Here is a 57,671-nt window from a genome sequence, read left to right as displayed (position 1 = left end):
TATTACTTCCCGCTTTAAATCTAGGCGGTGCGATATGCACAACATCACCATTTAATATTTCTTTATAGGTATTGAAGTAGTTACCCCAATAGCTCATCACATTTTTGGACATGTCACTATCATACAATGATGGTCCTCTAAACGATCCGGCAATACCACTCATAAAGTTGAGTGCAACAATATAGTCGTAATCTTTAATCTTTTTATCAAATGGCATAAATGTAGCAGCGTCACCACCACCATGATATTGTGAGAATGGTACTAATGTCCAACCCATTGAAGGTGTTTTCGCATAGGTTCCATGATACGCAATCATACGACCATAGATTAATTGCTCTAATCTCGGCTGGCTAAAAGCAATTTCCTCATATCCCATTACTCCTTTATTAGCACCAGTTAAATAATTCCAGTCAGGAGCATTAATATATACATTCCTCTCTCTTAAATCCTGATTAAACTTTTTAGTCGCTTTTTCCCATTGCTTCACGATGGAACTATACTTCTCTTCCTCATTAGCACCAAAACATGCCGAGTTAGGATATATCCCATCTATTTCAATCGATTTTAACCCTGTTTCATCAATAAATTTTAATACATCAGCATACCATTTCTCGGCTGTCTGGGATGTCATACATCTCATATTTCCCCAAACTCCACTATATCCTTCGCCGGCAGGTTGGTCTCCTCGAGCTACCATCATCACATAAGAACCCATCATCATCTCTTTTTCTTTGGCATAGTCATAAATATCTTTGTAATAGTCAATATTGCCCTTACTTACGTTTTCAATATTTACTCCTGATCCAAAAGATGAAATGATCATATCAAAGCCGACTTCTGACGCCTTATCAATTTCCGTCTTTATGACAGCTGCGTTATTGGATACTAAGTGAAAAATAGTTGGATTATCACCTATTTGTGGAAATAACGTTCTGTACATTTTTTTGACTTCCATCATCTTCCACTCATAATAATCAACACTGTGGAACAACTCATAAACTCGATAACCATTAAACGTAGTATTATTTGTTAGCCTATAGTTTGGATTAAATGTAGCATACTCATCTGTACCATATTGACTAGTCATCAACACGGACGTGTCATTTAAATCCGCATACTTGGTCGTATTATGTCTACCATTATTTCTGGAATGATTGCTGTTTCCACTATTAAATTCTGATTCAACATAAAGCATCTCTTGTTTTTGCTTTGATATTGGTAAAGCTTCTACAATAATTTTCTGAATTACAACATCTGCTTCGCCATTATTAGTCACAGCTATTTTTTTACTAATGACAGGTATACCATCATAGATTTCATATCTAACTTGAATCGATATTCCCTTGTATTTATTAGCAAAATCATCTCCAGCTTTGTAAGTAACGATAAGCGCCTTACCCTTAGCTGGCCATGGTAAATCCTTCATACTGGGATCTGATATTTTCGGGTCATATGTCCAGTTAAACAGTTTTTCTGTACTATTTTCCACCTTGTGGCTATCATATTTAAATGTGTTTGCTGAATCCCCCTTACCACCAATATTAAACTGCTCACCATCTAAAACTACTAGTGCATCCGCTTGCAAATGCTGTTCATCGAGCAAACTAATCTCTGTGAATGTATTGGAATAGTTTATAGTCATAAAATTGTCTTGTAATGAAAACTCCCGTTTTACTAATCCATTACTCAACACTACACTTTCCTCATCTGCTTCCACTTTGGAAGGAATAGTGACAGGATTAAGTACCCAATAATCTAAACTGCTATTTTCTGCATTCCCTACAGCGCTTTGCTTTATCGAATAAGTATATATTGTTTCGAGATTTCCAACTAGATCCGTATTTTTAACGGCATTTTGAGGGATGGTTAACATATAATCTTCTCCAGCGCTCAGCTTATTATTTAACGTAATTAATAGATTCGTTAGGATAGTAGAGCTCTCTGATGCTGCTATAACCGGGGTAATGCCTACTTTTCCCGATGAAGTTCCAACTAGTGATATATCCGAAAAATTCTCTCCCGCTTCTAACGCCATATTGTACTCGACCACTAATTTACTTGTATTCTCATCTAGTAGCGAAGCTGCACTCGGTGTAACCTTAATAACTTCAGGTGGAATTCTCCCTGCCGCATCTTCTGCAATTTTATTAATCTGATCTTCACTAAGTGCATGATTAAATACTTTAACTTCATCCATTCTACCTTTAAAGGAATGACCTGGGAATATATCTGTACCGTCAGCGTTCCATCCAGCTCCTAATAGTAAATCCATTTCGTTTACAGATAAATCAACATCAGGGGTTTGACCTTCCTTAATTAATTTTCCATTTAAATACATTTTTAAACTAGCTCCATCTCTAGTAACTGCTACATGATTCCATACATCGAATGGAAATGCTTTAGGCTCACTTCCCATCCATGTACCACTAATTGTGTCATTCTGACGAAGTGAAAATTCTACACTACCTGTGTTTCTGATCGTAAAATAAAATGCATGATTAGCGACCGTAGTTTTATCTCTGCCGAATATTTTATTAAGTGAGTTCCCTCCACCAGGATCGATATTTACCCATGCAGCTAACGTAAGATTTTTATTAAAATCCGGTTTCCCTAAATTTACATGAGTCTTACTACCATCAAACTTAAGTGAGTTTCCGTATATGCCATTTTCTAAAGTATAGGTACCATTAATTTTATAATTTTTTTGGTCTACTTCATTCGTGATTTCTCCTGTTGCAGTTACTTCATCCATCTTAAAATGTATAATCGGGTCTCCTGGATCTATCACTTGCTTCATAGAGAAGTTAATTTGATAGCTCTGCTTCGTCCCGTCTTCTGCTATAACTCCTATTGACGCTATTCCCGGAATTTCTGTTGCCTGTACTAAATTTACTGTAGCTTCACTAAATGTAGGAGTTGCTGTTACTGTCGGTACTGTCGTAGTTCCTTCAGCTAATTTGATATCATACGACGTTGTACCTGCATTAAAATCACCTATTGGCTCTCCAGCCAGCAATATTTCTCGTAAGGAAGCGTCACTGCTTTGTTGTTTACCAGCAAGCTTAATAATTTCTTTATCTGATAAAGCAACATCATACACTTTCACTTCATCAAGGAGACCTTTGAACATGTGATTAGCAAATGGCGCTGTTGCTGTTTGATTCCAACCGGCTCCGATTAATAAATCTGTAGCATTCCAAGCTTTATCAAAACTTTCTGTAGCTGTCCGCGCCACCTCTATTCCATCTATATAGATAATTTGAAAATCTTTATTAGCAGTAACCGCTACATGCGTCCACGTTTCAGGAGTAATGGTATTTGTTTCATCCGCCGGTAACCAAGTAGCAATTTGGCTTTCCAATAATCCTTTTGCTTTTCTAACGTATAGTGATATTTCACTATCTGCTGCAACACCCGTTCTAGCCCTAGAAATTATCTTAGAAAGCGCATTAGCATTACCATCTATGTTTATCCATGCCGCAACGGTAACCTCATCTTTCACTTGATATTCTTTGCCCAAATTAATATAGTTCGTAGTACCATCTAATCTCAGCGCTTGTCCGAAATGTTCCGATCCACTTTCTATAGTCGTACTAGCACCCGCTACTGCAAACAATTGATTATCTGCTTTATTTGTAACCTTCTCATCCGTCAGCATTTCCATATCTAAGTCAATAATCGGTGTAGGACTAGTTACCTCAGTTTCTTGGTTGCTAAAAGTATCATTCAATGATTCCTCTGCCATTACACTAATTGGCATCGTAAATATCATTATCACTACTAGTAATACTGAAACAAACTTCTTTATATTTTTCACGTTCAATTCCTCCTCATTTTAAATATGTAGGTGATTTAGAACTCTTTATTCCTCACAACTCTATTTTCAAAAAAATTCTTCCCCTTCCTTTCACCATAATGTCGATCATAAACTAGTGCTTGAGATACGTACTGATTTAACAAGAATGTAGCGCTTTCATTTATGCACACGTTAATTGTATGCGCATTCATAATCTTTGTATTTGCACAATTTCGACTAAGTCTGTGGACTTTTTTACTAGACCTAGTAGTATTGACATAGTGAAATATAAATTTGTAGTTCTTAATAATTATCAGATAAAACTTTAGTCGCTATCTCCTCATGCAGTAATTATAAATGTAACAAAAGAGGTCGTTCCTTGGCAGATCTTAGTGACCCTTATTGGAACAACCTCTCATCTGTTAGATATTTTTCTCTTGTGCCAGCAGCTTGAGTAGAACGATAACAGCTTCTGCTCTTGTCGCTAACGCATTCGGATCAAATTTATTACCATTCTTACCTTGCATAATACCAAGTTCACTCATTCCTCTAACTGAACCTTTCGCCCAATTCGGGATGAGTTTATCATCAGCAAAACTAGTTGCCTCATTCGAATTAGCAGTCAGCTTAAGCGCATTAGCAACAATATGTGCCATCTCCGTACGAGTCACTCCCACATTCGGACGCAAAGTGCCATCTGCATACCCTTTAATGATGTTTGCTTGCACTGCTTGTGCGATTGCCTCGTATGCCCATGCTCCGATCTTCGCATTATCGGCGAAGTTTATCGCTGCACCCTTACTTGTTGGCTTCAATACGTTATGCAACATCACCACAAATTCTGCACGCGTTACGATTGCATTCGGCTTAAATGAGCCGTCTGCGTAACCTTTTACGATACCAAGCTGGGCAGCTTCCTTCATGCTAACTTCCGCCCAATGACCTTCAATATCATTCAACTTCACAACGTTTATTGGGGTTTCTGGATCTGACTGTTCTTCGACCAGTATCCCCGTCTTCTCGTCCACTACTAGCACAGCGAACACCGTGAAATCATTACTAATATCAGTACTGATACGATTCCCTTTAATTTCACTCTCTTCCACTTTTACCAAAGCTTTTTTAGTATCGTCATAGTAGAAAATAGCTTCTGATTGACCGCTGTTTACTTTTGAAGTATCAAATTTAAGCGACAATGTCATTCTCTTATTGAAATCCTTAGGAAATTTGTGCAGTAACGTATACACATCACTTGCCAATATTTCTTTATTTTCTATAATATGCTGCGTATTTAGCAACTTCTCAATCGTCAGCTCTAACTGCTCGCTGGCATCGTTGGTTGGAACACTTATCTCAATATCGTCACCAAAACTTACGACTCCCGCTCTGCCAACTGGCAAGATCAATTGTCCATTACTTGAGTTAACTGGCAATTTTGTATCTTTTACATACGGAGGTGCTACCTGTTTTGTAACTAATCCGTTGATTGCTCTTTGCAATGCTGCATACACTTCATCGATTGCAGCTTGCAATACATTTTGATCATCCAGTACTGATCCAGCGTCTGCTAATGCTGTTGCAAAATCCAACCAACTTGCATCTGTATAATTTCCTTTCGTCTTATCCTTCTGTGCATGATAAAGTAGTAGCAACTCTCCTTTATCTCCTTCTATTTCCTTAAAGCTAGCCATTGCTATAACATCAGTCTGTACATTTGCCAACGTATACTTACCATCTACTAGCTGAGAAGTTACATCGATATTATTTAACGTTAATCTATCTATTTGGTAATTTTCATCAGGCGTTACTGTAAAAGTAACATCTTGTCCACTTACAACTTCATCTACTGGATTCGCTATCAACGTTCCATTTGTAATACCTGATGCAATCATCACCTTGTTAGTGACTAACCCGTATACCTGTACCTCCAAAAGAGAAATTCCATTATTATTATTCAAGTATCCATCCTCAAACAGTAACCTGAAATATTTTCCTTTCATTGGGGTTTCAAATTCAAATCTTTGAACCGCATTCTCCGAAGATCCAATCCCAGGAGTTTTAGCTTTTGATAAAACAGTAGACCATTCGTCTGTTTCGTTTTCTTTCACCTGAAAAGTAATACTATCTGGCGAGTTTGCAATTCCTTGCCATACATTAAATTCTACTATCGCATGAGTAAGTAGAGTAGATTTTTCCAGATCTACTTCCAACCATTCCTTAACGCCTTGTGGATAGTTCGCCGAAGATAAAGCAGCTGCCCATCTAGTTGACGAATTGCCATCAAAGGCTTTAGCAGCTTCATATCCTGACAATTCTTCGTAAGTGGTGGATGCTTTAGCAGGTTTGTTTAGTGCTAGATTTTTCATTTTCGGAAGTTCTATCCTATATTTTAGTTCTTTCAACTGCGCCAATTGTGCAGGATCAATCACACCAAAACGATTTACCTTTGTATCAAATCCTATAACATATGATTTTTCTATTGCGGTTCTTGTTTGATTTTCAACATAATCTATTGTTTTTGATGTACCAGCTGCACCCCATCCCCAGCCACCCTTTCCAATTGGTCCAAACAAGAAATTTTGAACGTCTGTCGTGTTTTTCGCCCAGCGACCATCATGTGGAAATATATTAAAATCATTGATCTCTCCGGCAGTATAATCATGGTATTCCGTGTTTTTTCCAAATGCAATCGACGGATCTGTTCCCTGATTAAACGTGATAATATTGTAAGGATTGCCCGCTTTGGCAGCGTTAGCTAAAGTGGAAATGTTATATTCCTCTGACATATTATTTTGGCTTTCTAATATGCCACCTGGATACATTCCGTCAAACCACCATCCAGCAATTTTATCCCCATAATGCTCTGACCACCATTTTACCATTTCAACATGTATTTTCTTCGCTTCTTGACCAACTGGACCATTAGATCCACGGATTCCCTTAAGCGCATCGACAGTTACACGATAATCTCCCGGATTCCAATGAGCACTATGTGGAGGATTAGACGGTAAATATAGCATAACCTTAATACCATATGGCGCCACAGCGTCCGCAATTTTCATAGGTAGATCGTTTTCCATAGAAACAGTTTTGGGATTTGCTTCGCCCTCTTTTAATAAGCCTGCTTCACGCAAATATTGATCATAAACTTCATTCGGAGCGCTGTATTCCGCAGCATTTTGTCCCAAAGTTATAATGATATACTTTGCACCCGTTTGACTGATTTGTTCAGCATAACTGTCCGCATCAAATTTTCCAATAAATTCATTCCACGTTTCTTTACTAGCATCCCACTTTTCATTTGGCACTGTCGAAACAAAATCCAGATTTACAAACTCAGAAAGAATATGATGTGAAACGCCATATTGTGCCTCAAGAAACCAGTCCGCAAGTGGATTTCCATCCGTTGCCAACACTGGTCCAGCCACTGTGCTCATCACTGAATTTTTTGCTTTATTGCCGTGAATATCAACAGCATTCACTTCATACTTCAAATATTTCCCTACATATTTGTCTAACAAAATAATCGTTTGCGTGTTAATTCCTGACAGCTTCGAAAATTCTCCATCGATGGCATCCGAAATATACCACTGATATTTAGTCTCTCCTTCTGCATCTTTGTCAGCATCATTAAACGTATATTTTGCTTTCAAAACACCTTTTACATGCGGCTCTACACCTAGTTTTAGAGATTTGTTTTCAATAGTCGCATCAGATACGACTGGTGAACTTCCCGCAGGCAATAGAAAACTCCCCCTTACCTCATCCCCACTATACTTGACAATTACAATAACCGTTTTTTCCATCGAACTGTAATTGACAATCGGATCAAATATAAATTTAACTGTTTGATTTGCGCTTTCATATGTGTATGTTTGAATAGTAGGATTAATTATTTTATTGCCAATTTGAAAAGACAATTGAAATTCCTTCTGTAACGGTTCGCTATTAGGTTTTCCTTCCAATGAAACAACTAACTCACCATCATTAATGGTAGTTATAATAGGACTCACCACATTAATCTGACCCGCTTCAATAACCTGTTTTTTTGTTAAGGCTACATCATACAATTTCAAGTCATCCATTACACCTGTAAAATCATGTTCACTCCAAAGTGATCCTTGATTGTTGACATCTTTTCCTATATACATTGGCATATCTGTTTCTACAAAATCGGCACTAGAGATATCCGTTTTTTTCAGAACTTCCTTTCCATTTACATAATAAATCAGATTACTTCCTTCACGAGTAACCGCAATGTGATTCCATTCCTCTTTTTTAACAGAAGCAGTTCCCAACGCTTCATAATATTCATTGTTTACACTACCGTTAGATACAGATATATTATGATAAATACGTTCATCCTTTACAAGCATTGCTAACTGATTCATTGCATTGCCGCTATTACCGCGACTTACAATTGCCTGCGTCCCTTTCCCCCCTCCATCTTGTTTAATCCATGCCATCATCGTATAAGCATTTTTCGGTTGAAATATAGTTCCTAAATTAATATAAGTACTTGCATTAAATTTGAGTGCATGTCCTTGATCATCTTTCCCTGCGACAAGTGTTGGTTCATTATCTACTACTGTAAACTTAGTATTGTCTGTTGTATTTGTAATCTCGTTTTCCGTCAGCAGATCCATCTCAAAATTAACTACAGGATTTGGAGTCATTTCTTCCGCAGAAATACTCATAGGCATACAAGTCAACATCACAGCCACTATCAATAACTTTGCTAACATTTTTTCCACTTTATTATTTGTCATATGTGCATTCTCCCCCTTAAGTTGCAATACAAGGTCATTTAGACTTTACGAAAACTCATGGCAACAGATTTTATACCGATCCTTATTGTATGCGCTTTCAATTATTTTGTATTTGCACAATTTGGACTAGACCTGTGGATATTTTGTACTTTCGTTCAATCTACACTTCATAATCTAATGAAAAAAAATGCGCAAAGGAGGTTTATTTCCTTCGCGCTTTATCTTTTTAACAACAATATATGACCAAACCCTCACCTTACATAGCTAAATAGATCAATTCCTACAACAGCGAGCACTCCTGCGGCAATTGTCCACAGCAATACACCTATCGTCATCCATAACGTAACATACCGCTTGGAAGCTCCCGACATCAGTGCAATAAATACACCAATATGATGACCGAACAAAAGTGGACCTATGATTGTAACACCGGGCACACCGTATTTTCCAAACAACTTACGAGCACGTTCCATTCGCTTATTTGGACGATCAACCGTCTGTTTCCGATTCCGACGCTGGCGCAACTTATCATATAGTACGACAACAAACAGTACCGATAACCAGTTGCCAAGTGATGCCACAACAATGGTCATCGTTGCTGGAAATCCAATAATAATACCAGCAGGAGCTGCTACATATCCCTCTAAAAAAGGAATGAGCGCAATTAAAAAAACAGTCCCTAACTGGATAAATAGATTCGCTTCCTTCACACCTTCTAATATACTGCCAATATCCATCTTCTAAACCTCCCGATCTTGCCAATAAGCACTATTGTGCACTCTTATCCATACGAGTAGGCATGATCGCATTGTATCATAACTCACTATTTCGAGTCATTATTCACCGTTGAAAATACCTTTCCTTTATTTCTTCTGTTAGTAGCGTTAACTTACCTTCGTCAATAAAGTAAGTGCGATCGCATAGTTCTTCTATATCTTCATAATTATGACTTGTTAATAAGATCGTATATGCTTTCTCTTTCAGTTGCTTTACGATCGCTTTCATATCTTGATATGTTCTGTAATCAAGTGCATTAAATGGTTCATCTAAAATAATAATATTTTGATGCTCCATAATCGCTTGTGCAATGCCCAACTTTTGCTTCATCCCTAGCGAATAATCTTTTACTTTTGTTTTCAAATTAGCATTTAAGCCTACTTGCTCCATCGTTTTTTTAATTTGCTGATCATCGATTTTTTTGTTAATGGCAGCTAAAAACTGAAGGTTTTGCAAACCAGTATACAAATCAATAAAACCAGGCGTATCAATAAAAACACCTACTTGTGCTGGAAAATCAATATCTTTGCCCAACTTTTGGTTTCGAATATACACTTCTCCTTGCTTTGGAGCAATAAAACCACATATTATTTTAAACAATACTGATTTCCCGCTGCCATTAGCACCCACGATACCGACGGTTTCTCCTTTTTCTACTTCAAGATTCACATTTGATAATACCGTTTGTCTAGAAAAAGACTGTGAAACATTTTTTACAACTATATCCTTATACATCACTTGTTCTCCTCCTTTGTTCAGCGAAGTAAAGCTTTACCCAAATTTATTTTTCTAATCATTAGCCAGATTGTAATTAGCGAGCCAATTAAGATAGCAACTCTCAATCCAAACGGAAGACCGCCTACTTCCGCACTTCTAGCAACACTGGAAATACCTGTCGGAAAATAAATAATCCAAATGGCTATAAGGTGAGTTGCTACTACGGTAAAAAATGCAATCGTAACATTCCGCTTTATTGTATAAACTAAAAATAATATTAAAAACTGAACTACAATATCTAACGACATTAATAATAATAGTTCTGCCATTAGTTGAAATTTTAATAAAGAAAATCCATACACTACACCTACTAAACTACCAACTACAAAAAAACTAATCACATACAATATTATCCACACTATACCAATGCTAACAGTCGAATATAACCATACTTTTTTAGAACTCAAGCGGATGATTACTACAGCATCTTGATCGCCTCGTCTATTTTCCAAAAAAACAGCAATGACATACAATGGAGCACTATGAATAGTAATCAGTTCTATAATTTCAAATAGACGAAATCGCCCACTGCCATGTCCATAAAACGTCCGTTGCCAATAATCGAGAAAACTAACGTCATCGATTATCGCTAACTGCTGCGCTTTCCAGCAAGTTACGAGTAAAATAATTACGAAACATAGTGCTATATTTTTGTAACTACATAATTTTTTCCAATAAAATACCATGCGCTGCACCAACCTAAAGTTTTCATTGGCGTAGCCATTTGCTTTGCCAATAATATTTAATAACAACAAAAATAGCAACATAAAGGATGAGCGTACTACTTGCAGTAACTAATAGTTTTCCTGTGTACCATAAATTATGATGAAAAACAATATGATTATTAATGAACAGTAGTGGAATTTCAACAAATGGTTGTAGTGCCGGAACTTTATAACCAAGCAACATAACGATAAATAAACTAATCAACACTATAAGCATCGTTCGCTCCGTAAAAAAATGATGGACAACTAACATAGCAATAGATACCGAAAAAAAGCCAATGATCATAAACAGCGTTACCACTATAATCGCAACCATCGGAGTAGCAAAATAGTCATTTAACAAAATAATTACTTCATGTTCTGTAAGCGACAATTGCTCTACTAAATTAACCGGACGCAAACTAATCGCTACTACAGCAAATAACAACAATTGCACCATTACAAAAATAAAACTTTGTATGAACATAGCACTAACCTGTGCCAAGAAATTTCTCCAAAAATGAGACTGACGGATCAATACAATGTTCGATTGTTGTTTTATTGTTCGATAGAGAAATAAAAAGAAAATGGGAATCATAAAATACATGATGTAATGATGACCTGTCATCATTTCTAATACGAATAATTCCTCTGACAACTCAGAGATTTGCCCCTCACCAATACCAACTAGTAAACAAATAATAATTAATAACCAAATTTGCCGAGAGAAAAATGGTTTTAATTGTACTTTCATAATCTCCATCATCACTTACACCTACATCTCATAAATCGCTTGTTTTTTTATTTTCACAAAATAGAAATAAACAACTACCGTATACAAAACAGCTATTATTGGAGCAACGAGCAATGTAATCGGATATTGGTCATTAATATCCCATGCCGGTTCAAATGAATTTGCAAATTTAAATGGTTGTAATTCCAACACTTCAAATATATAATTTTCTAACAAGAAATACAGAAATGGTCCTGACAAAATAATGAAGATATTACGACTAAACAACGATAATACAAACCCCATAGTAGCCAACACTATTCCTAATAAACCACGCCAAACACTCATCATAAAACCATATAGTAATGGCTGTTCCGCAAACATTTTACCGAAAAAATGATATGCCTTAATTCTCGATATTAACTCTCCCGTTACCGGGTCTATTAAACTCAAATTAGAGATGATTGGCGGTTTTATATATAATGCGACAATCACTCCGATAATCATCGTTAAAAACATAATCGAAAAACTATGCCCAGCAACTATAAACCATTTGGCAAATATGTATTTTCGCTTAGGTATCCGCGACACCGTAAGTAGTATAAAGCGATCTTTCCGTTCATAGTAAAGCAACCAACAACTCGGCAACACAACGATTAATGGCAGGATCAACATAAAATATTCACTTACTATTTGCCATGCTTCCAAATCATACTCTAGCGAATAATTTTTGTATAACGTGCAGGTCAACACAACCATTAATATAATCGATAAAATATGTGAGATGATAATTGGCTTACTCAATTTTTTCCATTCTAGGTGCAATAGTTTTTTCATCATACATCTCCTTTCTTGATATTTACTTTACCGCTAGATATTTTGGAATACAATATACTAGAAACGAAAATAGGGTGTAGCGGAATCGAATGTTATTCATTCCCTTACACCCACCATTCGTTCCCTATTTTTCTTCCTAACATTACGGTAACCAAACTCCAATCGTAATACAATTAGGTTTCGTATTCGTTTCATTTTTCGTTAACACTTTACCATTATACTGGTCGACCAATTGCTTTAATGCAAATAAACCGTACCCTCTCGATTTCGCTTGGCTATTTTTACTAGAATAACCTGGGACAAACAGCTCCATAAATTGATCATTTGTCATATAACTATGGGTATTGGTTACACTTATTTCTAACCACTGTTGCTCATTTTTTAAGCTTACTTTAATTTCTTCCCCTGGCAATGTCGCTTCCATCGCGTTATCCACTAAAATGCCTAAAGCAGTTATCCAATCATATTCATTAGAACAAAAATTTTGGAAATCCGTCTGTATATCCATCGTTAACTTAATGTTCTTCCATTCCGCCAACTTCATTTTAGAATAGAGAAACCCTGCCATTACTTTATGAGAAACTTGTAGTACTTGCTCGATTGCATATTTCGGCGTAATATGTGCGACGTAATGTTGCATTCTTTCTCGAATAACTGCTACATCATGCTCTGTTTCCACAATACTAATAATAGCCAATAAACGATTATCAAATTCATGCTGCTTCATTCTCATTTCTGCAACAAGATCATCGATTACAGGCATATATTGCTCAATAATTGTTATTCGCTGCTCTTCCACTATTTTTTTTCGCTGTTCATACAACATCCATACATTTAAACCAACGACTAATAAAATAGTCAGCAAGACAAGCCATCCATAATGCACTATAACAGCTTGACTAAAATCAGCCATCATAAGCATAGCTACAACTAAAATGAAAGTACTAAACAATACAAGCTTCATCATCACGCTTCTACTCTGCATACCTAGCACAAGTTTCTTTCTAGGCAATAAAAGTATCAACAACACAAATAATAAAGTAACAATTCGTTCAATTAACGCATTCTCTATAAATAAGTAAACGATTAATACACTAACTAAACGCAAACTAATCCAAAGTAAAAAGGAAAGTACTGTTGCATAAATCGTCTCCATCGTACCTGTTTGAAATAACGCACTATTCAAAATTAAAGCTACTGTAAACACCATAATAAAAAACAACCACGAGTGAACAGGAAGTAGTTGATAATATTCAAGATTTGCTTCCTCCAAGTAGATTCCCTTACCACTTACATCAACATCGACTTGAAAAAGAACCATGAATAAAAACATAACAAATGACCATACCAAACTTTGTCTCATCCACTTCGTTTGCTTAAAAACGAGTGATCGAGTAATGATAAAGAGTGCTATAGCATCCAATCCGGTTTGCAAAAACAATGAAATATACGTTATCATCCGATCACATTCTCCATATATTTTTTACCAATTGGTACATCTCGCTGAAACAATGTTAATTGTATCGCGCTTTTCACTTTATCAATTTTATAACTATATTTTAGATTGATGAGATAACTACGATGACATTGGACAAACGAACTACCTGCAACAAGCTCCTTGAGCTCTTTTAACGAATAACCAGAAACGATTTCTACTTGCTCTTGTTCCTCCGCAGTCACTAGATGTATTTCCACCTTTTTACCGAATGATTCCATATACAGGATTTGATCCACGTTTAGTTCTACTATAAATCCTTTTTGCTCCAATCGAATCTGTTTACTTGGTGTACTCAAATGTCGCCTATAAGCAATAACATCTTGCAATACATCGACTACTTCTTGTTTCGTGAATGGTTTAATTAAATAGTAATAACATTTCAGTTCCCGATAAGCTAATAACTCTTCGCCAGCTAGTGCAGTAGCAAATATCATCGGCGTATATGCATATTTCTCTATTGCTCTTAACTGTTTTGCTAGATCAGTTCCTTTATAATCTGCTAACTGTATATCCAATATAAATATATCAATTCTGTTTTCCATCGCCAATTGATAAGCAACAGCAGAGCTTACCGATGTATAAATAGTTGTGGCTAAGTCCAACTGCTGTAATGCTACCTGAAATAACTGTTGAATAGCGATATCATCTTCCACTATTAATACGTTCATCATAAACTATATTTCCTCCTACTATTCACCAATTGCTGACATATCATTTTAGTCTATCCTTCTTTTCTTTCATTGTAAATTACTTCATACAACACCAATTAATAAATAGAAAAAGTTACTCGATTATATACTGTTTTCTCCAGTACGTTTCGAATAACTTTATATTCCTGCTATAAATATGGACTATATTCAATTTCCGCGTTTACACGATTACATCCTACTCTTATTTTTGTAGATGCTTCATTTCAGTAATAGAAAACCCTGTTGTCGCTACAATTACATCTATCTCCATACCCAAAGCGAGCATCCGCTTTGCTATTTCTTCTCTTTCTGCACGCTGCCCTTCCAACTTACCTTTGAGCATTCCTTCTTGCACACCTTCGTACTTACCCTTCAGTAACCCTTCTTGCATTCCTTTTTCAATACCTTGGCGTTCTAAATTGTCGAGTGCTTTTTCAAAGCGTAGCATCTCTTCCTCCTCCTTTGCTGTTTTCATAATTGTATGCAAATTTACCTCTTGCTTTGGGAGTTTGTTTCTTAATATATTATCCATCCAGGTCATTAATTTCTCTTGGTTTTCGGGTGGTAGTTGTTTTATGATCTGCCCCAATTTCCTCAAGCGTACAAGTAATTGCGGCACTTCTTCCGTTTGATCGAGTAAGAAAAACGCTCCTATTGTGTTCGATAATTGCAATAGTTCTTCTTCCGTGTAACGGACAACGTCGATAAATAAATATTCGAAGTTCAATAGCTCTGATTCGAACATTTTCTCGCCTGCTAATAGCTCACGAAACTGACGCTTCGCTTGCCATTCCTTCTCTCCATTATACAACACAATTGGTACGATTGGCGGCAGATGGAACGACTTTTTGTTATGTAATAAGCTAGCATCATTTTGTAATAAGTATCGCCATATTTCCACTTGGTATAACAACAAACGATAAGGCATTCGGTAATCTACAGTAGACTGCAGCTCTAATAACAGATAGAAAATAACTTCTTGCCCATGCAACTTTACACGGTAAACAAGATCAGCTTCTTGTCGTTTAAAATCTTGCAAAACAAAAGTATGTGGAATTTCCTCTACATTTTCCTCAGCTATATCCTCGGTCCAACCACGCTTCACAAAGGAACGGAGTAATTCCACAAACAATTTCTTACTGGATAACAAAAAACGATACGATGTGTCATGTCGTGGATGTAATCCTGCTTCCGTAGGCTCCGATTCCATAGAATTAACTAACCTCCTTTGATTAGCAGTAGATATGAATAACATCAGAAATTTCGATACTTCACAAAATTGATTTTCTCTCGCTATGCTTTGCTACTTTACTTGAAAACAAAAAAATCTCCCTTAGCTATGCAAACAGCGAGCATTACGCAACCGTCCATAAGACGATCACCTACTGCTGCTTGCAGCTAAGAGAGATATAACTAATCCAATTTTCTTCCTTTGTTATATAACTATTTCGTATTTCTATTGTCGAAGCTGTTCTAATTCTACATTCGAAAATCCTGTTGACGCTACAATTACATCTATCTCCATACCCAAAGCGAGCATCCGCTTTGCTATTTCTTCTCTTTCTGCACGTTGCCCTTTCAGCATTCCTTTTTCAATACCTTGGCGTTCTAAATTGTCGAGTGCTTTTTCAAAGCGTAGCATCTCTTCCTCCTCCTTTGCTGTTTTCATAATTGTATGCAAATTTACCTCTTGCTTTGGTAGTTTGTTTTTCAATATATTATCCATCCAAGTCATTAATTTGTCTTGATTTTCGGGTGGTAGTCGTTTTATGATCTGCCCTAATTTCCTCAAGCGTACAAGTAATTGCGGCACTTCTTCCGTTTGATCCAGTAAGAAAAACGCTCCTATTGTGTTCGATAATTGCAATAGTTCTTCTTCCGTGTAACGGACAACGTCGATAAATAAATATTCGAAGTTCAATAGCTCTGATTCAAACATTTTCTCGCCTGCTAATAGCTCACGAAACTGACGCTTCGCTTGCCATTCCTTCTCTCCATTATACAACACAATTGGTACGATCGGTGGCAGATGAAACGATTTTTTGTTATGTAATAAGCTAGCATCATTTTGTAATAAGTATCGCCATATTTCCACTTGGTATAACAACAAACGATATGGCATTCGGTAATCTACAGTAGACTGCAGCTCTAATAACAGATAGAAAATAACTTCTTGCCCATGCAACTTTACACGGTAAACAAGATCAGCTTCTTGCCGTTTAAAATCTTGTAGCACAAAAGTATGTGGAATTTCTTCTACATTTTCCTCAGCTATATCCTCGATCCAACCACGCTTTACAAATGAACGGAGCAACTCCACAAATAGTTTCTTACTAGATAACAAAAAGCGATACGATGTGTCATGTCGTGGGTGTAATCCTGCTTCCGTAGGCTCCGATTCCATAGAATTAACTAACCTCCTTTGATTAGCAGCAGATATGAATAACATTAGATATTTTGATACTTCACAAAATTGATTTTCTCTCGCTATGCTTTGCTACTTTGCTTGAAAACAAAAAAATCTCCCTCAGCTATGCAAACAGCGAGCATTACGCAACCGTCCATAAGACGATCACCTACTGCTGCTTGCAGCTAAGAGATATATATTAAACTACTACTCTTTATTGGTTTTTATAATAGTTACACCATTAGAATAGTTCCTCTCACACCGTTTGTCAATCTGCAAATCAACCTAAATCCAACCTAACGCCGTCTGATTATAGTGTTATAAGATATTAACTTATTTTCGCAACTTCAGTTGCTTTTTTTTCTGTTACTAATCTTGCTTCGACTGTTCCAATCTCTCCATTTGCGTTCTTGCCCAACTATAATTTCCATCAAAACCGTACACCTTACTATCTTTTATCCAATAAATTTTCTCGAACAGCTTATTCAAAAAATAACGATCATGCGATACTGCTAGTATCGTGCCACTGTAGTTGTCTAATGTCTGTTCTAATACTTCCAGTGAGTCAATATCAAGATGATTTGTTGGCTCATCCAAAACAAGTAGATTCGTATCTTGATGCATGAGCTGTGCAAGGCGTAATCGCATTTTTTCACCGCCACTAAGTTGCGAAACTTTTTTAAAAACAGCAGGACCATAAAATAAAAATGTAGCTAATATGTGCCTTGCTTCTCCTTCTGTTACAACTACTTCTTTTCGAAATACATCTATAATCGTATTATTAACTTCGTCTGTGAAGACATGTTGCGACAAATATCCAACTTTCACATTACTCCCTAACCTAACTTCCCCTGCATCTGGTAGCACTTGCTGTAACAGTAATTTAATCAATGTTGATTTCCCTGTCCCATTATCTCCGACAATCGCTACTCGCTGTTGATACGTCACATGCATATTCACTTGCGTAAATAGCCGCCTAGTCGCAAAACTTTTTGCTGCTCCTTGTACTACAACTACGTCTTTACCGCTACGATCCGCTGCTTCTATCGCTAAATTCATTTTTTTACGCTGCAACGTCGGTCGATCCAGTTTTTCCATTCTCTCCAATGCTCTCTCCATGTTTCGAGCACGCTTGTGCAACCCTTCACTAGGAGGATTGGCACGATTTGCCCATTCTTTTAACCTTTTTATCGCCTCGCGCATCTTTTTAATTTTCTTCTGCTGCTCTTTGTAATCATGAAACTCCTGTAGTAATTGCGCTTCTTTTTCTAACATATAGTTCGAGTAGTTTGTATTAAACTGCTGGATCGATCCCTCTTCCAAATCCAATATGGTCGTCACCATCTCGTCCAAAAAATAACGGTCGTGGGAGACGATAATGACTGTACCATCATAGTTTTTTAAAAAAGCACTTAGCCACTCTACTGCCCCCAAATCCAAATGATTCGTCGGTTCATCTAACAACAAAAAATTCGGCTTTTTTAACAGCATATAGGCTAGCCCGACCTTTGTTTTCTCTCCGCCACTAAGTGCTGCGAACGATTTTGATAACAGCTCCTGCAACTGTAAACCACCAACGACTCTATCCACAGCAACATCCATATCATAGCCATCTTTTTGCAAAAATTCTTCTTGTAGCCGACCATATTGTTCCATTAATGCTGACAATATTTGCTCATTTGCTGTTGCACTCATTTGTTGTGCAATTTCTAACATCTTTTCTTCAATAAATAATAATGCTTCAAATGCACTTTTTAAAATTTCTGCCGTCAGCAACTCTGGTTCAAAATCAGGAATTTGCTTCACATACCCGATTTGCGTTTGTTTTCTCCAATGAATCTGACCACTATCTGGTAATTCTTCTCCTGCTAGCAATTTTAATAGTGTCGTTTTTCCACTGCCATTTCTGCCGACTAAACCAACCCGTTCTTTTTCTTGAATTTCAAAAGATAGTTGTTCAAAAATAATATTTCCACCTAACATTTTACTCACTTGCTGCACACTACATGCCATCATCGTCATCGAATCCTCCTTAGAAATGAAAAAAAGCCATAGGAAAAACATTTCCCATGACTTCATTACAATTTTGGTCACAAAAAAGAGGAGCATGAAAGCTCCCCCTAAGACCAACCTTATATTATGATAGGTTTAGAGATGTTTTCACCGTTTTATATTTACTATGCAATTGTTAAAAAAGGACACACTTATCCCGTTAACCATTGCAACAGCAAATTTTGAACGGTTGAACATTAAAAATGTATTCCAAAATCCGTTCATTAAAACTTGATTCATCTCTAAACCCACCTCCATTTCGTAACAATCTACCTTTTACAATATCATCGTTAATATATTTTTTCAAGTAATGATGAAAATATATTGCAAATTAAGCTATACTAAATAATATTTCAACTACAGGAGTGGTCCATAATGAATATTGATGAACGCAAACAAGTAATGATTTTACACGGTAATACGAAACAAGGAGCGGAAGTTTATTTTCGAGAAGATTGGCAATGTCATTACTTTTCCTTGCTCGGAAAATGTTTTGGCATGATGAATAATGAAGTGATAACACTTAAAGGTAACCCCGACGAAAATGAAATGTTACGTATAACCTATCAAGATGTCGTTCCAGGCTACTATGCTAACAAAACACATTGGAATTCCATCTACTTGCATACGACCGAACTTTCTAGCGATGAGATAAAACATTTTATCGATCTATCCTATGCACTCGTGTATCAAAAACTTACTAAAAAAGAAAAAGCAACTATTACAGAATCGGAATAGCGATTGCTTTGTAATTCAGCCCCTATTATTACATTATTTTGATGTCATATGACATTTTCACACTAGTAAGTTTGACATTTATTAACGTAATATATAGCTATTAAGCACGTTAATAATGCGCATCCAAATAAAAATTTATACAGGCATCACTACCCTTCTATGATGAAATTTCCACTTGGAATTATTTCTATTATTAGTGTAGCTGTCCTTTAATAGAGCTCTTACTGTTTATTTAGTAAGAAACGTTCTTTTAGTGAAGATGAGGAAATGACTAACATACACGGTGTTAATTTTTTCTTATTACGCTGTATGCGTTTATTTCCTTCTGGATGTAGCACCCGGAGCAACATACGAAGATATACAGTAATTATTCGCTGCTGCCACTTTGATTCTATCGGATGTTGTTCAAATCCTAACCCATGAGTAAGACCACGACGAAGTAGGGTAATCCCCATTAACGCTTGTACTTTCTTTAACTCCGATTGATTGTCTATCTCAGAAGCCATTTGTACCATCGCATGTTGTAACATCCGTGCAATACTCAAACCTGCTTGATCAGCACCGACGGTTCTCGTTAACTTTAACACCTGGCTATTGTCAAGATGAAGCTCTCCAATCCATTCACCTGCTACTATTTGTTGCCCATTTTTTAAAATGACACCTTTGCCGTTGTACTTTTTTACAACTAATTTACATATTCCAAATCTCCATATTGATTCGCTTCGAAATTTCGTTAAAAAATCAAATATTCCTTCCCATACCATCCACATAAACTGTATAGAAAATTTCATTGCTTTCATAAGTGATACTGTCATTTTTCCTCTCTCCTTCTGCATGAATCATTTCATGAGTACAATTACTATGCTAGCCCTCTTTATGTCATAATAGCTAGTACTATATTGTCATATGACAACCTTACTTAAATAAAGAAGAACTCCATTACCATGAAATAGACCCGTACTACAGATGATCCAACATATTAAACACAAGAGTCAACAAAGTTGATTAGTTCTAATTTTACAGTAACCACTTGTTCACTTGCAATCACCTATTACTTATTACAGCATGAAAGAGACGCATTTTATTATTCCTTCTCAGTTTGTGCTAGTTTAAACAACTTATGCTATAGTTATTTTATTACATATTACCTATCTAAAGTGGGTTGATGAGAAAATGCTATCCAGCATGGCATTACAGCTTATAAACGGGAGAACTGTTAGGATCAATATTGAGCATACGCCTAATTACAGTGAAATTTCCTCATTAATAAATAACCGGTTTTCGTACCTTCGTCCACTAATGTCTCTTTCAAGAACTGGCACTACTGAATATTAAAATTTTTTGTCCCACAAATACAGCATTGTCCCATGAAGAAATGTACTTCTTCATGGGACAATGCTGATCTCTTCTAATAAATATACGAGAAGGAGCACTGATAGATGAAAATAATTAGAAATATTTTAGCAATTATAGTAATGGCATTAGCAAGCTATTCCCTGTTCACTGATACCGCTAGAACAATAACACCATATATGTTGTTGGCTTTGGCATTCATGCTCACTGCTACTGGGATGATAGAGTTCAAAAAACAAAAAGCAAACACTTGGAGCTTACTTATTACAGCTATATTTGTTTTCATTGTCGCAATCTATATTATGTAACTATATTAAGTATTTTTTCCAACTAGACTTGTTTAACGATAACATCTGTACAATGTATAATGAGTTCAGCAATGTCCTCACCTGAAAATAGAGCATGTACCTCGTATCCGTGTTCTGTGCGATATGCTTCTGCATAAAGCCAATAGCTGTTAAGTATATGCTCCTCTTGTTTGATTATATCTGCATTCTGAAAGATAAGTTGATTGTTACTTGTAAAACCACCACGTGAATCAAAACTTAACGTGAACTGTTGCTCATTTCCAAAATCTATACTAGTTACGTAGCAATCATGAAAATTTAAACATTCATAAATATGCGGAATATTTTCAGCATCTTGTACCTTTAAGAAGGCTTCACTTGTATTGTTTACTTTCTGCTCATTTTCCTTACTTAATTGTTTCAGCGCTTGGAGCACTTCTTCTGTACAATAACCTAATGCCAATAAGCGAATATCTGCGATATTTTCTAATAGACTTGGAGGAAGTTGATGTAATAGCCTATTGCGATGCACCTCTTGTATTTCAAAAAAGTTTGCTTTGCTTGATGATTCATCGAATGGAGGTCGTGCATCATACGCTACAATGGATTGCTCTATACTAGCGATCTCCTCTGCTGATTGTTGATATACAAAAACGTCTTCTTCCACTATCTCTTCCTCATTTAATATTTTATTAAGTGGTACAAATTTCTCTTCAAAGTTAAGCATAAATCTAGGATCCGTATTATATACCTCACGTTGAAGCTTCACATACTTTACCTCTTCTATTGTATACAATTGCAAGTATAACTGCTCTACATCGTATTCCGTTACTTTATAAACTTCCAAACCACTATCGAAAGTTGTTTCTTGACATAGCTTATACCACTCTTTTGTAAAATATTTCATTATTAGCTTACCGCTCCTTCGTTTTCAAATGAATAATTATTTTACCATTATTAAATTCCAATAACTTATGTGGATTCTGTCTCGGTAGACGATCTCTAACTAAATCACCAGATTTGAATACGGATATCAAAATACCAATGAGCATCATATTAACAATCAATGTTAATCCTCCATCCGATATAAGCGGTAATGACGGTGGTGAAAAGATCAATATTCCGAAACTAAAAGCAACATAGAGCATGACTTGTAAAGTAAAGGTTGTAATAACGGATATCGATACTAATTTTCCTAGTACACTTTTTTGTTTAGATGAAAGGATATAAGCGCGAATAATGAATGTGATAATAAAAGCCATCATCCCAATAAATGAAATCCAGCCTAACTTATGAATAAAATAAATTAACAGAAATTCTGCATGGATAGCTGGTAGTGCTATATTCATATGTAACTCTGCTGCACCCTGTCCAAACAATTTAGCACCGGCTATTATTTCCCAAACTATTGATGTTATATAGTCCCCTCCTTCCATCTGAAAAGCATTAATTAAAGCAAGTTTCACTCTTTCCCATACTCTATTACCACTAATAATAAGAGCCACTAAAGTAATTATTGGTGTGTATACGATTAGCAACGCCAATAGTCTATTTACATGAAACCAACCTTTTATAATTGCAATTGTAAATAATAGCAAGCCAGTTACGACAAACAAAGTAGCACTTGCAAAGCTCGGAGCTTCCAAAGCAAACAATACTGGTATTATAAAAAAAACAACGCTCATTATAATTCCTAAGTACCCTTTACTCCGCATCTGGTAAATAATCGCTGCAAACACTACTGGAAAAAGTAATATAATGTATAGAATGAATCTATGTTGTCCATAAATAGTCGGAAAGAAAAACATTCCCAATATTGTAAAAACCACAAGACCTATGTAGATAATTTTAGCGTATTTACCCAATATTGTGAAATCAATAAAATAAACGATGATCATGCAGCCTATACCAAGCAATAGAGCTGTAATATTATCCGTCACTGATCCCGGTGAGTCTCCACTATTAATCATAAATAGACGAACAATAAATCCAAATATAACGATACAACTTGTCAAAATAATAATGCTCCATGCCACTTTGGGTCGATGTGTTCGATCAAGCGCTGTACCGACGAGTACTGGATCTCCCATTTCTTTGATTGCATTCACTGTTGCAGTTTCTTCATCCAATCCATCCGCTATATACGCATCCCGTTGGTCAATAATATGATTTTCAATCTCTTGCGTAACAACGTGATGCGCCTTTTTCCATCTCATCTGTTCACAAACGATCGCTAAATATTCACTTGTTTTAGTAGGCTGGTTCAATATTCACACTCCCTTGCAAAACCCGATTGACAGCTGCTGTATAAGCCTTCCACTCATCCTTTTTCTCAGCAAGCAATCCCTTCCCTTTTTTCGTTAACGTATAATACTTTCTCACTCTGCCACTGTCCGCACTTTCTTCATAAGCTTCAATCATTTCCTGCTGTTCAAGACCATGTAACAAAGGATACAATGTTCCTGCCTTTAGCGAAAACGTCTGATCCGATCTTTTTTCTAGCTCCTCAATCATTTGATAGCCATACATATCTTTCATTTCAAGCAACTTTAAAATGAGCATCGTCGTACTCCCTGTCAATAAACTTTTACTAATTTCCATTCCTAACTCGCTCCTTTTATATATCGATCATCTATACATAATGATATATAGATGATCGATATATGTCAACAAGAAAATACCAATATTATGGAAAAATAAAGATGACTGTTTTTTCGTTTTATTCCAGCATCCCTTTCGCTCAGCAACTTCTTAATTCTTATTTGTTCTCAGCAATTTCGCATTAAAATAATGTTATACTTACTGAGCAAATGGGATACGCTTATATAGTAATATAGATCTCCAGCAGTCGCTCCGACCAAACCTTCTGTTACATATCCGCATCTTTTTTTATTTTTAGTATGATATAGTATGCGAAAGAAATGATGGAAAGCTTCAAAAAGATCTTAAACATACTTTCTAGCTGTTCATCTGAAATAGATAACCAATCAACGGAATGATTACTATCCCCTCCACTAAATACATTATAATCCGACTGTAAATAAACACTTAAAAATAAAAACAGAAAGCCTGCAACAAGAGACGCATGGAGCCGTTTATGTTCACTCTGTATTAGCTTAATAATTAATGCCACTAAACAAAAAAGTACAACTATGTTAAGAACGTATTGTAACAAAATTACTCCCAGTTCTCTCACTCCTTCCACTCTATAATTTCTATTGTTTTGAAAGTTTGGTCTTTTTAAACTTATCACTGCTAACTGTTTTTTACAATAGCTCAAAACCTAGTATAATAATACATATGAACTTATTTTTATAGTATTAAACAAATGCAGAACTAGGTGAAATTAATGGACAATGTTAAGATTATGACGTGGAATTTTGCAGAGCAAGCAATTAGACAAGTGGATAATATCGAAGCTTATACCAATTATCCGGTCGTTTATATTTTAAATAATAAAAAAGAAGCCTACATTGGCGAAACCGTCTATTTCAAAAAGCGAATGCGCACACACATTACAAATAAAGATCGCAAAAAACTAGATACGATGCACTTAATTAAACACGACAAATTCAATCAATCAGCCACCTTTCATCTTGAAACAAAACTGATTAACTATTTTCTAGGTGACGAAAAGTATACGTTACAAAACAAGAGCAAACTTGCCAGCGATTTCACTCATAATTATTTTAATAAGCACTACTACGATCAGCCTGTGTTTGCAAATCTGTGGGAGCAATTGCATAGCAATGGTATCGTGAATCATCCGCAGCATGTTATTGAAAATAAAGATATATTTAAAATATCACCTTTTAAAGAGCTATCACTAGAACAACTAGACTTAAAGGAAAACGTGTTACAATTTTGCGAACAACAATTGATGCAAAAGCAACCATCCGAATATGGTAGTTTATTTGTTGTGGAAGGGGAAGCTGGTGTAGGAAAAAGCGTTGTACTTAGCTCCATTTTCAACACGATCCAAATGCTGCGTTCCGAACCATCATCACCGCTATTTGAAACAGAAAACTATTTATTAGTTCATCATGAAGAGATGTTTAAAACATATAAAAGTATAGCTGCTAGATTAAAACATTGGAAAATTAAAGATATAGCCAAGCCAACGTCACTTATTAATAATCTACATAAGCAACATAAGAAAGCTGACATCATTTTAGTAGATGAAGCTCATTTATTATTGACCCGTACTGATACATATAACAATTTCCGTTTTGATAATCATTTAGAGGAACTACTAAAGCTAGCGAAAGTAGTAATTATCATCTATGATCGTGACCAAGTGCTGAAGCTAAAAAGTTTATGGGAAGAAATGACGTTAGAGCAACTATTACAAAAAAGCTATCGGCATGAACGTTATCCGTTAACGAATCAATTTCGAATGCAGGCGAACGATGATATTATCGAATGGATAAATCAATTTAAAGCAAAACATGTACTTCCACTTCCTCCTGCTAACAACTATGAATTTAAAATATTTGCTACATTGCAAGAGATGCATGAAGCGATCAAATTGAAAAATGAGCAATTCGGTTTAAGTAGAGTTGTAGCCACTTTTGATTATACACATAAAAAAGATGGGGAGATTTACTACATTACGGAAGATAACGGCGAGTATCAAATCCCTTGGAATCAAACAGATAGTAGCTTTACATGGGCTGAAAATGCTAACACTGTTCACGAAGCAGGCTCTATTTATACCGTGCAAGGATTTGATTTGAACTTTGTTGGTGTTATTTTGGGACCATCCGTCACCTATGACGTAAAAACAGATCGATTAGTGATCAAAACAGACTTGTACAAAGATACCGGTGCCTATACTGGCGCTAACAAAACCGACAACATTGATCGTGCGAAAGAAAGAATTGTTTTGAACTCCATCAATATTTTAATGAAACGTGGAATTAAAGGACTCTACATTTATGCTAGTGATGAACCGTTGAGAAACAAACTACTACAATCCTAGAAAGAGTGGGCTCCAAAAAGTCAGCCAAAACTCCGTAGAGTGAGAGCTTTATACGAGAAAACGTACAAAAGGTCATCGACAGATAGTTGGAGCGAGAGCTTTATATGAATTATCGTATAAAATGGTGCCTGTGAAGGTTGTTCCTGCAATGATTACGACTCATCACCTTGTGGGGGTTTAACAAGCTTGCTATAGAATAGAAGCAATAACGTTTTTCGCCTAACTTTTATTGTAGAGACTGATTAGGTACTCCCCCTTTTTAAGGCGTATCCCCATCGCTCAGTACGATTGCAATTTCCTACTTTTTAACTATATTGACGTTTTAAAGTGATCACGTGCCGACTGAGCGAAGGGTATACGCTATTAAAGCTAGAAAAAAGTACTATCCTCTCTTCGATCAGGGTAATTTCTTCTCTTCAATTTCACGCTGAACTTGTTCCACAAATGCTGCACTAGGAGCTGTTATTAACTTTTCCTCACCATATACTCGAACAGTGACCGTTCCGTTTTGCATTTCTTGATCGCCGAGTACAATAATATAGGGTATTTTTTTCATTTGTGCTTCTCGAATTTTGCGACCTAACTTTTCATTGCGCTTATCAATAGATACACGTACATTAGCTTGCCGCAGTTCAGCAGCAACTTGCTCAACATAAGCCATGTGGGCATCCGCGACTCCGATCAATTGCACTTGTTTTGGCGCCAACCAAAGCGGAAATGCTCCGCCAAAATGCTCAATTAATATCCCTAAAAATCGGTCAATCGATCCAAAGACAGCACGGTGAATAACGACTGGACGAACCTTTTCATTTCTTTCATTTACATACGTTAAATCGAATTTTTCTGGCATTTGAAAATCTAACTGTACTGTGGCACATTGATGACTACGCTTAATAGCATCTTGAATATGAATATCGATTTTCGGTCCATAGAAAGCTCCATCGCCCGCATTAATTTTGTACGGAAAACCTAGTCGCTGCAACACATTTTCTAGCGCTAGTTCCGCTTGTTCCCATAGATGCAATTCGCCCATATAATCATCAGGTCTCGTTGATAATTCAATCTCATACTCAAAACCAAACACTTGGTAGACATGATCAATAATTTGCAAAGCTAATGCAATCTCATCTTCGATTTGTTCAGGAGTTACAAAAATATGAGCATCATCTTGGCAAAACGTGCGTACTCGCAGCAACCCATTAAGCGCTCCACTAAATTCATGCCGGTGCACTTGTCCGAACTCTGCCATCCGGATCGGTAGATCACGATAAGAATGTAATTCGTTTTTATAAATCAACATATGCCCTGGACAGTTCATTGGTTTCAACGCAAACTTTTGCTCATCCACTTGGGTAAAGTACATATTTTCTTGATAATGATGCCAATGCCCTGATTGTTCCCATAAACGTTGATTCATCATTAGTGGCGTACGAACTTCACGATAATCATAAGTTGTTTGCAATTCACGTAAAAAACGTTCTAATTCATTGCGAATAATTTGTCCATTAGCCAAATAAAACGGCATCCCCGGCGCTTCCTCCGAGAACATAAATAGCTCCAACTCTTTGCCTAATTTACGATGATTACGTTTCTCAGCTTCTTCTAAAAATACAAAATATGCTTCCATCTCTTCTTTCGTTGCAAATGCAATACCATAAACACGTTGCAACATTTGATTGTTACTATCGCCACGCCAATATGCGCCTGAAATACTCATTAATTTAAAATGTTGCACTTTGTTCGTTGATGGTACATGTGGTCCTCGGCACAAATCATAAAATTCGCCTTGCTCATAAACAGTAACCAATTCATCAGCTGGAATCGCTGCTAATAATTCTAACTTTAACGCGTCATGGGCAAACAACTGTCGAGCTTCATCTTTAGTTACTTCTTTACGAACAACAGTGAAGTTTTCAGCTATAATCTTTTTCATCTCACGCTCAATCTTTACCAAATCTTCTGGCACCAACTGCTGCGTCATTTCTATATCATAATAAAAGCCATTTTCAATGACTGGACCTACACCAAGTTTCGCATCTGGATATAATCGTTTGACCGCCTGTGCTAACAAATGAGCTGAAGAATGACGTAGCACTTCTAATCCTTCTTCAGAAGCAGCATCATATAAAGCAATAGTCGCATCTGCTACAATCGGTCGTGTCAAATCAGTTACTGTCGTATTTACACTTCCTACTAGAGATTTTTTAACTAAACGTGGACTAATCGATGCTGCAATTTCGGTCAGCGTCACACCTTTGGCAAAGCTTTTCTTATCACCATTCGGAAACTGAATAACTACTTCTTGATTTAACATTGTACCGCTCCTTTTCATTTTTTAGGCACAAAAAAACACATATCCGTCCACAAAGGGACGAGTATGTGTTTATACACCCGTGGTTCCACCCAAATTCCTACTCCTGTACATGTCACCATATATCAATTTATTGCAATACATCACGCATTGATACAACAGTACTTCATACATTAGTAGCTCATAATTACAGATAACGCCTGTACACGTCACTAGTTTCCTAGTGCAGCTCCAAGGGAGTAACTCGTAAATGTCCAATCAGGAAACTTGCAGCCGGTGATTTCCCTCTCTGATGATCTTCACATAAACGAATCGTGTCCTCTTCAACACCTTATTTTATATTAAACAAGTATGAACACAATTTTCTCGCAATGGTAGAAAAATGTCAAGTAAATCCTTTTATTATTACCAAAACAATTGCAATTCTAATTTCTTCCTTGCACTTCCATCCATTCCTGTTCCAACATTCCCATTTCGACTAAATCCCAATATTCATTCTCATATTTTCTAGCATCACGAATCAATCCTTCTTCTTTAAACCCTGCTTTCTTATAAGATCTAATCGCTGATTCATTATAAGCAAAAACGCCCAACGTTACTTTATGCAAAAGTAGTTCCTCAAAAGCAATTTTCAATACAGTAGTGATCATTGCATAGCCATATCCCTTTCCTCTCGTTTCTGTTGCTCTAAGTAATACTTTTCTAATACGAGCACTGTTATTCTTTTTGTCGATATTACCTAAAGCAATATGCCCAATAACATTACCACTACTATCCTCTATCACTTTATATATAAAGTCACTTGCATCTGCATGATTAGCATGGAGTAAATATTCCCGTAATTGCTCCTTCGTCAATGGATACGAAAACGTATCCCCACCCCATTGCAAGCAAAACTTTGCATTTGGTACCCACTCTATTAATTGCTGAAAATCTTGTTCTGCAAAATATTCTAATCTTATCATTGCTTGTCTCCTCACCTATACATAGTTATACTTAAATTATCAGGATAGCAGCAAACTAATTTAACAAATTATTTGGAGGGTATTTATGGAGATCAAATTAGCTACAAACGAAGATATTAGTCAAATAGAAGTTTTGTACGAAGAACTTTTTATGAAAATGTCCCAATTTGAACCAAAATATTTACAACCAGCCAAACAAGATGTAACATTCATAAAACAAACTATCAACAATAAAGACTCAGATATTATAATAGCTAGCATAGATAATTGTATTGTAGCCTTTTTACTTATTCAAGCACTAAACACACCACCATATACATGTTTAGTTAAACATAAATACGCTTTTATTACGGATATTATTGTAGGGCACAACTATCAAAGTCAAGGGATTGGATCAGCTTTACTAGTCGAAGCAAAAAAATGGGCTCAAGATCGAAAGCTTAATTACTTAGAACTGAGTGTACTATCTGAAAATGTTGGAGCTTCTCTACTATATGAAAAACAAGGCTTTAAAGAAGTAAGTAAAATAATGCGCTATGAATTGTAATAAATCTCGCATAACATTTGTCGGCATGAAAAGGTTGATGTTATCCATCTAGGTATGACATCCCTCATTTGTGTCTGTTTTTTATAAAAAATTCCTCCAGCTCGTCCTCATCATTGAAGGCAATATATCTGAACCAAGTACAATGGTTTCTCATTATATATCAAACTTTTTACTCTTCCTATCAATTTATTAACGAGCTGATACTCTCCATCCTCTTCCAGAGTATGTTTAACAGAATATCCTTGTATGCATAGTGCCTCCAGATTTCGTTTTACAAATGACTCTTTATCCATCCTACACCTCCTCAAAATAATAGCCATAAAGTTATTTTTTTCTCCTCATACCAGTTTTCAACCAATTGTCTTAACGATATTATCTTCTCGATCTCTAACATGCGTTTTTACGATTTGGAATGTTAACTTTGGCAGCGAAGTTAACTCAAATTCACTTTCCTGTGGCACAAGTTTTTGACTTAGTTCAGTTGCTGCTGCTGTGTTTAATCGAATCATCATTGACTGTTCCTCTACTTCATATCGAGCACTATCCCCCGGTTCAAATACAAGGCGAAATGTTTGACTAACTAGTGTAAGACTTTTTTGTTTGATGATTCGACCACGTAACATTTTTGATATTATTTCCGCTTGCTTCGCTCCGATCTGTATCCGATCCGATTCCTTCTTAAACCATCCGCTTTTACCTGGCTCCCAATGAAGTTGATCAACATATAAAAAGCCAGTATTAGATCCTTCCTGCTCTATTCCCTGTTCGACGGCTGCCGCAATCTCAGGTATCTGAAGCAGACAGTCACGTGACAAGTCAGTAACAAACCCAAGCATTTGCTCTGCACTCACTCTTAATACACCTAACGTATTCCATACTTGCATCGCTTCCAATTCATGCTCTGTAATGCCGATCATTTGAATAAACTCAACACAACCGTTTACTGTTTTAATCTCTGGTAAATTCGGATCGTGTGTAAATGCCAAAGCGGTAAGCAGCGTATCTGCATCAAGACAAATCGGACCATTCGCATCCATATAATCGCCTGCTCGAAACACATTTCCGCTACTAAAAACGTATCTCCCCATATTTTGCAACAAATTTATAGCCCATGCTGGTGGTTCTTCCTCATCTTCCGCCCGTACCAATTTGAACGTAAGTTCGAATCCGTAGCCGCTATATTCCGCATCCTCTGATTCTTTCTCATATAATTCTGAAAATCCATACGTGACAAAATGCCAATGTGGCATTGGCAACTCACTTTTATATACACTAATACCATCCAGTGGATCTTCTCCGCCGAGAGAATAAGAAATCAGCGTCCCATAATGTTTTGGCTCCTGCTGTCCATAAATTTTAACCATTGCTTCATCAATCGCATCCCAGCCTGGAGCATTTACCTCTTCGTTCATCGCCATATCTCCCTTTATCCTTTATTCTCTATCTTTTCAAACTCTATCGGCTTAAAAATTCCTCGCAAAAAAACAATATCTCGAACTTCAATTAAATACGTATCGCCATCATGCAATGCTGAAATTAAAACGTGAGCACCAATGCCCATACTCGTTCCCCGTTATTACGTTAAAATCGGAGCTAGATGTTCCAGTGCTATAGAGCGTATGAGCTGATTTTCTGAAATATTTTCATATATTAAATGCCCTTTGCCTGCTTGCTCCAGCTGTGCTTTCATTGCTGCAATTCGCCCCTTGTTAAAATCAATAAACCGAAAATCGACCTGGCGCAAATGAGGCATTTTCGCCAAAGGAGCAAATGCTGCCGCTTTAATCGCTGTATTTAATTCCTTAAGCTCCAAATATTCCAGTCGTTTTGCGCTCCATAAATTGTCCACGTCTCTTAGTGTTTTCATACTACTTAATTCCAACTGACGCAGCTTGTCCAATTTGGAGAAATTACATAACTGCTCTACCTTTGTTAGTACTAAAGACAAAAATTCCAAGTTATACATTTCTCCTACTGCTTGTATATCCCTTAAATTGCGGATCGAGGACAAGGACAACATTGTTACACTCGAATGAGCGATGACCTCCAGCGGTCCTTTTACATCACAACTATCGATGGACAAATATTGCAACAACGGCAAATCTACTATGAAATCAAGCTGTTCAATCGTACAATTCAACACTAACGTATTTAACTGCTTGCACGCTGCTATAGGAGCCAAATCATCGAATTTACCATGCAATTCAAGATAAGTAAGTTGCTTATAATGGTGAATGAATGCTAGACTCTGTGCTTTCTTGGGCGAAACGACGTTAAGGAATTGCATTTGTTTCATTGCGCTAAGCATTGTCAAATCATGCGGTTGCTGAAGATCAAGCTTCAGAGCAGCTACATACTGCATTGCAGCAATTGTCTTCAACAACTCTTCTGGACAGGGAGTCTTCGCATCCCTATTCCATATGTATAGAATCAAATCCGGACGTTTAGCAAATACCCGCTTATCCAGCTCTACCAAATCTTCCGTTCGATCCACTCCAATAACAAAACTAATGGTTGCCCGGTTGCGCAGTTGTTTAACAGCAGCACTCATCTTCTCTACCGTCCAAGGCACTCCTTGCATAGATGCATGCCAAATTTCAGCCATAGTCTTTAACCTCCGTACTGTAATTCATCTAATTTCTAATGATTCTCCCTTTATACAAAAGATGTATGCTCCATTTTGTAATTGATCCGGTAATTTTCAAAATATATAGAAAACAAGTCCTTTTTTCTCCGCTACCGCTTGACTATAAAATTGTTTAATTTTATTAAAGTGCTGTAGTAAGTAATCAAAAAAATCCTCCTCATCCTCATCTGAAACAACATCAGGTGCTAAAGGGTATACCTCTTCTTTGACCATAAGTTGAAAATTATACCGCAACCGAAGATCTGCTTCGTCTAATTTTGTCATCGCTTGATATGCTTCAACTACTTGCTCCTCATACAAAAAAAACGCTCCAAATGATCCATAGTCGATGCCTTGTTCTGTCGTCAATGGCACAATATAACCAAAAGGAGGCTCTCCATCAGCAATATCTTCACAAAATAAGTAGTGAATAGCCTCCCAAGAGCGATCAATATCCAGTCCAGGATAATCACCTATTTTTAAGTGCTCAAGTGTCATTTCACCGTTAGAAAGTTGCTGAACCAATTTATTATCAATAGTAAAATAATATCCATACATCCCCATGTACTTATCCTTCTTTCCTCTGCAATAGTAATTATTTTGCAACCCTACTATTTTTACATCTCCTAGTATGAACGACACTCTTTTAATCTTCAATATTTTCTTTTTGACGGTTTTTCATAATCCTGTTATGGAACAATGACTGATCAAGAAGCTTTTGAGGAATATAACGGAAACAACATGGATAATCCAATGGATTACTATCGCTGGCAGTATCTAGTGGAGGAGAGGAATGAAAAAGCCTTGACACAATAATTCAAACAAGAAGCACAAACCATTTCTCGGTTTGTGCTTCTAAAATTATTATACTTTTATTCAGAAATTCAGTGGAAACCTCTTTTTCTATATATGTTTCATTACATACGTAGAAGCATCACTATAGCTTCCGCTCTAGTTGCAGCTGCATTTGGTACAAACTGATTTTGTCCTTTTCCTTTGATTAGTTCGTATTGTGCTGCTATTGCAACATATGGCTTAGCCCAGTCTGCAATTTCCTTATCATCGGCAAATGGTGTTGCTACATGATCTACAGTCACATCGGATAGTTGAAGTGCTTGAACGATCAACTTCGCCATTTCTGCTCGACTAATCTCTGCTTTTGGACGGAAGCTTCCATCCCTATAACCATTTACTATTCCCAGTTGTACCGCTTCAGCAATTGCATCTTTCGACCAATCGCTTATTTCTTTAGCGTCTGTAAATTGGGTAGCCTTAGTTGTCACTTGCTTCTCTACTTGTAAAGTACGCATGAGCATGACAACAAATTCTTCACGAGTTACAACAGCATTCGGTTTTACTGTTTCATCTGCGTATCCTGTAATAATGCCTCTTTGTACTGCTTGCATGATTGCTTCTTGTGCCCAATGACCTGCTAAATCACTAAATTCCGGCATTGGTAACTCAGGATCTGTTGGCTTCGTTGGCGTTTCATTTTCTCCATCTTTATCATCCGTATCTTCTTCTATAGGAGTAGGCTTCACTTCCGGATTATATGGAGGATAATATCCACCCCCACCACTGCTAGTAGATTGACCACTAATTACAATTGTCAATTCACCAAATACTTTTGAGCCATCTGCTGCGGTCGCTGTAACTGTTACCGTACCGTTCGCTTTGGCGGTGAGAAAACCGTCAGTAGTTATCGTAGCTAGGCTAGTATCTGAAACTGTCCAAACTACTGCTTTATTCGTTGCTTCTTCAGGCATTACTTTTGCTGTTAGTTCTAATGTGCCGCCTTTTGTCGTTATTTCTTTTACATCATTTACACTAGAAATAACTACTTCTGTCACTTTTACATCTTCTGTTACTTCATCTTGACCACTGATCGCAATATCTAAAATACCAAATACTTTTGATCCATCTGCTGCGGTCGCTGTAACTGTTACCGTGCCATTCGCTTTGGCAGTGAGTAAACCGTCAGTACTTATCGCAGCTCGGTTAGTATCTGAAACTGTCCAAACTACTTTTTTATTCGTCGCATTATCAGGAGTTATTTTAGCATTCAGTTGTAATATGCCACCTCTAGTCGTTATTTCTTTTACATCATTTACACTAGAAATAACTACTTCTGTCACTTTTACATCTTCTGTTACTTCATCTTGACCACTAATCGCAATATCTATTTCACCAAATACTTCTGATCCATCTGCTGCGGTCGCTGTAACTGTTACCGTGCCATTCGCTTTGGCAGTGAGTAAACCATCAGTACTTATCGCAGCTAGGCTAGTATTTGAAACTGACCAAACTACTGCTTTATCCGTTGCATTTTCTGGTGTGACTGCTGCTTCTAGTTGCAGCGTACCACCTTTAGTCGTTATTTCTTTTACATCATTTTCACTAGAAATAACTACTTCTGTCACTTTTACATCTTCTGTTACTTGTTCTTGACCACTTATCGTTACAAACTTTTCAGCTGCTACATCTATACCACCAGCTGCAGTAGCTACTACTTTAACTTCGCCATTCTTCACTGCAGTAAGTAGCCCTTCCACACTAATAGTTGCTTTATCTGTTACACCACCATCTGTTTCATAGACATTCCAAATGACATCTTTATTAATAGCATCTTCAGGTAATACGATAGCTTCAAGCTGTAATGTCTCACCTTTTTTAGTAATCTCTGCTTCTGTCGTTGTAATGGCTATCGAGTCGGCTAATTGATCTACCTTAGATATGATATCCATATAATTCAACGTGAAGTAAGTGTTCTTTGCTGCTTCATTTTTTGTTCCTGTTATTCTAATATTCACTTTATGTTCTTTATTTGTGAGTAATGGACTTTGATAGAGAAATTGCCCTTCTTTTCTTTCAGGAGCATATGCATCAATGAATGTCTCAGGTCCATCATCAATCGAAATCGCAATAATACCCTGATCATTGCTTTTTACACCGTACAGTTTTACTTGAGTACCTGTGAAACGTAATGTTACGGAAGCATTTTTCAAATTAGAGTAGTGATTATCATAAGCAGACCAACCTGGACTGTATTGAAGCTGATATAATCCATTACCTGTTTTGTTATGCTCCACTCTTTGATCCAAAGAAAAGAGCAACTTCTGATAATCCTCTGAACTTTGATCACTTTGTGTGAATGCCTCACTTCCACTCTTGCTACCATTATTAATGCCTATTGCTTTTCCAGATGCTCGATTAATTAATTGATAATATCCATTATCCGTTTCTAAAATGGACCATTCATCATTATAATTTTCATCAGCAGTATACGTTGTTTGAATAATTGGTGCGTTATTATTCTCCACCGATGCTTTTTCTACTGCGAGCACTTTAGAACTGTGTTTAGAAACAATTTTATAATATCCTGAGTCTGTCTGAATAAATGTCCATTGCTGATTATATTCGACGCTCTTATTCCATTGAATAATTTTCGCTCCATCATTTGTAGAACTACCATTTACGTCCATGTTCAAACCACTGTGTTTAACTGTAATATTGAATGTTTTTTGATCAAATAAATCATACGTTTCTTGTCCACTAATACTAATCACTTTATGTCCAGACACTTTAGAACCATCGGCTGCTGTACCGATTACTTTCACAAGACCATTTCGCTTAGCAATCAATATACCGTCACTCGATATGGTTGCTTTCTCGGTTTTATTCCCATCCAACTCTGTTACTGCCCAATTTATGTCTTTATTGTTTGCTTCTTCTGGGGATACAGTTGCAGAAAATTGCAAGCTACCACCATTCGTTGTAATCGTAGTACGATCATTCTCACCAGTTATTTTAATAGAGCTAACTAAAGTTGGGTCATATGTTCCTAGATTCAAATCCATTGAAAATTGATTACTTGCACGATAAAACTTATTCTTCGTTACAGAATACCAATTAACATCAACTTTATTACTGTCCTTATTGAAGGTCATAAGCATAATCATACCTAGATCACCTTGCATAAATTGTGCATCCGCCAATACCTGTTGCACTTTATTTCCATAGTCACCAGCATCTTCTCTTACTACAATATCTGGATAGCCAATATGCCCTGATGTAACTAAGATGATATTTTTATGTTTTCTAACGAGTTCATTCCACATATCATCGCCGTTATTACCATCATCAATATATTTAGAAGGATAATCCATATGTTTGGTCGTAATTTGCTCACCTGTATGATACATATAAGAGTGCGTGCTAATAATTACCTTATAATCCTGATTGTCAGCAATAATTTTATTTGCCCACTCTAGCACATTATCATTTGGTGCAAATTCCATAGCCAATACAAGGTATTTCATACCTTCAATCTCAAATTTATGGTACGTGTTGTCCATTTTTCCTTCTTTAAAAGCACCACCAAATGTTTCTGCTTGAGAATACTTACTATACGGATAATATTGATTATACTTAGTCGTGTCACGAGTTAATGAAGTTTTTCCTAATGTCATATCATGATTACCTGGAGAAAACACATAAGGAACAACTCCATCAAGAAGCTCCATTCCTTTTTGAGATACCTTCCATTCCTGATCATTATTAGGTTGATCCACCAAATCGCCGACTTGAATAGCAAGTTTGATCTTTAATTCTTCTGCATTATCTTTTATCCACTGCATATGTTTCATATACTCTTTTTCATGGTAGCGTACTAGATATTGCGTATCGGGAATGATAGCAATAGAGTAATCACCTTTAGGAAATTCACCTTCGAGCCAATTCGTAGTTTCTTCATTGTAACGTTTTGCATGGTTTTTCTGCGAAGAACTATCTAAATAGTTTTCTTCTACTAGAGCATCCAATTTCCAATTTCCCATTAATCCAGCTTCATCACCATTTAGGTCTGTATTATAGCTACTTTTAATTTCCGATGCCGTACGAACAGTAGACCACACTCGCACATCAGCTAACTCGCCTTTAAATTTCATCGTTGGATTGTTGTTTGTATCAACTCGATAGTCCGAGCCAATTTTTAATTCACGTGCTGGTCGATTGTTAGGGAGTGGTACATTAAACGTTCCTTCATGAGCCTTGGCACCATTTATATAAGTGACAGCTTTATTTGCAAACTCGTCAAGGGTAATCGCAATGTGTGTCCACTCATCTCTTTTTATTTTTACATCACTAGCAGAATAATCTAGAGCGTTACCTACACCAGATTTCCAATAAATTCTCGGATTAGAGTTTTGGTTTATTTCAAAATTGAATCGAGAAATATCATCATAGTAATTTTCAAAATAATTCCCTAAAATAACACCAACTCGTTCATTATTAGGTACAGTAGATGGTATTTTAACCCAAGCTTCAACAGTCTGCGGTGCTTCTGATAACCTCTCTTGTGTTGCTATATTTAATCCTTTTTCAAATGAAACACCTTCAGGATTAAACTCATTTTCATTGGATGCATGTGTTTGAACTACTCCCAAGCTTGATGTAATTAACATAATCGCTAAACAGAAGACTGCTATTTTTTTTGCTAGTTTCATAAAATTATAATCCTCCTTCTTCGTCGTATAACAAATGTGATAATCGCATAACAACCATACTGATACCGTTTTCATAATATCATCTAACTATTGTCGAATATAGTGCATTTTTTGTCTAATTATATCCTTTTTTTTTGTTATATGAATTTAATCACTCAAAAAATTGGTAATATGTTTTGTTTTTATAATTTTCTTTATTTTATCAGCCAAAAAAAGGTAATTATAATTTCTGCTTATAATACAATGATAAGACTTCCCGTCAATGCTAATCGCATTAATTAGCCATCCCTCTCCATTACGGCTCCATTAATAATAGTAGCTTAAGAGTGTAGCATTAAGAAACAAGAAGCACAAACCACACCCAGGTTTATGCTTCTAAAATTATTATACTTTTATTCAGAAATTCAGTGGGAATCTCTTTTTCTATACATGTTTCTTTACATACGTAGAAGCATCACTATAGCTTCCGCTCTAGTTGCAGCTACATTTGGTACAAACTGATTTTGTCCTTTTCCTTTGATTAGTTCGTATTGTGCTGCTATTGCAACATATGGCTTAGCCCAGTCTGCAATTTCCTTATCATCGGCAAATGGTGTTGTTACATGATCTACAGTCACATCGGATAGTTGAAGTGCTTGAACGATCAACTTCGCCATTTCTGCTCGACTAATCTCTGCTTTTGGACGGAAGCTTCCATCCGTATAACCATTTACTATTCCCAGTTGTACCGCTTCAGCAATTGCATCTTTCGACCAATCACTTATTTCTTTAGCGTCTGTAAATTGGGTTGCCTTAGTTGTCACTTGCTTCTCTACTTGTAAAGTACGCATGAGCATGACAACAAATTCTTCACGAGTTACAACAGCATTCGGTTTTATCGTTAGATTCGTATAGCCTTTAATCATCCCTTTTTGTACTGCTTGCATGATTGCTTCTTGTGCCCAATGACCTGCTAAATCACTAAATTCCGGCATTGGCAACTCTGGATCTGTTGGCTTCGTTGGCGTTTCATTTTCTCCATCTTTATCATCCGTATCTTCTTCAATAGGAGTAGGCTTCACTTCCGGATTATATGGAGGATATGCTCCACCACCACCGTTACTACTTGTAGATTGACCACTGATTACGATAACCAACTTACCAGCTACGTTCGACCCATCAGTTGCAGTCGCAGTAACAGTTACTGTACCATTTGATTTTGCAGTGAGTTTACCATCTGCACTTATCGTAGCTCGGTTAGTATCTGAAACTGTCCATTTCACTTCTTTTTTCGTTGCGTTATTAGGTGTTACGTTCGCTGTTAGTTGTAGTGTGCCATCTTTAGTCGTTATTTCTTTTACATCATTTGCACTAGAAATAACTACTTCTGTCACTTTTACATCTTCTGACACTTGTTCTTGACCACTGATTACGATAACCAACTTACCAGCTACGTTTGACCCATCAGTTGCAGTCGCTGTAACTGTTATCGTGCCATTCGCTTTGGCAGTAAGTTTACCATCTGCACTTATCGTAGCTAGATCAGTATCTGAAACTGTCCATTTCACTTCTTTTTTCGTTGCGTTATCAGGTGCTACGTTCGCTGTTAATTGTAGTGTGCCACCTTTAGTGGTTATTTCTTTTACATCATTTACACTCGTCACCGTAATGGATTTAACCTCAACTTCTCCCGGTTGGTTCTCATCCACTACTTTCAGATTTGGCATTACTTCACGCTTTGCAGCTGTAGCAAACATCGCCTGTGTAATTTCCACATTTTCACTATCTTCAGCTAGTACATTTAATTTAATCATTGGTTCATTTGCAACTATTGCTTCGTTTGCCATTAGTACCAAATGCACTTTACCATTAGATCTATCTTCGTGAAGTAGCTCGATACCATCCATCAATTCAATGGAATCAACTTTCATCGATTGTGTATCAATTAATATATCCAAAGCTTCAATATAAGCACCAGCTTTTTCAATACCATCAACCATTACCTCTAAACTTGTAACTTTTTCCTTTTTATTATCGTAAACTTTGCTTAATATTAAATCGGGCATGTCCTCTTTATTCAACTTTGCTTGAGGCATGAACATACCATCGATTACTTGTGCATCGCCGTGCTTAGCATCGAATCCTAATGCCGTTAAAATAGTAGCTGGCAAATCACGAGTTGCCCCACCTGTTAATATTTTTTCTTCGCCAGTTTTCGAATCATTTTCCACCGTTCTTCCATTGGCAGCAACAAACACCGTTTTAGCTAAAACCGTATTTTGACCATGATCTCGTTCTCTTCCTAGAGTTCCATCCTCTTTTTCCTCACCACCGCCGTGGTCTGTTACCAAAACAATCAACGTATCTTCAAGTAATTCGTTAACTTTTAGCGTATCGTAAATTTTTCCGACCTGTTTATCCATGTTTGTAAGTTCTTCATAGTATTCTTTTGTATAAAACCCTTTGCTATGACCAACTCCGTCCATTGCGTCTAATTGGAAAAACATTAGCGAACTATCGTACGCCTTACCAGCTTTAACATACTCCTCAAATAATTCTATAGTTTTATCATCACTATCAATTCCACTATAATTTTCAACACCAACAGATGGCTCATAGTGCCCATAAATAATATTTTTCCATGTAGCAAAGACAGCAAGTTTACTAGATGGTAGTTCATCTCTTAATTTTTTCAAAATAGATGGGTATGCCCAATCTTCTTTATAACGATATATTGTTGTCATATCATTATCAATCCGATGTTTTTCATAACCTACACCATTTAACATAGAACCCCAGTTTGGTGAAGAAGATGTTGGTACGGTCGCTTGAGCCGTATAACTAGCCGCGCCACTTTCAATAATGCCGCGTATATTAGGTATATTTAACCGTTTTCCAACAGCTTCTTTTTGCGCACCTGACCAGTCCCAATAAGGCGCATTTTGATGCACAGAAACTCCCACACCATCAATACCAATAACAACAACACGCTTATATGGTTTATAAGTTAGTTCTGCAGCAATGTTTTTCAACTCATCTGTTGTCCAACCTTGTACTTTTCCAGCGACAATATCACTAATTGTAATATGACCATCTTTGTTCCGATCACTCTTAGCCTTAGGATGAATAGTCACCTGAATATCTTTCGTCAAAAGTTCACCTGCTATTTCATGCGAGTTAGCATAAAACTTCGCATTGTTGACCGTAATATCTGAAGTTCCTGCTTCAGCAATAACTGTGAATTTCAATTCAGAAATGGTAGATTGAGCAAACTCTAATTCGTTTTGATTATTGTATGTCGAATGTCCCTTTAACTCTAAACTTAACGTACCTGTTTCTTTATTGTTCTTCAAATTTTCTGCATTTGATGCTTCAATAAACTCAAAACTAGCTGGATCATAGCTTATTTCTACATCAATCTTATCAATGTATTGTTCCGTGTATAGAGATCTAAGATCTAGTTGATATCGTAAATCAGTACCCTCAACAGCATGCTTAGCACCAATCAAACTAAGCTTTGCTTGGAAACTATCGGCGTTGGTAATAGCTGATTCTTTCTCGTAATCACGTTTTAAATCTTCTAGTGAGATCGCTTTTCTCATTATTTTGAAATTGTCTAACATGAATCTATTTACTTGGTTGTAATCGCCGGTACCATCACTACCAATGTTTGTATCCAATCCACTATCAATCGTCCCTGAACTTCCTTCCAGAGATACTTTCTCTATATGTTCGCCATCCTTATAAAGATGAGCATAGCCCTCAGAGCGATTATGAACAATCGCGATATGATGCCAATTACCATCTGCAACTTCAGTAATCTGATAATCTGCTCTAGCTCCATACTCTGTCTTATAATTCCATTTCAAACTAGAACCTACTAGAGCAACTGCATAGCCTCTATTATCTCCATTGCCCCAATCTTTATTGGAAACTATTACGGGATCACCTTCAACAGGGTCAGACTTTATCCAAAATGCGATTGTAAAATCAGTATTATCGCCAAATTGCAAATTTTCTGGCTTACCTAGTTTTAAATAATGGTGATAACTCCAATCTGGCCATTGCCAGTCAAGCCACTTCCAATGACTATCTAGCACTACGCTATTTCCAATCTTACCTTTTTCCACCCATGGATTTCCTACTGTACCCACTTCAAGTTTATTAGGTGAATAGTCTTGCATATCCATATCGAATGGCAAGTATAGTGCATAGTCTGATGAAGCATATTGACGAATGTTGATAGTATAAATCGTCTTACTTCCAGAAGCTTCCACGATGATCTTAACAACGTTATTTCCAACAGTTATTTGCTCTGCGCCAATGACATCTACATTTGCGGTTTCATTTACCTTTTCAAATGTAATTTGTGGTACATCTAATCTACTCTCCACGTCATATTCAAACTCATATTCATATTTCAACGGATCAAAGTTCTCAATTGATTTCCCATCTATTTGTATGTCCTTCAGTTTCGAATCTAACAAATTAATAGCAGCAAGTTCCGTAGCAACTTGTTCTGTTGTAACAGTTTGTTTCAAAATTTTAAACTCATCTAGTAGAAATGTATTTACTTGGTTATAATCACCAGTACCATCACTACCAATGTTTATACTTAATTCTGTATCAATGGAGCCTTTATCTACTTCAATAGACGTGTTACTCACGTTACTTCCATCTTTATAAAAATCAACAATACCATTTTTACGATCATGGGAGATTGCAATATGATGCCAATTACCATCTGCTACATTAGAAATTTGGTGTTCTGTTCCCTCTCCATACTCCGTGTTATAATTCCATTTCAGGTTAGAACCTACAAGTGCTATTGCGTAACCTGTATTATTTCCATCACTCCAATCTTTATTGGAAATGATTACAGGATCTCCGCTTACAGGATCAGACTTTATCCAAAATGCGATTGTAAAATCAGTTTCTACGCCAAATTGTAACTTCTCTGGATTACCAAGCTTTAAGTAATCCTGATAATTTGTTTCATCCCACCTACCATTGACCCAAGTCCACTTACTACTTAAATGAGCGCCCTTTCCTACTTTACCTGTTTCAAGATAAGGTTGCCCTTTTGCTTCTACTTGCAATGGATTCGATGAATAATCTTTCATATCCGTATCGAAAGGCAAATACAAAGCGTAATCAAACTTATTTGTTTCCGCAACTTCCGAAGCTTCTTCTCCTATTATCGACTGGGCTGCATGAATAATAGAATTTGCATTATTGCCAGTTTGATAACCAAAAGGAAATAATGTAAGCGCTAATAGAAATGCCGTCGTTAATGAAGTTACCCTTTTAAACATTGTCGCACTACCTCCAAAATAAATAGATTTTAGATCACACTATTATTATGATTTAGTTGCTAAATACAATGGATAATAGTTATCATGTGAGTTATTTCATTTTGCCATACTTATGACTGGTCTAATTATAATAATATTTATAACTTCTTGTCCTTTTCATGGGCATATAGCCACCATCCATAATTTGTGTGGTAATATATTTGTTTTTTGGTAAATTTATTTGATTGAATAAACTTTTTTTGTACAACTACGATTAATGTTTGTGCCCAATCACTTTTTTCAAAACAACGAAAACTGCCCAACAGTCAGTATTCATTGACGTAATGGACAGCCCAATCGATGGCTAATACTATATTAGTCTTACACAGCTAACACTTGCTCTATTTTATCCTTTAATTGTTGCGCATTAATTTCAATAGGGTACTGGAACTCTTTGTCATTTATAAAGACGGTCGGTACCATTTTCACTTGACGTTGAATCGCTTCTTCTATAATGTTCAAACTGAAGTCAATGTTATCTGGTTGCTCTTGTAGCTGGTACACATCGATTAACATTTTTTTAATAGAATCGCTATCTGATTCACTCCACTGCCTTTGCGTTGCAAATAATTGTTTTATAATCTCATACACACGCGGTGGATCCTGATAGTCTAAAAAGCTATTAACTAATGTGCCATATAAAAGCATTTCACGCGGTTTGTCATAATGTTTGATCACATATTGCACTTGCCCTTTTTCTATATATGGTATTAAGATTTCATCTGCTACTTGAAAAATAGTTGCGCAATAAGGACAGGATAAATTTAAAAACACTTCCACTTTTACAGGCGCACGCTCATCCCCATAACTTAAAAACGCATTTATAACTCGTTTACTCATTTGCTATTCTCCTTCTACCGTCTCTTATTTACCATTGTAATCTATAGGATAGTATCCCTATTTGTTTTGTCAACATTAAACATTATTGGATGACTGCGTTCATTTATGTGCTGAATTATTTAAAATTATAGTTATTGAAACAGCTCCAAGTTGTTTAATTTGACTATTAAAAATACAAAAACCACCTATCGCTTAGTTTTAGATAGGTGGTTTTGATGAGTTTACTAGTAAATTAGTGCAACTTTTTCAAAGCATCGCGACAATATTCCATGTATCACATTTTTTTATAAAGTAAAGGTAAGCTTATTAACAACATAATAATCCCTATTGTTAAAAAATATAATGGCATCGCAAGGACTGTTCCGTTATGAAAAACACTCATACCATAGATTATAACGCTGACGAGTAAATAATAACCTAAACTAAATATCGCACCCGCCGAACCAATGACGTCTTGAAAGTCAATGAGCGCTAAGCTTAAACAGTTTGGTAAAGCAGTACCTGTACCAAATAAAATAATGAACACACTAGCAATCATCGTTGGCATTTGTAATAAAATCGGTAAATAATGTACCGTTGTAGCAAGCAAAGTACCGACAAGCATAATGGCTATCCCTTGTACGATAATCTTCTCAGGTTTTGTGCGGCTAACGAGTCTTTTTGATAACATCGCACCTGCGATAGAAGCGAGGGCTACGATAATACCTAAAAAACCATACATCGCACTTGTTAATGTAAAGTATTGTGTAAATATAAATGGCGCTTCCGTATAGTAACTAAACAAAACACCGTTAATACCGCCAATTAATATGCCGTAGCGCCATAAACGCATATTTGTAATCATACGTTTCACAATTGGTAGTAGAGGCGTCAACTCGACTGTCGTAAAAACTGTTTTAGGCAACCGTAAAAACGTATAACAAAATATAATTACGCTTATAACAACTAATACCCAAAATACAACTTTAAAACCAAAATAAAAGTCAGTAACACCACCGATTAATGGACCAATGGCAGGTGTGAAGGCGAGGGCAGCTGAAATTTGCGCAAACAATTTATGACGCTCAATGCCAGAATAGCTTTCACGTAAAATCGTTTGTGTCACGATAGAACCAACACTTGCACCAAACGCTTGAATAAAACGTGCAACTAATAAAACCGCCATTTCATTTGCTACTAAACAAAGTACGTTACCAACAAAATATAAAAACAGCCCATAAAGCATTGCCTTGCGACGACCGATTCTATCGGATAAACGCCCAAAGAAAAATACTCCTAGTGCAAAAGCGACAAAGTACACACTCATCGTAAGCTGTGCATTACTTATAGATGTATTGAATGCTTCTGCGAGAGAAGGTATGGATGGGCTAAAAATAGTTTCACTAATTTGTGGAAAGCCTACTAGTACAATCAGTAATAATAAGCTAGGTGTTTTGTTTCCGATGTTCTTCTTCAAAATAATTCTCTCCTAGATAATTATTGGTTTGAAAGAAAAACATCGTAGCTTGGGAAATGGTGGCTTCACGAGTTTGATTCTTTCTAAATCACTCATGAATTCACTTCCTTCTAAATTAAAATACGTAAGAAATTATACCATACAAAGAGATAAAACAGTGTTACATAAAATTGTTCAAATAGGGTAACTTAACTTCAGATTATAATTTAGGAGAGTTGGCATTTTTGCTCAAAAAATTTCAAGGACGGGGATTAATTTGCGAACAAAAGTAAATCGATTTTTACTGATAATATTAATAATTACCATTTCCTTCGGATGCCAAAAGCAGGATTCAAAACCGAATGAACAGGATTTATTACATATAAAATCCATCAAGGGAGAAGATTCAAAAAAAGTCATCTTATTAGTAATTGACTCTTTAATGACTCAAGCGATTGATAGAGGTATCCAACAAAAAGAGCTTCCTACGTTTCAATTTCTAACTGATCATGGCCAATATTATAAGGACATAGTTAGCTCTTTTCCTACGATGTCCGTAACGATCGACAGTTCACTACTTACTGGAGCATATCCGAATGAACATCGTGTGCCTGGTCTCACTTGGTATTCCAAGAACGAAAAGAGAGTTATTAATTACGGAACCGGACCAATGGAAATCTTCAAACATGGAATCAATTCGGTCTTGGAGGATGCATTAATCAACTTGAACGGCAAACATCTGAATCAACAATTACCCACCATCTTCGAAGACTTGGCTCAACATGGACTTAAATCCGGTTCCATTAACGGTTTGATTTATCGGGGAACCATGGATCACAAGCTATCGATTCCTCCTTGGGTGCAAGTTCCTACCTCTTTAACAAAAGATATTCAAGTAAAAGGACCAGATTACTTCGCTTTGGGAGCATTGTCCAATCCCCTTCAAAACATTAAAAATCTGCCTGACGGTCTAACCCATCGTTTCGGATTAAATAATTCATATTCCATTGAAACAGTCAAACATTTAATAACAACAAAACAATTACCCGATTTTTTATTTGTTTATTTACCAGATTTGGATCAGAAACTTCATAAAAAAGGTCCTTCTGATTTAAATGGAGTCAAAAAAGTGGATCGTCAGCTTAATTCATTATTAAAAACATTCGGTTCACTGGAAGAAGCGTTAAACAAAGCGATTATTATAATCGTAGGGGATAGTGGAATGACTCAAATTTTGCCTGCCGAAGAGAATCCGGTTATCGATCTGCCCTCCTTTTTTGGGGACTACCATGTTCTGCGTCCGGGAGAAACCGTTTCTCAAGAAACAGATATCATCCTCGCTGTAAATGAAACCATGGCATATGTTTATAATCTTCAAACGGGCAAATCACTAAGAGACATTGCCGACCTATTAAAAGTTGATCCGCGTATCGATATCATTTCATGGAAAGAAATGGATTGGATTTACGCAGTCCAGGGAAAAACAGCTAAAGAGCTAAAGTTTAAAGCTAACGGAAAAATAATCGATCCTTATAAACAAACTTGGACAATTGAACAAGATTACGAGATGTTGGATTTAAAGATCAATACGAATCATACATTGGATTACGGTCAATACCCGGATGTATTACAACGCTTGTCTGGAGCTTTGAATTCTCACCCAGGGGAATTTTTGATAGTTACCGCAAAGCCAGGCTATGAATTGGCAGACAGAAGTTCACCCACGCACAAGGGGGGCGGAGGTCACGGATCTATTGGTCAAGAAGTATCGCTAATTCCCCTAATCATTTCCGGAACGGATCAAAAACCGCAATACTTGCGCATCATTGATTTAAAATCTTATTTACTTAAGCTATTGCTAAAAAAACATGAGGAATAGACCAAATAAAGGTCGAATTAACGAAACAACCAGTTACCAATTAAACATTGACAACTGGTTGTTTCTAACTTAAATGATTTTGCAGACATCCATTAGAGATATAACATAACATCTTACTTTCGCTTTATATCTTCAGCTAAAATTTTTAAATTTTATTGCATTCGCCACAGCAAAGTTTTGAACATACTCATCAAAATTATCTGGAAAGAAACGAGTGATTTTCCACCTGAAACCTTTATTTAACCGGATTAATACTACTTTTCTATAGAAGCCTTCTCTTTTAACTGCAATAAATTTAACATTATCCGCTGTTACCGTTCTACGCATTACTTTCAGTCCAAATAAATACGTTGTAAAGGACATCTGATGATCCCCCACATCAAAGATATACTTAATATTAGTAAGAAGGATAAAGACAATAGCAAAAATTAATAGAAGTACACTCTTGTTTATCATATATCCTACCAACGAAATAACGAAAAATAATACATTATGTAATTTGGGTTCCACAGCTTTAAATTGCATCATCATCCCTCCCCTCGTTGTAAATAACGTAGATTCTCAAGGGCTAGCACATTTCATACCCACTACTATAATACCACACTTCTGACAAATAATAACACTTGATTGGTGGACATACCTTTATTTTTTCCTTTTACTCACGTATCCCATTCGCTCAGCAATACCCTTCAAACTGAGGGAGTAGATCTGTAGATACCTGTTGCTGAGCGAATGGGATACGCTTATAAAGAGTAGAAACAATAGGTCCAGCTTTCGTGCTTTTAGATGTGTCATAAATTTCCAATAATTGGATAAAGGCGGTTTGAAAAAAATTGTTGACATCAAAATATTTTTGGTGATATATTGTGTATGCACAACATACACAGTTTTGAAATGGAGGAAACACTGTGCCGGCATTAATTATCAAAAATTTAAATAAAAAATATGATCATTTTCATTTGAAAGACGTATAGTTTCAATTGGAGAAAGGTTATATTATGGGATTTATCGGAGCCAATGGTGCGGGAAAAACAACCACCATCAAATCCATTTTGAATCTGATACGTAAGGATAGCGGCGAGATTGATATTTTAGGAAAAAACATGGCCGAGCATGAAGTTGAATTAAAACAAGAGATTGGCTCTGCATTTGGAGACATTAGCTTTTATACGCGCAATAAAATCAAAACGTTAACGAATGTGATCAAAAGGTTTTATTCGAATTGGGATGATGAAACCTATTACAAGTATTTAAAAAAATTTAACTTAGTTGAAGACAAAAAAATAGCTGAATTATCCACCGGCATGAAAGTAAAATACAGCTTGGCCCTTGCCTTATCACACGGCGCAAAGCTTCTTATTCTGGATGAACCAACCAGCGGACTTGATCCAGTTGCGAGAGACAATCTGCTGGATATTTTTCGGGAGTTGGTACAAGATGGCGAGATAAGCATCCTGTTTTCAACTCATATCACATCTGACTTAGAAAAATGTGCAGATTATATTACCTATATCCATAATGGTCAAATTATCAACAGTGCCGAAAAGGAAGAATTTATCGATACGTATCGCTTGTTAAATGGTAAGAAAGAGCAATTGGATTTGGTGAAAAACCAACTAATCGCCTACAAAATAAATTCCTTTGGATTCACAGGCTTGATCCATACAAAAGACTTTGATCCTTCATCAGATATTAAATCATCCGTACCGAATATTGAGGAGATAATGATCTATTTCTCAAAAAAGGAGGATGTGTATGTATAACTTATTAATAAAAGAATTAAAACTAGGCGTAAATCCTTTCTTTTATATTATGCCTTTTTTGACAGGCGCCTTAATGCTAATTCCGGGTTGGATATATTTCCTTGTCATCCTTTACTTTTGTTTTCTTACGGTGCCGAACATGTCTGCAGGCTACAAAACCCAAAACGACTTAATATTTTCAAATATCCTGCCTGTAACCAAAAAAGACATTGTAAAAGCAAGGGTGTACGTTATTATAATTCTAGAAGTAATGCATATGGTTGTAGCTATGATCTATGGTATGATAACGCTACGTCTGTATCCGAATATGAAATATCTCTTCTTTCCGCCCTCTTTTGGTTTTTGGGGACTCTGTTTCGTCATGCTGGCAATTTTCAACATCATCTTTATATCTATGTATTACAAGACGGCGTATAAATACGGTGCGGCAACGGTAGTATCCATTACAGCTGCTATGCTGTTTGCCGGAGGCGCAGAATGGCTTAGTATACAAAATTCGTACTTGTATAATCTTTTCAAAGGAACTGGTGTTGACAATTTAGTCATTCAACTATCCATCCTAATCACTGGCATCATAATATTTGCGATATTTACGATAATCGCTTATCATATTGCCAAAAAACGATTTCAGAAAGTAGAAGTTTAATGAACATTGCAATTTCTAACACAACTGATAAACCCATTTATCAGCAAATTTTCGAACAAATCAGCGCACAAATTCTCAAAGGGGAACTAAAAAACGGGTTTAGTTTGCCACCCATACGACAAGCAGCTACGGAGCTTCGTGTTAGTATCATAACCGTCAAAAAAGCATGGGAAGAGCTCGAACGACTTGGTTTGATATACACCGTAACTGGTAAAGGATGTTTTGTAGCTGATCTCTCACCCAAGAAGATACTTAATAAACGCAAGGAAATGCTCCTGAAGCAGATGGTGATTGATACTTCCTATTATAAATCCTTTGGTCTCACATTAGATGAAGTTTATGAGCTTTTGAAGGAAATTTATTGAATATGTAGAAACAAACAGAATAAAGCAGGGGGACATTCTTTTGCTTTACATTAGTAAAGGAACGCTTTCCTCTTTATTCACTTTTCGCTCCGCCATCATTCCCAGCATACAGTAGACGAGAGACGATAATTCCAACTGCACCTAGTACGATAAACATAATTGCTCGAATAGCTAACGAAAGATCAGGCAGATCTACTATAATAACTTTCATCAACACAACGAACAAAAAGAACATTCCTGCTAATCTCGCTTTTGCTTGTTTAAAGATCATTCCGATAGCAATCGAACCAAGTCCATAAATTAACCAAGCACCCGATACTATAAAATGTTGCGTATCTTGGTTTAGCCTTTCAGATAGCAGACTAACGATAACCGTTAAAAACACTAGACCAAACAACGCCTCAAACCAAATTAAAAATGACACCAATCTATTACTTTCCTGAAAATGACTAGAGGTTGCTAGTTGTTCTGTATCAGACAATGCAGCATACTTGCTAGCTATAGCTTGTTTCCATACAATATAAATGACAGGGGTAGCTAACAATATAAATAGCCAACCTAATGTTTCTCTCGAAAAAACCATAAGCGGTGGATCACCAACGATAGCGAGACCAGATAAAAGTGTAATCACTATTCCTAGAAATTTTTGTAGTCCATATTTTAACCGTATACCGATAACTAAAGCCAGTACTCCTTCGACAAACAATATGAGGTTTGCATACTCTACACCGCCCCAACGAAACCCTAGTAGGACAGCTGCTAAAGTAACAATTACGACGCTTATATCGATCCAATTCCGTTGTTGCACTTTGTCTTCCACATTCGCAATCGCTACGAACTTGGTGAAATACAATATTACACCGCTATAAATAATTAGTCCTGCCAGCAATACATATGCGTACACATCATGTGCATGACCGTAGTATAATACATACGTCCACCCAACTAATTTTATAAAAGATAGAAACTGCAATAATTGATAGTTACTATCCAACTGTTTACGAATAATATACTGTATAAGTAGAACAATATGTTGTGCGATAACTGTCACAAAAACAATCGTATGATTACTAGTATTGTCAAACAAGAGCGTCATCATTAAAGAAAAATAAAGCATACCAAAAGCAAACCAATATGCTACTTTATACTGAAAATGAGCCGATACCAGTAACATCAAAATAGAAAATAGTAAAGAATAAAAGATAATTATAAAACCATTGAACGTCACTTGTTCCACTAAAAAGGGCATCAAATAGCCTGACAATATAGCTATAACAACAAGTGTTTGTGAGCGCCATTTTATAGAGGAAAACAAAATTAACCCCAACACTATAAGATAAAGGCTAATCGCTATTGGAGACGATATAAAGCCGTACAATAAATGTGCTGCCGAAACTGACAGTAACAATACACCATGCGATCCACCGAGTAATACTTTACCTATACCTGATCGTTGTTTCTTTATTTGATGTACACCTGAGAAATACATGCCAATACCGAGCAAAATTCCTAATATACACCGAACCTCTTCAGACAAATATCCATTTGCCACAATAGCTAAAAAACCCCATAACACACCCAGCAGCAGTACAATAATAAATACTCGCGGCAACCACACTCGTGCTAGCAAATGTTCCAAACTTTTATTTTCCTCAAGGTTACTTTTCATCGTTTCTGTTTTTTTCGCTGACTCAAAAATTGGTAGTTCATATTTCTGCGCTGAAGAGTATGGTGTGTCAGATACTAGCGGTGGTGGTTTCCTATGCGGTAATTGTTGTGATTGCGATGATTGAGGTTGTTTTAGCTGTTCTGATTGTTGCTCCAACACTCCACTTGTGGATAGATCAGTTGTAGCCACGCTTGATGCTGACTTATAATCGATTTGTTTTTCCCGTAACTCCGTAACTTCTCTCTCTAAGGAAAGAATCCGTTTCTCAAGCTGACTTACACGATCTTGCCAGTTATCTTGCTCCAATACGATATCGCCTCCTCATCCACGGTTCCACTATTGCCTTCATTATAGCGCATCTCTCTCCAATTTATGGAGTTATTTTGCTAAAACAATTCATCAAGTAGTATGTAGTAGTTGATCTTTTCCCAATTGGGTTCTAGTTGTAGTGCTGCAAACAATTGATCTATGTACGAAGGATTTTTCCCGAAATTGTGTGCTATGCTTCTCACACAAAGGGCGATATCTTGCCATTTATCGGCGATACCTGCCCATCCCAAATCGATAAATCCACTAATGTTATTGTCGTTAATAAAAATATTAGGTAAGCAATAATCTCCATGAGAAAACACCATTTGTTCAATTGGCTGATGAGCAATTAACCAGTCCAACAAAGCTTGCGGATTAGCAAACCCCTCTGCTCCATAAGTCGTTTCTTCCGCATCTTCCATCGTACATAATTGTTGTTCCACTCGTGCAGCGGCTTTTTTCAATTTGTAAGCTAAACTATTATCTATTGGACAATCGGTTATAGATACCGACCACAGTAATTTTAATCCCGCCGCAAGTAGCTCGATTGTCTGCTCTGGCTGTCGTAATTGGATAGGATCGCAAGTCATCATCCCTGGTACTCTCGACATTAATAAATAGTTAGTGTCAGCCACTTTTTCAGTGACTATCAGCTGTGGTACAGGTAGTTTCCCTTGCAACCACTCTATCATTAGTAGCTCGTTATTAGATTCTTCATTCGCCTGCTCTATTTTCAAAACGACATCAGTAAATAACCGTACTTGAGCTTCTGACATCCCAATTGTATCAAGCTCATAAACTTGCTTGCTAATCCAGTGCTTTATTCGTTCAGGTAACATTATTAGCATCCGCTCCCGCTCCTCCATATGCATTTATCCTCTGATATCACTCCATTTTAATTTGAAAATCTGAATACCATTATAGTATCGCCAACTATCCAATTCAGTTTTTCCTCAAAATGATTACCGAATTTACTACCATTGTTTAACATCATTATACGTGCAATCACGAACTGAGGTATAGTCTATCACAATTTAAAAACAGTCCTAATCGAAATAATTTTCTTCTTTGCAAATCCGATAGTTAAAGTCCCCTCCACCAGTAAACCGAGACCATGCCTTACCAATTGGAGTCAGTCTCAAGTTTGCCCAAGACGCCGAAGCATTCTTTTGAAAATTAGTCTCGTTCATATTATGGCAATAACTGTATGCTATAATGAGGAATTAGATTTATAGATTGGGAGTGAGGGAATGCTGTGCAAATGCAGAAAAAATTGCTTGTCATCGAGGATGACGAGGCAATACGGGATTTATTAACCTATGCGCTTAGAAATGAAGGCTACTATGTTGCAGGTGCCGGTACAGGAAAAAGCGGGCTGCGGATGCTCGAGCAATTTGAGCCGGATGTTTTGCTGCTTGATGTCATGTTGCCGGACATTAGTGGTTTCGATATTTGTAGAGAAGTTTCTGAAAAATATGCAATGCCCATTTTAATGCTTACTGCACGAACGGATATGGTAGATAAGCTTATTGGCTTAGAGCTTGGCGCAGATGATTATGTAACGAAGCCATTTGAGCTCAGAGAAGTAACTGCCCGAATTAAAGCTTTGCTACGACGCAAGGAAAAAGCAGAGCATCGTAAAGGGAATGTGCGCGAGCAGTTAGTTGATGGTGTAGAGTTAGATAAGAAAGGATATGCGGTTTATAAGGATGGAAAGGAAATCAAGCTTAAACCGAAAGAATTTGAGCTGCTACTGCTTTTTTATGAATATCCAGGGCGAGTCTTCTCTCGGGAAGAGATTGTTGATCGAGTATGGGAGATGGATTATGACGGTGATTTGCGGACAGTCGATGTTCATGTCCAGCGTATTCGTAAGAAACTTGACATAGCATTAATAGAAACGGTATTCGGTATCGGCTATCGCATGGGCGAGCGTGGAGTAGGATGAAAAGTATATCGCTGCCTATCCATTGGAAATTTACGATTGGTTTCATACTCCTCTTTTCGCTTGCCACCGGCTGTCTCTACTATTATATGTCTCATGTTATGGAAAAGCAGACAAAACTAACGATTCAGGAAGATATGAAAAAACTTCAGCTTTATACGTATGACTTTATTCAGCAATATACCCTTATACATCAAGGAAAAGAAGCAGCAAATGAGCGGATTACGCCCTTGCTCCAAGCGCTTAACCGGAGCACCGGTCATTCGGCCGCTTATTTTGACAAGGACGGTCATCTTTCTGGTAAAACATTGCAGTCAACAAACGTAAGCCTAAGATTAGATAGCAAATCAGCGAGTATTTTTATGCATCATTTGGAAGAGGATCAAGCATTGAGCTTGCAGAATAAGTCTATCGTTACTATCGTTCAGGATGGTCGTAAACATCTCGTACTGTTAACACTGCCTTATTATGTGGAAGACCAGTATGAAGGTATGTTTCGGATGGTGAGCGATTATTCCAGCCACTATACACACAACGACGCAATACTCAAGAGCCTTGCTTGGTTTTTGGCCGTTCTTTTCATTATCGTCCCACTATTTTCATATTTATTATCAATAAAAATAACCCGTCCTCTCCTTATGCTTTCACGGGTAATCAGACGTTTTGGCGAAGGCAAACAGGAGAATGGAACACTGCCACTCAATCAGAAGGATGAAGTAGGCCAATTAGCACAAAACTTTCAAAGGATGAAGGAACAAATAGAAAAACAAATGGAGCATCTTACAGAAGAACGTAATAAAGTGATCGAGCTTGAGCAAAACAAGCGGCGTCTTTATCAACATATTACACATGAATTAAAAACACCCCTCACCTCTATATCTGGTTATGCACAAATTATCGGTGAGCCAGGATTTCATGATGCTATTTTTTTAGAGCGCGCCGCTACTCGAATTAAGGTGGAAAGCGACCGGCTGCATACGATGGTTGTACAAGTGCTTGAACTTGCTCGTCAGGAAGAAGGAGAAAACAGGCAAACAGTCTTGCTGTTTGATTTAGGTGCTCAGCTCAAAGCTTGCTGCGAGGATATGGAAATAAAAGCATCTCGTTATAATATGAAGCTGCAATGTGATGTGCAGGATATATTTATTAACGGACAAGAAGAAGAGCTACGCCGTGTATGGGTGAATTTGCTTGATAACGCAATAAGATATGGAGCCGCACGAACCGCTATTGCGATTAAGATGGAATGTACAGAGAAGCACATCATCGTACAAGTAAGGAATAAGCAGGAACAGGATCATAAGGCTAATGTAGCTTTAATCTTTGAACCTTTCTATAGAGAAAATAATTCACTCGCCAAAGAGCAGGGTAGCATTGGACTTGGACTAGCCATTTGTCGATCAATTGTAGAGCATCATGCAGGGACGATACAATTTCGTCAAGATGATAGAAGCGTTATTGTTCAGGTACAGCTCCCACTTGGTCATAAGTTGGCAACAAACTAGACTAGTTTGGACATATCTCCAGGTTATAGTAGTTGTAAGAAACGATCAGAAAGGGTGTCAGTAGGTATGATAATATCAGCAACTACTCAGGGTAGTAACCAGAATAGAAAAAAACTAAAATTAGGCTTCGCTTTACTTGCAACAGCTATCATTATTGGTGGATGTTCTTCCTTTGGAGCACCAGCTCCAAAAACCGATTCATTTGTGTTAAGTGAGGATGTACAACAGGAAGTCCGTAATATGGAACCGCCTATTATTGAAGGACAGCTGCTGCCGCTAAGTGAAGAGTTAGATTACGATAATATTATGTCGATCCATAATGATAAGCTATTGTTTAATAAGACACAAGGCTTCTATATGGTTAACATAGAAAGTGGCAACAACCAGCAGCCTGTAAAATTATTGGACGAACCAGTAGTTGCTGTTTCTAAAGATGGAAAAAAAGCGTTATATGGAACAGCAGCAGACGTTTATATTCTCGATATTGACAGCGGTGAGAGCAACAAGATAAAGACTAGCAGTGAAATGAATGAGCGACAGGCCAAAAAGAGTGATTACTCCCCTATGTACTTTGCAGATGCACAGGGACGTTATATTGTCAGTACAATAAAAATTGGTGTAATCGCAGTTACAGATACCGTAACGGATAAAGTTTATACAATTAAGCTAGCAGATTATTTAAAGTCGGAATCCTTTGGGTACAACAACGACTTTAAAGTATATGAAAATGAGTTATATATGTTTGCAAGCGTTTCTCCCGAGGAATTTAGTAGCTTAATAAAAATAAATTTAGAGGAGCTTCGATCCGAGAAAGTAATTCAAGAGATGGAATTTAACCGTTTTGAGTTGCTCTCTGATGGTACAATACTGTTAGATGGGCAAATGGGAAATGAGGACGGCCTGTTCCTGTACAACCCAGCTGCAAAATCGTTTACGACTGTAGTAAGCGTTCCTGTCGATCCAGATCGTTCATATTATGCTTTTAGCTTATCGCTTGACGAGAAGCATATTCTAATTGATAATTTTAGAAATGATACAGTAGAGATTGCAGAGTTCAAGGAAGGCAAACTACTGAATAAGAAAGTTGTGCTAAAAGGCTATATGCTGCCCGCCATAGTCGATCTTATGACGAGTTGGGATATGGATAGAAATCAACTATATATTAAGTTGGCTATGTTTGATGGAAGCATATCATCTAATACCGTTAGTAATATTATGAAACTTTCGACAAACGAGTAAGCAGTTGGAATGGTGATTTGGAGCTGTGGTAGCCTGCCAATTGGCATTATGCCGCAGCTCCTTTTTTATATGAACAAACTAAAGAATCTCCATTTTGTTATATAGTAATCATCCTTGCCTTATTCGGTTAACATTTCGATTCATTAGGTGGCGAACGACTTGGCGATAAATGAATTGCCTGATTGGGCTTAATTCTTGTTGGTGAGTGGAGAAGAACGCATCAGGACTATCAAAAATACCAAAGTCTTGTACGATTCCTTCTTTTTGCACATAGGTGTCGTTTTCGTTCCAATAAATTGCCGGATTTTGAAAATCGTTTGTAGCTACACCGTAACCGCAAAAGGAACCTGACTGCTGATCAAACTTCTGCTGTAGCTTAGTAAGATAGGAAA

At 36.7% G+C, this 57,671-nt stretch carries 40 protein-coding genes and 2 pseudogenes (2 of these 42 cut by a window edge); 11 read left to right on the top strand and 31 right to left on the bottom strand.

Annotated elements, in window-relative coordinates; translation table 11 throughout:
* The 13 genes and pseudogenes from ACFSTH_RS01205 to ACFSTH_RS01145 form a co-directional block, all read right to left on the bottom strand.
* A protein-coding gene (locus ACFSTH_RS01205; protein WP_377769245.1) for a LamG-like jellyroll fold domain-containing protein crosses the window boundary here: on the bottom strand, positions 1–3,817 show its 5' portion. It extends 3,107 nt beyond the left edge of the window; 3,817 of the gene's 6,924 nt are visible here — the first part of the coding sequence; it begins with the start codon at positions 3,815–3,817; its stop codon lies beyond the left edge, outside the window.
* A 401-nt stretch (positions 3,818–4,218) separates the two neighbouring features.
* The gene (locus ACFSTH_RS01200; RefSeq protein ID WP_377769246.1) at positions 4,219–8,565 is read right to left on the bottom strand and encodes an S-layer homology domain-containing protein; all 4,347 of its coding nucleotides are present in this window, start codon (positions 8,563–8,565) and stop codon (positions 4,219–4,221) included.
* Positions 8,566–8,816: 251 nt separating this feature from the next.
* Entirely contained in the window at positions 8,817–9,302 is a 486-nt protein-coding gene (locus tag ACFSTH_RS01195) for a small multi-drug export protein (protein WP_377769247.1), read from the bottom strand.
* 103 nt (positions 9,303–9,405) lie between these two features.
* Entirely contained in the window at positions 9,406–10,077 is a 672-nt protein-coding gene (locus ACFSTH_RS01190) for an ABC transporter ATP-binding protein (protein WP_377769333.1), read from the bottom strand.
* Positions 10,078–10,097: 20 nt separating this feature from the next.
* Positions 10,098–10,805 carry a hypothetical protein gene (locus ACFSTH_RS01185; protein WP_377769248.1) on the bottom strand — a complete coding sequence of 236 codons (708 nt, stop codon included), beginning with the start codon at positions 10,803–10,805 and terminating at the stop codon, positions 10,098–10,100.
* A 22-nt stretch (positions 10,806–10,827) separates the two neighbouring features.
* Positions 10,828–11,589 (bottom strand): hypothetical protein, encoded by a 762-nt coding sequence (locus ACFSTH_RS01180; protein WP_377769249.1) that lies wholly within the window; start codon positions 11,587–11,589, stop codon positions 10,828–10,830.
* 9 nt (positions 11,590–11,598) lie between these two features.
* Positions 11,599–12,396, bottom strand: a complete 798-nt coding sequence (locus ACFSTH_RS01175) for a hypothetical protein (RefSeq protein ID WP_377769250.1) — start codon at positions 12,394–12,396, stop codon at positions 11,599–11,601.
* Positions 12,397–12,535: 139 nt separating this feature from the next.
* Positions 12,536–13,852: a sensor histidine kinase gene (locus tag ACFSTH_RS01170; RefSeq protein WP_377769251.1), complete on the bottom strand. Its 1,317-nt coding sequence runs from the start codon at positions 13,850–13,852 to the stop codon at positions 12,536–12,538.
* Positions 13,849–14,562 carry a LytR/AlgR family response regulator transcription factor gene (locus tag ACFSTH_RS01165; RefSeq protein WP_377769252.1) on the bottom strand — a complete coding sequence of 238 codons (714 nt, stop codon included), beginning with the start codon at positions 14,560–14,562 and terminating at the stop codon, positions 13,849–13,851. Before ACFSTH_RS01165 ends, ACFSTH_RS01170 begins: the two co-directional genes overlap by 4 nt.
* 220 nt (positions 14,563–14,782) lie before the next feature.
* On the bottom strand, positions 14,783–15,790 hold the full coding sequence (locus tag ACFSTH_RS01160) for an Rpn family recombination-promoting nuclease/putative transposase (protein ID WP_377769253.1): 1,008 nt from the start codon (positions 15,788–15,790) through the stop codon (positions 14,783–14,785).
* 246 nt (positions 15,791–16,036) lie between these two features.
* On the bottom strand, positions 16,037–16,984 hold the full coding sequence (locus ACFSTH_RS01155; protein WP_377769254.1) for an Rpn family recombination-promoting nuclease/putative transposase: 948 nt from the start codon (positions 16,982–16,984) through the stop codon (positions 16,037–16,039).
* Between the two features lie 402 nt (positions 16,985–17,386).
* Positions 17,387–18,970: pseudogene (gene abc-f, locus ACFSTH_RS01150) on the bottom strand (ribosomal protection-like ABC-F family protein); the annotation flags it as partial.
* Between the two features lie 177 nt (positions 18,971–19,147).
* On the bottom strand, positions 19,148–19,264 hold the full coding sequence (locus ACFSTH_RS01145) for an RAxF-45 family protein (RefSeq protein ID WP_377793570.1): 117 nt from the start codon (positions 19,262–19,264) through the stop codon (positions 19,148–19,150).
* A gap of 150 nt (positions 19,265–19,414) precedes the next feature.
* Here ACFSTH_RS01145 and ACFSTH_RS01140 point away from each other — a divergent pair, with 150 nt between their 5' ends.
* On the top strand, positions 19,415–19,777 hold the full coding sequence (locus tag ACFSTH_RS01140; RefSeq protein WP_377769256.1) for an MmcQ/YjbR family DNA-binding protein: 363 nt from the start codon (positions 19,415–19,417) through the stop codon (positions 19,775–19,777).
* A gap of 221 nt (positions 19,778–19,998) precedes the next feature.
* Here the strand turns inward: ACFSTH_RS01140 and ACFSTH_RS01135 are convergent, their stop codons facing one another.
* A complete protein-coding gene (locus ACFSTH_RS01135; protein ID WP_377769257.1) occupies positions 19,999–20,592 on the bottom strand; it encodes a YkoP family protein in 594 nt (197 codons plus the stop codon).
* Positions 20,593–21,216: 624 nt separating this feature from the next.
* Between ACFSTH_RS01135 and ACFSTH_RS01130 the strand changes: the two genes are divergently transcribed.
* Positions 21,217–21,438, top strand: coding sequence for a DUF3953 domain-containing protein (locus ACFSTH_RS01130; RefSeq protein ID WP_377769258.1), 222 nt, complete (start codon positions 21,217–21,219; stop codon positions 21,436–21,438).
* Between the two features lie 22 nt (positions 21,439–21,460).
* Here the strand turns inward: ACFSTH_RS01130 and ACFSTH_RS01125 are convergent, their stop codons facing one another.
* Genes ACFSTH_RS01125 through ACFSTH_RS01115 form a run of 3 tightly spaced genes read right to left on the bottom strand, consistent with a single transcriptional unit; the run spans position 21,461 to position 24,018 of the window.
* Positions 21,461–22,324, bottom strand: a complete 864-nt coding sequence (locus ACFSTH_RS01125; protein ID WP_377769259.1) for a DUF4085 family protein — start codon at positions 22,322–22,324, stop codon at positions 21,461–21,463.
* A gap of 7 nt (positions 22,325–22,331) precedes the next feature.
* Positions 22,332–23,684 carry a permease prefix domain 1-containing protein gene (locus tag ACFSTH_RS01120; RefSeq protein WP_377769260.1) on the bottom strand — a complete coding sequence of 451 codons (1,353 nt, stop codon included), beginning with the start codon at positions 23,682–23,684 and terminating at the stop codon, positions 22,332–22,334.
* Complete coding sequence (locus ACFSTH_RS01115) at positions 23,668–24,018, bottom strand: PadR family transcriptional regulator (protein WP_377769261.1); 351 nt, start codon at positions 24,016–24,018, stop codon at positions 23,668–23,670. The genes ACFSTH_RS01120 and ACFSTH_RS01115 overlap by 17 nt, the downstream gene beginning before the upstream one ends.
* Before the next feature lie 748 nt (positions 24,019–24,766).
* On the opposite strand from ACFSTH_RS01115, the gene ACFSTH_RS01110 reads away from it, so the two are divergent.
* Positions 24,767–26,398, top strand: coding sequence for a DUF2075 domain-containing protein (locus ACFSTH_RS01110; RefSeq protein ID WP_377769262.1), 1,632 nt, complete (start codon positions 24,767–24,769; stop codon positions 26,396–26,398).
* 397 nt (positions 26,399–26,795) lie between these two features.
* On the opposite strand, the gene thrS is transcribed toward ACFSTH_RS01110, so the two are convergent.
* Together thrS and ACFSTH_RS01100 are read right to left on the bottom strand one after the other, a co-directional pair.
* Positions 26,796–28,712: a threonine--tRNA ligase gene (thrS, locus tag ACFSTH_RS01105; protein ID WP_377769263.1), complete on the bottom strand. Its 1,917-nt coding sequence runs from the start codon at positions 28,710–28,712 to the stop codon at positions 26,796–26,798.
* Between the two features lie 422 nt (positions 28,713–29,134).
* Positions 29,135–29,674, bottom strand: coding sequence for a GNAT family N-acetyltransferase (locus tag ACFSTH_RS01100; RefSeq protein ID WP_377769264.1), 540 nt, complete (start codon positions 29,672–29,674; stop codon positions 29,135–29,137).
* A gap of 85 nt (positions 29,675–29,759) precedes the next feature.
* Between ACFSTH_RS01100 and ACFSTH_RS01095 the strand changes: the two genes are divergently transcribed.
* Positions 29,760–30,221, top strand: a complete 462-nt coding sequence (locus ACFSTH_RS01095; RefSeq protein WP_377769266.1) for a GNAT family N-acetyltransferase — start codon at positions 29,760–29,762, stop codon at positions 30,219–30,221.
* Between the two features lie 350 nt (positions 30,222–30,571).
* Here ACFSTH_RS01095 and ACFSTH_RS01090 read toward each other — a convergent pair whose 3' ends face one another.
* From ACFSTH_RS01090 to ACFSTH_RS01055, 8 genes are all read right to left on the bottom strand, one after another.
* On the bottom strand, positions 30,572–31,633 hold the full coding sequence (locus ACFSTH_RS01090) for a suppressor of fused domain protein (RefSeq protein ID WP_377769267.1): 1,062 nt from the start codon (positions 31,631–31,633) through the stop codon (positions 30,572–30,574).
* 14 nt (positions 31,634–31,647) lie between these two features.
* Positions 31,648–31,782, bottom strand: coding sequence for a hypothetical protein (locus tag ACFSTH_RS01085; protein ID WP_377769268.1), 135 nt, complete (start codon positions 31,780–31,782; stop codon positions 31,648–31,650).
* Between the two features lie 15 nt (positions 31,783–31,797).
* Positions 31,798–32,826 (bottom strand): hypothetical protein, encoded by a 1,029-nt coding sequence (locus ACFSTH_RS01080; protein WP_377769269.1) that lies wholly within the window; start codon positions 32,824–32,826, stop codon positions 31,798–31,800.
* Between the two features lie 96 nt (positions 32,827–32,922).
* Positions 32,923–33,411 (bottom strand): YfbM family protein, encoded by a 489-nt coding sequence (locus tag ACFSTH_RS01075; protein WP_377769270.1) that lies wholly within the window; start codon positions 33,409–33,411, stop codon positions 32,923–32,925.
* A 353-nt stretch (positions 33,412–33,764) separates the two neighbouring features.
* Positions 33,765–38,351 (bottom strand): Ig-like domain-containing protein, encoded by a 4,587-nt coding sequence (locus ACFSTH_RS01070; RefSeq protein WP_377769271.1) that lies wholly within the window; start codon positions 38,349–38,351, stop codon positions 33,765–33,767.
* A gap of 437 nt (positions 38,352–38,788) precedes the next feature.
* A complete protein-coding gene (locus ACFSTH_RS01065) occupies positions 38,789–43,645 on the bottom strand; it encodes an S-layer homology domain-containing protein (RefSeq protein ID WP_377769272.1) in 4,857 nt (1,618 codons plus the stop codon).
* A 360-nt stretch (positions 43,646–44,005) separates the two neighbouring features.
* The gene (locus ACFSTH_RS01060; protein ID WP_377769273.1) at positions 44,006–44,524 is read right to left on the bottom strand and encodes a thioredoxin domain-containing protein; all 519 of its coding nucleotides are present in this window, start codon (positions 44,522–44,524) and stop codon (positions 44,006–44,008) included.
* A gap of 274 nt (positions 44,525–44,798) precedes the next feature.
* A complete protein-coding gene (locus ACFSTH_RS01055; protein ID WP_377769274.1) occupies positions 44,799–45,980 on the bottom strand; it encodes a multidrug effflux MFS transporter in 1,182 nt (393 codons plus the stop codon).
* A 256-nt stretch (positions 45,981–46,236) separates the two neighbouring features.
* Here ACFSTH_RS01055 and ACFSTH_RS01050 point away from each other — a divergent pair, with 256 nt between their 5' ends.
* Positions 46,237–47,838, top strand: coding sequence for an alkaline phosphatase family protein (locus tag ACFSTH_RS01050; protein ID WP_377769275.1), 1,602 nt, complete (start codon positions 46,237–46,239; stop codon positions 47,836–47,838).
* Between the two features lie 132 nt (positions 47,839–47,970).
* On the opposite strand, the gene ACFSTH_RS01045 is transcribed toward ACFSTH_RS01050, so the two are convergent.
* Positions 47,971–48,369, bottom strand: coding sequence for a hypothetical protein (locus ACFSTH_RS01045; protein WP_377769276.1), 399 nt, complete (start codon positions 48,367–48,369; stop codon positions 47,971–47,973).
* Positions 48,370–48,746: 377 nt separating this feature from the next.
* On the opposite strand from ACFSTH_RS01045, the pseudogene ACFSTH_RS01040 reads away from it, so the two are divergent.
* The 3 genes and pseudogenes from ACFSTH_RS01040 to ACFSTH_RS01030 all read left to right on the top strand — a co-directional run bounded on the left by ACFSTH_RS01040 (position 48,747) and on the right by ACFSTH_RS01030 (position 50,612).
* Positions 48,747–49,601 (top strand): annotated as a pseudogene (locus tag ACFSTH_RS01040) (ABC transporter ATP-binding protein).
* Entirely contained in the window at positions 49,594–50,247 is a 654-nt protein-coding gene (locus tag ACFSTH_RS01035) for an ABC-2 transporter permease (protein ID WP_377769277.1), read from the top strand. The pseudogene ACFSTH_RS01040 and the gene ACFSTH_RS01035 overlap by 8 nt, the downstream one beginning before the upstream one ends.
* The gene (locus tag ACFSTH_RS01030; RefSeq protein WP_377769278.1) at positions 50,247–50,612 is read left to right on the top strand and encodes a GntR family transcriptional regulator; all 366 of its coding nucleotides are present in this window, start codon (positions 50,247–50,249) and stop codon (positions 50,610–50,612) included. The genes ACFSTH_RS01035 and ACFSTH_RS01030 overlap by 1 nt, the downstream gene beginning before the upstream one ends.
* A 73-nt stretch (positions 50,613–50,685) precedes the next feature.
* Here ACFSTH_RS01030 and ACFSTH_RS01025 read toward each other — a convergent pair whose 3' ends face one another.
* Both ACFSTH_RS01025 and ACFSTH_RS01020 read right to left on the bottom strand, forming a co-directional pair.
* On the bottom strand, positions 50,686–52,587 hold the full coding sequence (locus ACFSTH_RS01025) for a DUF2339 domain-containing protein (RefSeq protein ID WP_377769279.1): 1,902 nt from the start codon (positions 52,585–52,587) through the stop codon (positions 50,686–50,688).
* An 80-nt stretch (positions 52,588–52,667) separates the two neighbouring features.
* Entirely contained in the window at positions 52,668–53,438 is a 771-nt protein-coding gene (locus ACFSTH_RS01020; protein ID WP_377769280.1) for an APH(3') family aminoglycoside O-phosphotransferase, read from the bottom strand.
* Positions 53,439–53,851: 413 nt separating this feature from the next.
* Between ACFSTH_RS01020 and ACFSTH_RS01015 the strand changes: the two genes are divergently transcribed.
* The 3 genes from ACFSTH_RS01015 (at position 53,852) to ACFSTH_RS01005 (ending at position 57,279) form a co-directional block, all read left to right on the top strand.
* On the top strand, positions 53,852–54,538 hold the full coding sequence (locus ACFSTH_RS01015; protein ID WP_377769334.1) for a response regulator transcription factor: 687 nt from the start codon (positions 53,852–53,854) through the stop codon (positions 54,536–54,538).
* Positions 54,535–56,040, top strand: a complete 1,506-nt coding sequence (locus tag ACFSTH_RS01010; RefSeq protein WP_377769281.1) for a sensor histidine kinase — start codon at positions 54,535–54,537, stop codon at positions 56,038–56,040. Before ACFSTH_RS01015 ends, ACFSTH_RS01010 begins: the two co-directional genes overlap by 4 nt.
* 66 nt (positions 56,041–56,106) lie before the next feature.
* Positions 56,107–57,279: a hypothetical protein gene (locus ACFSTH_RS01005; protein ID WP_377769282.1), complete on the top strand. Its 1,173-nt coding sequence runs from the start codon at positions 56,107–56,109 to the stop codon at positions 57,277–57,279.
* A gap of 108 nt (positions 57,280–57,387) precedes the next feature.
* Here ACFSTH_RS01005 and ACFSTH_RS01000 read toward each other — a convergent pair whose 3' ends face one another.
* Positions 57,388–57,671: the 3' portion of a transglutaminase-like domain-containing protein gene (locus tag ACFSTH_RS01000; protein WP_377769283.1), read on the bottom strand. The gene runs 415 nt beyond the window's last position; 284 of the gene's 699 nt are visible here — the last part of the coding sequence; its start codon lies off the right edge, out of view; its stop codon occupies positions 57,388–57,390.

It is taken from the genome of Paenibacillus yanchengensis (assembly GCF_042684845.1).
GTDB classification, from domain to species: domain Bacteria; phylum Bacillota; class Bacilli; order Paenibacillales; family Paenibacillaceae; genus Pristimantibacillus; species Pristimantibacillus yanchengensis.
This window is presented reverse-complemented; position numbering and strand designations above follow the sequence as displayed.

What these genes read in the sequence shown, in the direction of transcription:
- ACFSTH_RS01190 (WP_377769333.1), bottom strand. Translation starts at nt 10,077, where the DNA reads ATGTATAAGGATATAGTTGTAAAAAATGTTTCACAGTCTTTTTCTAGA.
- ACFSTH_RS01020 (WP_377769280.1), bottom strand. Translation starts at nt 53,438, where the DNA reads ATGCTAATAATGTTACCTGAACGAATAAAGCACTGGATTAGCAAGCAA.
- ACFSTH_RS01185 (WP_377769248.1), bottom strand. Translation starts at nt 10,805, where the DNA reads ATGGTATTTTATTGGAAAAAATTATGTAGTTACAAAAATATAGCACTA.
- ACFSTH_RS01130 (WP_377769258.1), top strand. Translation starts at nt 21,217, where the DNA reads ATGAAAATAATTAGAAATATTTTAGCAATTATAGTAATGGCATTAGCA.
- ACFSTH_RS01085 (WP_377769268.1), bottom strand. Translation starts at nt 31,782, where the DNA reads ATGGGCATTGGTGCTCACGTTTTAATTTCAGCATTGCATGATGGCGAT.
- ACFSTH_RS01140 (WP_377769256.1), top strand. Translation starts at nt 19,415, where the DNA reads ATGAATATTGATGAACGCAAACAAGTAATGATTTTACACGGTAATACG.
- ACFSTH_RS01045 (WP_377769276.1), bottom strand. Translation starts at nt 48,369, where the DNA reads ATGATGATGCAATTTAAAGCTGTGGAACCCAAATTACATAATGTATTA.
- ACFSTH_RS01180 (WP_377769249.1), bottom strand. Translation starts at nt 11,589, where the DNA reads ATGATGGAGATTATGAAAGTACAATTAAAACCATTTTTCTCTCGGCAA.
- ACFSTH_RS01195 (WP_377769247.1), bottom strand. Translation starts at nt 9,302, where the DNA reads ATGGATATTGGCAGTATATTAGAAGGTGTGAAGGAAGCGAATCTATTT.
- ACFSTH_RS01010 (WP_377769281.1), top strand. Translation starts at nt 54,535, where the DNA reads ATGAAAAGTATATCGCTGCCTATCCATTGGAAATTTACGATTGGTTTC.
- ACFSTH_RS01175 (WP_377769250.1), bottom strand. Translation starts at nt 12,396, where the DNA reads ATGATGAAAAAACTATTGCACCTAGAATGGAAAAAATTGAGTAAGCCA.
- ACFSTH_RS01030 (WP_377769278.1), top strand. Translation starts at nt 50,247, where the DNA reads ATGAACATTGCAATTTCTAACACAACTGATAAACCCATTTATCAGCAA.
- ACFSTH_RS01005 (WP_377769282.1), top strand. Translation starts at nt 56,107, where the DNA reads ATGATAATATCAGCAACTACTCAGGGTAGTAACCAGAATAGAAAAAAA.
- ACFSTH_RS01160 (WP_377769253.1), bottom strand. Translation starts at nt 15,790, where the DNA reads ATGGAATCGGAGCCTACGGAAGCAGGATTACATCCACGACATGACACA.
- ACFSTH_RS01110 (WP_377769262.1), top strand. Translation starts at nt 24,767, where the DNA reads ATGGACAATGTTAAGATTATGACGTGGAATTTTGCAGAGCAAGCAATT.
- ACFSTH_RS01015 (WP_377769334.1), top strand. Translation starts at nt 53,852, where the DNA reads ATGCAGAAAAAATTGCTTGTCATCGAGGATGACGAGGCAATACGGGAT.
- ACFSTH_RS01100 (WP_377769264.1), bottom strand. Translation starts at nt 29,674, where the DNA reads ATGATAAGATTAGAATATTTTGCAGAACAAGATTTTCAGCAATTAATA.
- ACFSTH_RS01170 (WP_377769251.1), bottom strand. Translation starts at nt 13,852, where the DNA reads ATGATAACGTATATTTCATTGTTTTTGCAAACCGGATTGGATGCTATA.
- thrS (WP_377769263.1), bottom strand. Translation starts at nt 28,712, where the DNA reads ATGTTAAATCAAGAAGTAGTTATTCAGTTTCCGAATGGTGATAAGAAA.
- ACFSTH_RS01080 (WP_377769269.1), bottom strand. Translation starts at nt 32,826, where the DNA reads ATGGCTGAAATTTGGCATGCATCTATGCAAGGAGTGCCTTGGACGGTA.
- ACFSTH_RS01095 (WP_377769266.1), top strand. Translation starts at nt 29,760, where the DNA reads ATGGAGATCAAATTAGCTACAAACGAAGATATTAGTCAAATAGAAGTT.
- ACFSTH_RS01070 (WP_377769271.1), bottom strand. Translation starts at nt 38,351, where the DNA reads ATGAAACTAGCAAAAAAAATAGCAGTCTTCTGTTTAGCGATTATGTTA.
- ACFSTH_RS01115 (WP_377769261.1), bottom strand. Translation starts at nt 24,018, where the DNA reads ATGGAAATTAGTAAAAGTTTATTGACAGGGAGTACGACGATGCTCATT.
- ACFSTH_RS01200 (WP_377769246.1), bottom strand. Translation starts at nt 8,565, where the DNA reads ATGACAAATAATAAAGTGGAAAAAATGTTAGCAAAGTTATTGATAGTG.
- ACFSTH_RS01075 (WP_377769270.1), bottom strand. Translation starts at nt 33,411, where the DNA reads ATGGGGATGTATGGATATTATTTTACTATTGATAATAAATTGGTTCAG.
- ACFSTH_RS01090 (WP_377769267.1), bottom strand. Translation starts at nt 31,633, where the DNA reads ATGAACGAAGAGGTAAATGCTCCAGGCTGGGATGCGATTGATGAAGCA.
- ACFSTH_RS01065 (WP_377769272.1), bottom strand. Translation starts at nt 43,645, where the DNA reads ATGTTTAAAAGGGTAACTTCATTAACGACGGCATTTCTATTAGCGCTT.
- ACFSTH_RS01155 (WP_377769254.1), bottom strand. Translation starts at nt 16,984, where the DNA reads ATGGAATCGGAGCCTACGGAAGCAGGATTACACCCACGACATGACACA.
- ACFSTH_RS01125 (WP_377769259.1), bottom strand. Translation starts at nt 22,324, where the DNA reads ATGAAATATTTTACAAAAGAGTGGTATAAGCTATGTCAAGAAACAACT.
- ACFSTH_RS01165 (WP_377769252.1), bottom strand. Translation starts at nt 14,562, where the DNA reads ATGATGAACGTATTAATAGTGGAAGATGATATCGCTATTCAACAGTTA.
- ACFSTH_RS01135 (WP_377769257.1), bottom strand. Translation starts at nt 20,592, where the DNA reads ATGACAGTATCACTTATGAAAGCAATGAAATTTTCTATACAGTTTATG.
- ACFSTH_RS01060 (WP_377769273.1), bottom strand. Translation starts at nt 44,524, where the DNA reads ATGAGTAAACGAGTTATAAATGCGTTTTTAAGTTATGGGGATGAGCGT.
- ACFSTH_RS01035 (WP_377769277.1), top strand. Translation starts at nt 49,594, where the DNA reads ATGTATAACTTATTAATAAAAGAATTAAAACTAGGCGTAAATCCTTTC.
- ACFSTH_RS01145 (WP_377793570.1), bottom strand. Translation starts at nt 19,264, where the DNA reads ATGAACGGATTTTGGAATACATTTTTAATGTTCAACCGTTCAAAATTT.